At 52.8% G+C, this 57,671-nt stretch carries 48 protein-coding genes, 6 tRNA genes and 2 rRNA genes (1 of these 56 running past the window's edge); 12 read left to right on the top strand and 44 right to left on the bottom strand.

The window, feature by feature from the left end; translation table 11 throughout:
* Window positions 1-913: the 3' portion of an EamA family transporter RarD gene (gene rarD / locus EX31_RS15195; protein ID WP_037035467.1), read on the top strand. The gene continues 2 nt to the left of window position 1, outside the view; 913 of the gene's 915 nt are visible here — the last part of the coding sequence; the start codon is cut by the window's left edge — 1 of its three bases falls inside, at window position 1; it ends in the stop codon at window positions 911-913.
* Here rarD and EX31_RS15190 read toward each other — a convergent pair.
* A complete protein-coding gene (locus EX31_RS15190) occupies window positions 878-1,945 on the bottom strand; it encodes an AbrB family transcriptional regulator (protein WP_369794807.1) in 1,068 nt (355 codons plus the stop codon). The genes rarD and EX31_RS15190 overlap by 36 nt on opposite strands.
* A 6-nt stretch (window positions 1,946-1,951) precedes the next feature.
* Window positions 1,952-2,902, bottom strand: coding sequence for a magnesium/cobalt transporter CorA (gene corA, locus EX31_RS15185; RefSeq protein ID WP_013577512.1), 951 nt, complete (start codon window positions 2,900-2,902; stop codon window positions 1,952-1,954).
* Between the two features lie 419 nt (window positions 2,903-3,321).
* On the opposite strand from corA, the gene EX31_RS15180 reads away from it, so the two are divergent.
* A complete protein-coding gene (locus tag EX31_RS15180; protein WP_037035466.1) occupies window positions 3,322-3,798 on the top strand; it encodes a WbuC family cupin fold metalloprotein in 477 nt (158 codons plus the stop codon).
* Window positions 3,799-3,940: 142 nt separating this feature from the next.
* On the opposite strand, the gene uvrD is transcribed toward EX31_RS15180, so the two are convergent.
* The 7 genes from uvrD to EX31_RS15150 form a co-directional block, all read right to left on the bottom strand.
* Window positions 3,941-6,103: a DNA helicase II gene (uvrD, locus tag EX31_RS15175; RefSeq protein ID WP_013577514.1), complete on the bottom strand. Its 2,163-nt coding sequence runs from the start codon at window positions 6,101-6,103 to the stop codon at window positions 3,941-3,943.
* Window positions 6,104-6,199: 96 nt separating this feature from the next.
* Window positions 6,200-6,916 carry a 5-amino-6-(5-phospho-D-ribitylamino)uracil phosphatase YigB gene (gene yigB / locus EX31_RS15170; protein WP_037035464.1) on the bottom strand — a complete coding sequence of 239 codons (717 nt, stop codon included), beginning with the start codon at window positions 6,914-6,916 and terminating at the stop codon, window positions 6,200-6,202.
* A complete protein-coding gene (xerC, locus tag EX31_RS15165; RefSeq protein WP_037035463.1) occupies window positions 6,916-7,827 on the bottom strand; it encodes a tyrosine recombinase XerC in 912 nt (303 codons plus the stop codon). Before xerC ends, yigB begins: the two co-directional genes overlap by 1 nt.
* Entirely contained in the window at window positions 7,824-8,528 is a 705-nt protein-coding gene (locus EX31_RS15160) for a DUF484 domain-containing protein (RefSeq protein ID WP_013577517.1), read from the bottom strand. Before EX31_RS15160 ends, xerC begins: the two co-directional genes overlap by 4 nt.
* Window positions 8,525-9,349 carry a diaminopimelate epimerase gene (gene dapF, locus EX31_RS15155; RefSeq protein WP_013577518.1) on the bottom strand — a complete coding sequence of 275 codons (825 nt, stop codon included), beginning with the start codon at window positions 9,347-9,349 and terminating at the stop codon, window positions 8,525-8,527. The genes EX31_RS15160 and dapF overlap by 4 nt, the downstream gene beginning before the upstream one ends.
* Window positions 9,350-9,445: 96 nt before the next feature.
* Window positions 9,446-9,649, bottom strand: a complete 204-nt coding sequence (locus EX31_RS25380; RefSeq protein WP_013577519.1) for an LPS translocon maturation chaperone LptM — start codon at window positions 9,647-9,649, stop codon at window positions 9,446-9,448.
* Window positions 9,650-9,807: 158 nt separating this feature from the next.
* Window positions 9,808-12,366 (bottom strand): class I adenylate cyclase, encoded by a 2,559-nt coding sequence (locus tag EX31_RS15150; protein WP_013577520.1) that lies wholly within the window; start codon window positions 12,364-12,366, stop codon window positions 9,808-9,810.
* A 327-nt stretch (window positions 12,367-12,693) separates the two neighbouring features.
* Here EX31_RS15150 and hemC point away from each other — a divergent pair, with 327 nt between their 5' ends.
* From hemC to hemY, 4 genes are read left to right on the top strand one after another with little or no spacing between them, the layout of a single operon-like run.
* Window positions 12,694-13,635 carry a hydroxymethylbilane synthase gene (hemC, locus tag EX31_RS15145; RefSeq protein WP_037035462.1) on the top strand — a complete coding sequence of 314 codons (942 nt, stop codon included), beginning with the start codon at window positions 12,694-12,696 and terminating at the stop codon, window positions 13,633-13,635.
* Window positions 13,632-14,381, top strand: coding sequence for a uroporphyrinogen-III synthase (gene hemD / locus EX31_RS15140; RefSeq protein WP_037035461.1), 750 nt, complete (start codon window positions 13,632-13,634; stop codon window positions 14,379-14,381). The genes hemC and hemD overlap by 4 nt, the downstream gene beginning before the upstream one ends.
* A 13-nt stretch (window positions 14,382-14,394) precedes the next feature.
* The gene (hemX, locus tag EX31_RS15135; protein WP_037035460.1) at window positions 14,395-15,546 is read left to right on the top strand and encodes a uroporphyrinogen-III C-methyltransferase; all 1,152 of its coding nucleotides are present in this window, start codon (window positions 14,395-14,397) and stop codon (window positions 15,544-15,546) included.
* A 3-nt stretch (window positions 15,547-15,549) separates the two neighbouring features.
* Window positions 15,550-16,746, top strand: a complete 1,197-nt coding sequence (hemY, locus tag EX31_RS15130) for a protoheme IX biogenesis protein HemY (protein ID WP_037035459.1) — start codon at window positions 15,550-15,552, stop codon at window positions 16,744-16,746.
* Window positions 16,747-17,336: 590 nt separating this feature from the next.
* Here the strand turns inward: hemY and EX31_RS15125 are convergent.
* From EX31_RS15125 to trxA, 17 genes are all read right to left on the bottom strand, one after another.
* Window positions 17,337-17,413 (bottom strand) — tRNA-Pro (locus EX31_RS15125).
* A gap of 59 nt (window positions 17,414-17,472) precedes the next feature.
* Window positions 17,473-17,558: transfer RNA gene (locus EX31_RS15120), tRNA-Leu, on the bottom strand.
* A 29-nt stretch (window positions 17,559-17,587) separates the two neighbouring features.
* A tRNA-His gene (locus EX31_RS15115) sits at window positions 17,588-17,663 on the bottom strand.
* Between the two features lie 65 nt (window positions 17,664-17,728).
* Window positions 17,729-17,805 (bottom strand) — tRNA-Arg (locus tag EX31_RS15110).
* A gap of 143 nt (window positions 17,806-17,948) precedes the next feature.
* Window positions 17,949-19,343, bottom strand: a complete 1,395-nt coding sequence (locus EX31_RS15105) for a bifunctional threonine/serine APC transporter ThrP (protein ID WP_013577525.1) — start codon at window positions 19,341-19,343, stop codon at window positions 17,949-17,951.
* A 241-nt stretch (window positions 19,344-19,584) separates the two neighbouring features.
* Entirely contained in the window at window positions 19,585-20,325 is a 741-nt protein-coding gene (wecG, locus tag EX31_RS15100) for a lipopolysaccharide N-acetylmannosaminouronosyltransferase (RefSeq protein WP_037035458.1), read from the bottom strand.
* Window positions 20,309-21,688 carry an ECA oligosaccharide polymerase gene (wzyE, locus tag EX31_RS15095; protein WP_037035457.1) on the bottom strand — a complete coding sequence of 460 codons (1,380 nt, stop codon included), beginning with the start codon at window positions 21,686-21,688 and terminating at the stop codon, window positions 20,309-20,311. The genes wecG and wzyE overlap by 17 nt, the downstream gene beginning before the upstream one ends.
* Window positions 21,685-22,767 carry a TDP-N-acetylfucosamine:lipid II N-acetylfucosaminyltransferase gene (locus EX31_RS15090; RefSeq protein ID WP_037035456.1) on the bottom strand — a complete coding sequence of 361 codons (1,083 nt, stop codon included), beginning with the start codon at window positions 22,765-22,767 and terminating at the stop codon, window positions 21,685-21,687. The genes wzyE and EX31_RS15090 overlap by 4 nt, the downstream gene beginning before the upstream one ends.
* Window positions 22,764-24,014, bottom strand: a complete 1,251-nt coding sequence (wzxE, locus tag EX31_RS15085; RefSeq protein WP_037035454.1) for a lipid III flippase WzxE — start codon at window positions 24,012-24,014, stop codon at window positions 22,764-22,766. Before wzxE ends, EX31_RS15090 begins: the two co-directional genes overlap by 4 nt.
* 1 nt (window position 24,015) lies before the next feature.
* Window positions 24,016-25,146, bottom strand: coding sequence for a dTDP-4-amino-4,6-dideoxygalactose transaminase (gene rffA, locus EX31_RS15080; protein ID WP_037035452.1), 1,131 nt, complete (start codon window positions 25,144-25,146; stop codon window positions 24,016-24,018).
* 4 nt (window positions 25,147-25,150) lie between these two features.
* Window positions 25,151-25,885 (bottom strand): dTDP-4-amino-4,6-dideoxy-D-galactose acyltransferase, encoded by a 735-nt coding sequence (rffC, locus tag EX31_RS15075; protein ID WP_051931047.1) that lies wholly within the window; start codon window positions 25,883-25,885, stop codon window positions 25,151-25,153.
* A complete protein-coding gene (wecC, locus tag EX31_RS15070; RefSeq protein ID WP_037035450.1) occupies window positions 25,852-27,114 on the bottom strand; it encodes a UDP-N-acetyl-D-mannosamine dehydrogenase in 1,263 nt (420 codons plus the stop codon). Before wecC ends, rffC begins: the two co-directional genes overlap by 34 nt.
* The gene (gene wecB / locus EX31_RS15065; protein ID WP_037035449.1) at window positions 27,111-28,241 is read right to left on the bottom strand and encodes a non-hydrolyzing UDP-N-acetylglucosamine 2-epimerase; all 1,131 of its coding nucleotides are present in this window, start codon (window positions 28,239-28,241) and stop codon (window positions 27,111-27,113) included. Before wecB ends, wecC begins: the two co-directional genes overlap by 4 nt.
* Window positions 28,238-29,290 carry an ECA polysaccharide chain length modulation protein gene (wzzE, locus tag EX31_RS15060; protein WP_013577534.1) on the bottom strand — a complete coding sequence of 351 codons (1,053 nt, stop codon included), beginning with the start codon at window positions 29,288-29,290 and terminating at the stop codon, window positions 28,238-28,240. Before wzzE ends, wecB begins: the two co-directional genes overlap by 4 nt.
* Window positions 29,291-29,334: 44 nt before the next feature.
* Entirely contained in the window at window positions 29,335-30,420 is a 1,086-nt protein-coding gene (gene wecA, locus EX31_RS15055) for a UDP-N-acetylglucosamine--undecaprenyl-phosphate N-acetylglucosaminephosphotransferase (protein ID WP_015690588.1), read from the bottom strand.
* 287 nt (window positions 30,421-30,707) lie between these two features.
* Entirely contained in the window at window positions 30,708-31,967 is a 1,260-nt protein-coding gene (rho, locus tag EX31_RS15050; protein WP_013577536.1) for a transcription termination factor Rho, read from the bottom strand.
* 415 nt (window positions 31,968-32,382) lie between these two features.
* Window positions 32,383-32,709, bottom strand: coding sequence for a thioredoxin TrxA (gene trxA / locus EX31_RS15045; protein WP_013577537.1), 327 nt, complete (start codon window positions 32,707-32,709; stop codon window positions 32,383-32,385).
* A gap of 117 nt (window positions 32,710-32,826) precedes the next feature.
* Here trxA and rhlB point away from each other — a divergent pair, with 117 nt between their 5' ends.
* Together rhlB and gppA are read left to right on the top strand one after the other, a co-directional pair.
* Window positions 32,827-34,119 carry an ATP-dependent RNA helicase RhlB gene (gene rhlB / locus EX31_RS15040; RefSeq protein WP_013577538.1) on the top strand — a complete coding sequence of 431 codons (1,293 nt, stop codon included), beginning with the start codon at window positions 32,827-32,829 and terminating at the stop codon, window positions 34,117-34,119.
* Window positions 34,120-34,125: 6 nt separating this feature from the next.
* Window positions 34,126-35,616 carry a guanosine-5'-triphosphate,3'-diphosphate diphosphatase gene (gene gppA / locus EX31_RS15035; RefSeq protein WP_037035447.1) on the top strand — a complete coding sequence of 497 codons (1,491 nt, stop codon included), beginning with the start codon at window positions 34,126-34,128 and terminating at the stop codon, window positions 35,614-35,616.
* Window positions 35,617-35,693: 77 nt separating this feature from the next.
* Here the strand turns inward: gppA and rep are convergent, their stop codons facing one another.
* Window positions 35,694-37,718 (bottom strand): DNA helicase Rep, encoded by a 2,025-nt coding sequence (gene rep, locus EX31_RS15030; RefSeq protein WP_013577540.1) that lies wholly within the window; start codon window positions 37,716-37,718, stop codon window positions 35,694-35,696.
* Between the two features lie 175 nt (window positions 37,719-37,893).
* Between rep and ppiC the strand changes: the two genes are divergently transcribed.
* Window positions 37,894-38,175: a peptidylprolyl isomerase PpiC gene (gene ppiC / locus EX31_RS15025; protein WP_015690589.1), complete on the top strand. Its 282-nt coding sequence runs from the start codon at window positions 37,894-37,896 to the stop codon at window positions 38,173-38,175.
* Window positions 38,176-38,264: 89 nt separating this feature from the next.
* On the opposite strand, the gene ilvC is transcribed toward ppiC, so the two are convergent.
* Entirely contained in the window at window positions 38,265-39,740 is a 1,476-nt protein-coding gene (gene ilvC, locus EX31_RS15020; protein WP_013577542.1) for a ketol-acid reductoisomerase, read from the bottom strand.
* A 186-nt stretch (window positions 39,741-39,926) separates the two neighbouring features.
* Between ilvC and ilvY the strand changes: the two genes are divergently transcribed.
* Window positions 39,927-40,808, top strand: a complete 882-nt coding sequence (gene ilvY, locus EX31_RS15015) for an HTH-type transcriptional activator IlvY (RefSeq protein WP_037035446.1) — start codon at window positions 39,927-39,929, stop codon at window positions 40,806-40,808.
* Between the two features lie 48 nt (window positions 40,809-40,856).
* Here the strand turns inward: ilvY and ilvA are convergent, their stop codons facing one another.
* The 7 genes from ilvA to EX31_RS14985 all read right to left on the bottom strand — a co-directional run bounded on the left by ilvA (window position 40,857) and on the right by EX31_RS14985 (window position 48,864).
* Complete coding sequence (ilvA, locus tag EX31_RS15010) at window positions 40,857-42,401, bottom strand: threonine ammonia-lyase, biosynthetic (RefSeq protein ID WP_037035445.1); 1,545 nt, start codon at window positions 42,399-42,401, stop codon at window positions 40,857-40,859.
* Window positions 42,402-42,406: 5 nt separating this feature from the next.
* The gene (ilvD, locus tag EX31_RS15005) at window positions 42,407-44,257 is read right to left on the bottom strand and encodes a dihydroxy-acid dehydratase (protein WP_013577545.1); all 1,851 of its coding nucleotides are present in this window, start codon (window positions 44,255-44,257) and stop codon (window positions 42,407-42,409) included.
* Between the two features lie 134 nt (window positions 44,258-44,391).
* Window positions 44,392-45,321, bottom strand: a complete 930-nt coding sequence (locus tag EX31_RS15000; protein ID WP_013577546.1) for a branched-chain amino acid transaminase — start codon at window positions 45,319-45,321, stop codon at window positions 44,392-44,394.
* Between the two features lie 16 nt (window positions 45,322-45,337).
* Window positions 45,338-45,601 carry an acetolactate synthase 2 small subunit gene (gene ilvM, locus EX31_RS14995; RefSeq protein WP_013577547.1) on the bottom strand — a complete coding sequence of 88 codons (264 nt, stop codon included), beginning with the start codon at window positions 45,599-45,601 and terminating at the stop codon, window positions 45,338-45,340.
* Window positions 45,598-47,244, bottom strand: coding sequence for an acetolactate synthase 2 catalytic subunit (ilvG, locus tag EX31_RS14990; RefSeq protein WP_037035444.1), 1,647 nt, complete (start codon window positions 47,242-47,244; stop codon window positions 45,598-45,600). The genes ilvM and ilvG overlap by 4 nt, the downstream gene beginning before the upstream one ends.
* A 147-nt stretch (window positions 47,245-47,391) precedes the next feature.
* Window positions 47,392-47,493: an ilv operon leader peptide gene (ilvL, locus tag EX31_RS25375; protein WP_015699153.1), complete on the bottom strand. Its 102-nt coding sequence runs from the start codon at window positions 47,491-47,493 to the stop codon at window positions 47,392-47,394.
* 132 nt (window positions 47,494-47,625) lie between these two features.
* The gene (locus EX31_RS14985) at window positions 47,626-48,864 is read right to left on the bottom strand and encodes an MFS transporter (RefSeq protein ID WP_037035442.1); all 1,239 of its coding nucleotides are present in this window, start codon (window positions 48,862-48,864) and stop codon (window positions 47,626-47,628) included.
* A 366-nt stretch (window positions 48,865-49,230) separates the two neighbouring features.
* Between EX31_RS14985 and EX31_RS14980 the strand changes: the two genes are divergently transcribed.
* Entirely contained in the window at window positions 49,231-50,766 is a 1,536-nt protein-coding gene (locus tag EX31_RS14980) for a YifB family Mg chelatase-like AAA ATPase (RefSeq protein WP_037035441.1), read from the top strand.
* Between the two features lie 25 nt (window positions 50,767-50,791).
* Here the strand turns inward: EX31_RS14980 and EX31_RS14975 are convergent, their stop codons facing one another.
* Entirely contained in the window at window positions 50,792-51,130 is a 339-nt protein-coding gene (locus EX31_RS14975) for a MaoP family protein (protein ID WP_013577551.1), read from the bottom strand.
* A gap of 118 nt (window positions 51,131-51,248) precedes the next feature.
* On the opposite strand from EX31_RS14975, the gene hdfR reads away from it, so the two are divergent.
* A complete protein-coding gene (hdfR, locus tag EX31_RS14970; RefSeq protein ID WP_037035439.1) occupies window positions 51,249-52,073 on the top strand; it encodes an HTH-type transcriptional regulator HdfR in 825 nt (274 codons plus the stop codon).
* Between the two features lie 12 nt (window positions 52,074-52,085).
* Here the strand turns inward: hdfR and yjfF are convergent, their stop codons facing one another.
* From yjfF to EX31_RS14930, 8 genes are all read right to left on the bottom strand, one after another.
* On the bottom strand, window positions 52,086-53,072 hold the full coding sequence (gene yjfF, locus EX31_RS14965) for a galactofuranose ABC transporter, permease protein YjfF (RefSeq protein ID WP_013577553.1): 987 nt from the start codon (window positions 53,070-53,072) through the stop codon (window positions 52,086-52,088).
* Entirely contained in the window at window positions 53,072-54,091 is a 1,020-nt protein-coding gene (gene ytfT, locus EX31_RS14960) for a galactofuranose ABC transporter, ATP-binding protein YtfT (protein ID WP_015690591.1), read from the bottom strand. The genes yjfF and ytfT overlap by 1 nt, the downstream gene beginning before the upstream one ends.
* Before the next feature lie 12 nt (window positions 54,092-54,103).
* Window positions 54,104-55,585 carry a galactofuranose ABC transporter, ATP-binding protein YtfR gene (gene ytfR / locus EX31_RS14955; protein ID WP_183065415.1) on the bottom strand — a complete coding sequence of 494 codons (1,482 nt, stop codon included), beginning with the start codon at window positions 55,583-55,585 and terminating at the stop codon, window positions 54,104-54,106.
* Between the two features lie 110 nt (window positions 55,586-55,695).
* Window positions 55,696-56,652 (bottom strand): galactofuranose ABC transporter, galactofuranose-binding protein YtfQ, encoded by a 957-nt coding sequence (gene ytfQ / locus EX31_RS14950; RefSeq protein ID WP_013577556.1) that lies wholly within the window; start codon window positions 56,650-56,652, stop codon window positions 55,696-55,698.
* Window positions 56,653-57,055: 403 nt separating this feature from the next.
* A tRNA-Trp gene (locus EX31_RS14945) sits at window positions 57,056-57,131 on the bottom strand.
* Between the two features lie 53 nt (window positions 57,132-57,184).
* Window positions 57,185-57,261, bottom strand: a tRNA-Asp gene (locus EX31_RS14940).
* Between the two features lie 87 nt (window positions 57,262-57,348).
* A 5S ribosomal RNA gene (rrf, locus tag EX31_RS14935) occupies window positions 57,349-57,464 on the bottom strand.
* Between the two features lie 113 nt (window positions 57,465-57,577).
* Window positions 57,578-57,671 (bottom strand): 23S ribosomal RNA (locus tag EX31_RS14930); the annotation flags it as partial.

Raw genomic sequence — 57,671 nt, 5'->3', positions numbered from 1 at the left:
GGACGCACACCGTACCCGGCAAGGTGTTATTTTTGCCTTTATCGCCTATCTGATCTGGGGGATCGCGCCGGCGTATTTCAAGCTCATCAAACAGGTTCCGGCGGATGAAATTCTGACTCACCGGGTGATCTGGTCTTTCTTCTTTATGTTAGTGCTGCTCTCCGTCAGCCGCAGCTGGGGCGATGTCCGCCGGGTATTGGCACAACCGAAGAAAATCGGCATGTTACTGATTACCGCCCTGCTTGTCGGTGGGAACTGGCTGATTTTTATTTGGGCAATTAATCATAATCACATTCTGGAAGCCAGCCTCGGCTACTTTATCAATCCGCTGGTGAATGTGGTGCTTGGCATGCTGTTTTTGCGTGAACGATTCCGAAGTTTGCAATGGTTCGCCGTGGCGCTGGCTTTCGCCGGGGTGCTGGTGCAGGTGTGGGTATTTGGTTCCGTGCCGGTCATCGCCATCGGGCTGTCCCTGACATTCGCCTTCTATGGCCTGCTGCGTAAAAAAATAGGCGTGGATTCGCAAACCGGGATGCTGATTGAAACCCTCTGGTTACTGCCGGTGGCCGGGATTTATCTGTTCTTTATTGCCCACAGCCAGACCAGCAATCTGGCAGCGAATCCGTGGTCTCTGGATTTATTGCTGATGGCGGCCGGGATTATCACCACCATTCCGCTACTGTTCTTTACCGCCGCCGCTGCCCGGCTGAAGCTCTCCACGCTGGGCTTTTTCCAGTATCTCGGGCCAACGCTGATGTTCCTGCTGGCCGTGGTGTTTTACGGTGAAACCGTCAACACCTCACAACTTATCACCTTCGGCTTTATCTGGGTGGGACTGCTGTGCTTTATCGGCGATGCGCTCTATACGCAGGGCCGTTTACGACGAGGAAGAAGCGGACACAGCGCTGCGTGAGATAAAGCGCGCCATCGCGGGGCCAGTTGCCAGGATGGTGATCAGACGCAGCGTCTGCATCGCCATCACAAAACCTAAATCGGCGTGGCTGCCTGCCGCAATAATCGCCACGGTGTCCAGCCCGCCCGGGCTGGTCGCCAGATAAGCCGTCAGCATATCGACGTGCAAAAGTTTGGTCAGCACCCATGCCATGCCCCCGCAAATCAGCATCAGCCCGATAATCGAGGCAATCATCTGAGGCAGCGTACGTAAAGCCAGTTTGAAAATCGGACGCGTAAAGCGCAGCCCGACACTCCAGCCAATCAGCGTGTACGCTATCGCCAGCAGCCATTCCGGCACTTCTAAGGTCACCGTTCCGGTGGAATGCAAAACCGCGCCGACAATGGCCGGAAGCAGCAGAGCGCCGGAAGGGATACGCAGGCGCGGCCCCAGCCAGACACCGGCTACTGCCAGAAATAGCGTGGCAAAGAAACGCCAGGTGAGCGGCGGAAACCAGACCACTGCCGCCGCCAGCGATGCGCTGTCGCCCATAGCCATACGCGCAACAAATGCGGCAGCCGTGGCAACAAACAACACGCGCAGATACTGCATAAACGCCACCAGACGGACATCCGCACCGAAATCACCGGCCATCGCGACCATGGCGCTGGCACCGCCGGGTGATGAACCCCACGCGCCGGTCGGGCCGGGTAACTGGCTAAAACGTACCAGCAACCAGCCGGAAAGTCCGCTGGCAAGCAGTGTCGCCACCAGCACCATCAGCACCAGCGGCCAGTCATTGAGTAACGGCGGCAGAATCGAGGGCGACAGACTTTGCGCGATCATACAGCCCAAAATGCCCTGCGATATTTTGAAGAACAGCGGATGAATACGCACGCTGGCACCCAATAAACCCATGACGACGCCGACAATCATCGGCCCGAGCAGGAGCGCAGCGGGAACGTGGAAGGTCTGAAAAATAATGCCCAGAATCAGTGAGGAAACGACGAGGATAAACCACTGCCCCGCCGGAACCATCCTTTCCATCAGCATGGTCGGTTATAACCAGTTTTTACGTTTGAAGTACAGGTAAGGCGCCAGCCCGGCGAGGATCATCAGCGCAATCGCGCCCGGATAACCGAATGACCATTTCAGTTCCGGCATGAATTCAAAGTTCATCCCGTAACTGGAAGCCACCAGCGTTGGCGGCAGGAACACCACCGAAACCACCGAGAAAATCTTAATAATGCGGTTCTGTTCGATGTTGATAAAACCCATCGCCGCCTGCATCAGGAAGTTAACTTTCTGGAACAGGGATTCGTTGTGCGGCAACAGGGATTCGATATCGCGTAATACTTCACGCGCCTGCTCAAGCTGACCTGCGGGTAAACGAGCCTTACGCACCAGGAAATTCAGCGCGCGCTGGGTATCCATCAGACATAAACGCACTTTCCAGCCGATATCTTCCAGTTCTGCCAGCGTGGAAAGTGCAGCATCGTATTCGTCGCCCTGATGCCCTTCCATGATCACGCGGCTGAGTTTTTCCAGATCACTGTAGATATTTTCAATTTCATCCGCCAGTTGCTCTATTTTAGTTTCGAACAAATCCAGCAGCAGTTCATAGGCGTTGCCGTCAACCAGCGTCTGGTTGCGGGCACGCATACGGTAGAGACGAAATGCCGGTAATTCGCGCTCACGCAGGGTATACAGACGACCTTCGCGCACGGTAAATGCCACGGTGCTGTTGCCGGCATGATCTTCGGCATCTTCATAGTAAAAGAAGGAGTGAATGTGCAGGCCGTCTTCATCTTCAAAGAAACGTGCAGAAGCTTCGATGTCGTCCAGTTCAGGACGTGTCGCCAGGCTTTGCCCTAATTCACTTTGAACGCGCTCACGCTCCAGCTCGTCAGGTTCGACCAAATCCACCCACAATGAGGTTTTGAGATCGTCTGACTCGTCCAGCTCTAAACGGGATAAGCGGCTGTTTTCTAATTTAAAAGCACTCAGCATGTGCCCGTTCTCCCAAAAATGACAGAAAGTGGACAACGCGTTGAAGCACAGAAAATCACGGGGTGAGAATTGTCACCGGCGTAATTCAGACCAAATTCAGATCTGACTCACAGCGACAGAACGGGGGTCGCTGACAACCACTAAGGCCATCAGCAAAGAGGAGGGCCTTAGAAGTGGTACCTAATGAACAGGTTATTGAGCCAGTATCTACTGGGTGTGTCCAAGGCGAAGTTCCTCATTGATAATAGTGCGCGCATGTTACGCCGGGAATAAAAAGACTGTCAACCGCGAACAAATCTATTCTGGCAACATTTATGCATAAATTTCAGGCTGGCCTGATAACCATACCGGCTTATCGGATGGTGCTTTTTTGGCTACACTCAATGCCCTGATCTCCCCTCACTTTTCAGATACCCAAAATGATTAAGCAGATAAACCAAGATACGTTATGCGACCTGATCACCAAGGCGGCGCATTCACCGCGACTGCGTCAAAATCTGAATATGCATCCGGCGCCTGAAGATGACGTTCAGCGTCTGGCCATCGCCATGGAACCCGGCACTTATGTGCGCATTCACCGCCATCCACACACCTGGGAAATGCTGACCGCGCTGCGTGGTCGCTTTCTGGTACTGATTTACGATAACAGCGGCGAAGTCACCGACCGCCTGTGGCTCGGCGCAGAAACCCGTCTGCTGGAAATCCCGGCCAATACCTGGCACAGCGTGCTATCTCTCGACGAAGGCGGCGTGATTTTTGAAGTGAAACACGGTGCGTATCAGCCAGTTCAGGAACAGGATTATCTGCCAGGCACCCCGCCGGAAGGCGAAGCAGGCGTAAAAGAAACGCTGGAATGGTATGCGAAAGCCGAAGTGGGTGAAACATTTAGCCTCTGACCTTTCGGCTCCTCCCCCTGCGAAGGGGGAGGATGGGAGGGGGTTTTACAGACAAAACAGGAGATTAAGCGCGCTTAAACGTTGGTTTTTGACCTTAATACCCCACCCCAACCCTCCCCTTCGCCGGGGAGGGAGTTAAAAATCAGACGGCTTCGAGGCGAGCGTAGGCGGCGACGAGCCACTTAATCCCTTCGCCCGGGAACGCCACTTGCAACCGGCTGTGTTCCCCGCTGCCTTCCATATTGACGATAGTACCTTCGCCGAATTTAGGATGCACAACGCGCTGGCCGAGTTTGAAGCCGGTGTCGCTGACGCTGGTTGGCGTGCCGACGCTGCGGTTGCTCATCGGGCGTGACACACTGGCGCGCATCCTGACTTCTTCGACACAATCTTCCGGCAGTTCGCCGACAAAACGTGACGGGCGATGAGACACTTCTTTGCCGTATAAACGGCGGGTTTCCGCGTAGGTCAGGGTCAATTTTTGCATAGCGCGGGTGACGCCGACATAGGCCAGACGGCGTTCTTCTTCCAGACGTCCGCCTTCTTCCAGCGACATCTGGCTCGGGAACATGCCCTCTTCCATGCCGACGATAAACACCTGCGGGAACTCCAGCCCTTTCGCCGAGTGTAGTGTCATTAACTGCGTCGCATCCTGATTGGCATCCGCCTGCCCTTCGCCCGCTTCCAGCGCGGCATGGGACAGGAATGCCTGCAACGGCATCAGGTCTTCGTCTTCGTCCTGATAGCTGAACTGACGCGTTGCCGTCACCAGTTCCTCTAAGTTTTCGATTCGCGCCTGCCCTTTTTCGCCTTTTTCCTGCTCATACATGATGAACAGGCCGGAATCTTTAATCACCCGGTCAGTCTGCACGTGCAGCGGCATATCTGAGGTTTCATGCGCCAGTGCGTCAACCAGTTCGGTGAAGCGTTGCAGTGAAGATGCCGCACGACCTGCCAGCACTTTTTCCTGCAACAGCGCGCGGGTGGCCTGCCACATGGTCATCTGACGATCACGTGCTGTCTGGCGCACCACATCCAGCGTGCGGTCGCCGATGCCGCGCGTCGGTGTGTTCACCACGCGCTCAAAAGCGGCATCGTCATTGCGGTTCGACATCAATCGCAGATACGCCAGCGCATCTTTGATTTCCTGACGGTCGAAGAACCGCTGACCGCCATAAATACGGTATGGCATCGCCATCTGCAATAAGGCTTCTTCCAGCACACGCGACTGGGCGTTGCTGCGGTAAAGAATGGCGCAATCTTTCAGCGCACCGCCGTTGTCCTGCCAGGTTTTGATGCGGTTAACCACAAAGCGCGATTCATCCAGTTCGTTGAACGCGCAGTAGAGTGAAATCGGTTCGCCTTCGCCGTCCTCGGTCCACAGGTTTTTACCCATACGGCCATTGTTGTTTTCAATCAGTGAGTTGGCGGCTTTCAGGATGGTGCTGGTTGAACGGTAGTTCTGCTCCAGACGGATGGTTTGTGCATTCGGGAAATCTTTCAGGAAGCGCTGGATGTTTTCAACCTGCGCACCGCGCCAGCCGTAAATCGACTGGTCATCATCACCCACGATCATCACATTATTGTTGTCACCTGCCAGCAGGCGGATCCACGCGTACTGAATGCTGTTGGTGTCCTGGAATTCGTCCACCATCAGGTTGGTAAAACGTTCGCGGTAATGCTGCAAAATATGTGGCTTGTTCAGCCAGAGTTCGTGGGCGCGCAGCAACAGCTCGGCAAAATCCACCAGCCCGGCACGGTCACAAGCTTCCTGATAGGCCTGATAAATGCGTAACCAGGTCGCTTCAACGGGATTGTTGTAGGTTTCGACATGCTGCGGGCGCAGACCTTCGTCTTTTTTGCCGTTGATGTACCACATCGCCTGACGCGGGGGCCATTGTTTATCATCGATGTTCAGGGCTTTGATCAGGCGTTTGATCAGACGTATCTGGTCGTCACTGTCGAGGATCTGGAAATCCTGTGGCAAATTGGCGTCTAAATGGTGTGCACGCAGCAAACGGTGCGCGAGGCCGTGGAAGGTACCAATCCACATGCCGCCCTGACTGGTGCCGATCAGCTGGTCGATACGGTGGCGCATTTCTGCCGCCGCTTTATTGGTAAATGTGACGGCCATAATAGAATACGGCGAGCACTTTTCTACCGCCAGCAACCACGCAATGCGGTGAACCAGCACGCGGGTTTTGCCACTGCCTGCCCCGGCCAGCACCAACAGATTGCTGCGCGGCGCGGCCACGGCTTCACGTTGTTTTTCATTCAGGCTGTCGAGCAGGTCAGAAACGTCCATAGGCACCGTTTGTCAGATGAGAAAAGCACTCACGCGAAAATTATCGCCGCGAATGCATTTCCACTGTGAATTTATACAGAGTAATTTAAGAAGGGATTATAGCAATGCTGTCAGCGATGCCAACTGCGAAATCTCAATATGCGGTAACAGACGGGCATCGTTAATGTGCATCAGGTCGCCTTCGCGCAAATTAATCCAGCATGATTGCATCCCGCAACGCACCGCGCCCGCGACGTCTGTCGTCAGGTCATCGCCCACATGCAGAATGTTTTCCAGCGGGATATCCAGCTTCATCGACGTTTTTTTATACATGTCGGCGTAAGGTTTGGCACGGCCATGATCGCCCGCCCGCAACGTAAACTGGAAATATTGTGCCAGACCACAGGCGTGCGGATCGGCATTGCCGTTGGTGATAGCAACCAGCGGCCACCGTTCGGCCAGCGCCGCCAGCGCGTCGTGATTTTCCTGCGGAACATAAATCCTGCTGCGCCACTTCGCGAAGGTTTCCATTGTGGCTTTGGTGCCCTGTTCAGCCTCACTGCGACTCAGACCCGCGCGGGTCATCGCCAGCAAAACCGCCTGACGGCGCCATTCGGTGACGTCGTGATAAATCTCCGCGTCCTGCGCCAGTAATTCTGCACGCATCAGGCGGACAGTATCCGGTGCCATATCCGTCAGCGCCGGGTGGAAACCCTGCATGAATTTCAGCGTTTCGGTATCGGTACGGCGGATAACGTCGTAATTGTCATACAGCGTGTCGTCTAAATCGAAGGTGATCGCTTCAATGCGTTTCAGCGGACGATAGAACTTCATCAGGATTTTCCTCGTTTTGCGCGGGGATGCGCGGCGTCGTAAACCGTCGCCAAATGTTGAAAGTCGAGGTGGGTATAGATTTGGGTGGTGGACAGATTCGCGTGCCCCAGCAATTCCTGTACCGCGCGCAGATCCCCGCTGGATTCCAGCACGTGCGTGGCAAAAGAATGTCGTAGTTTATGCGGATGAATATGGCTGTTAACGCCCTGTTTCACGCCCCATTCAGCAAACCGTTTTTGCACGTTGCGCGCAGAAATACGGCTGCCTTTGCTCGACAAAAACATCGCGTCATCCTGCGGATTAAAATCAGCGCGGCGTTCCAGCCAGTGTTCGAGCCAGGTGACAGCCGTTCGCCCGATCGGCACTTTGCGCTCTTTGCTGCCTTTACCCAACACGCGCACTTCGCCGGAGGCCATATCGATATGTTTGCAGTCGATACCCACCAGTTCCGAAAGACGCAGCCCGCCGCCATACATCACTTCCAGCATCGCGCGGTCACGCACGGAAAGCGGATCATTGAGATCGATGTCCAGCAGTTTATTCACTTCATCGACATCAAGATTTTTTGGCAAATGCTTGGGTGAACGTGGCGTGGAAATGCCTTTGGCAGGATTGGCGCTTAATACGCCCTGACGCACCAGCCAGTCAAGAAAGCTGCGCAGCGAAGACATGCGCAGCGCCAGACTGGATGGCCCCAAACCGGCGCGTTTACTGCGCGCCAGTAACATGCGGACTTTTGGCGCATCGAGTTGCTGCCAGTGGGAAATACCGATCTCGCCGGAGATGGCGATCAGGGCTTCTAACTGGCGGCTGTAATTGGTGGTGGTAAGCGGACTGAGCTGGCGTTCAACATGCAGGTAACGCAGAAACGCCTCGACTGCGGGATAGAGAGGCGATTCGGTGTGATTCATACGCGTTCGATCCAGCGTTCCAGCAGGCCAGGTAACATTTTTGCCAGTTGGTTGAGTAGCACCGTGCCCATTCCTGGCTGATAATGCTGGGGATCACGGCTGCTGAAAATCAGCACGCCCAGCTCACCCTGTTCGCCCATCAGCGACAGTGCGACGGAACCCACGGCTTTCGCCTGCGGCAATAACAGCAGTAATTCCGGACCGTTCAGGCCGCCGAGATAATGCGGCGTTTCACCCAGACGCTGGATGCGCATGGATTCAAACGCGCTGCGGCTCACCGCAAGATGCGTGAAATCTGATGGCGCGCCGATGCGCCAGCCTTCACTGAACAAGCGCACATTGGCGCCCGCCAGCCCCAGACTGCGTGCCCAGCGTTGCAGGCGGTTAAGCATATCCTGCAAACTGCTGGCCGCCGCGAGCGTGGCCTGAAGCTCGATCATCCGCCCGAACAACGCTTCGTTGACCGAAGCCTGCTCCATCAGCAAGGTAATTTCTTCTTCAAGCTGGGCAATCTGATGACGCTGACGTCCGAGTTGCCATTCAACCAGCGAAATACTGCCTTTCACCGGATGCGGTACGTGCATCTGCTCGACGCTGCGCGCATTGCGAATAAAGAAATCCGGGTTTTGCAGCAGATATTGCATCACGCTGTCATCGTCGAGAGCTATTACCGGTTCAATCTGGTCATCAAGATTGTTCATAGATGAATAAATCCGTCGTAAACATGAGTGGCAGGTCCGGTCATATAAAGCGGATGACCCGGCCCTTTCCAGCGAATGTCGAGGCTGCCTCCCGGCAGTTCCACCTGAACTTCTTCTGCGAGTAAACCTTGCTGAATGCCAACCGCAACAGCCGCGCAGGCACCACTTCCGCATGCCTGTGTTTCACCGGCACCGCGCTCGTACACGCGCAATTTTACGCTTTCCGGGCTGAGGATCTGCATGAAACCGACGTTCACACGCTCAGGAAAACGGTCATGACTTTCCAGCATCGGCCCGAGAACCTCGACTTCTGCTGTCAGCACATCATCCACCTGTAATACGCAATGCGGGTTTCCCATCGACACCACACCGCAAAATACTGTGCGCTCTTCTGCACGCAGAATATAGGTCTTTTCCGGTTTCGCTGCACGGAAAGGCACCTGTTGCGGCTCGAAAACCGGCTCGCCCATGTTGACCTGCACTTCTTCATCTTCGGTGACAGTCAGCACCATGCGGCCGGTCTGCGTACTGACGCGGATATCACGTTTGTTTGTCAGACCTTTAATGCGGACAAAGCGGGCAAAACAGCGCGCACCATTACCACACTGCGCGACTTCACTGCCGTCCGCGTTAAAAATACGGTAATGAAAGTCTAATTCGGGATCGTAAGGAGGTTCCACCACCAGTAACTGGTCAAAACCTACGCCACGGTGACGGTCAGACAAACGACGGATCAACTCGGGAGAAAAATAGACATTTTGAGTGACGGCATCAACGACCATAAAATCGTTACCCAGGCCGTGCATTTTGGAGAACTGCATAACTGACTCCGTTTACCGCTGGTCAAATCCAGTCGCGATGATCCTTTAAGAAGAGGGTTCTGCCAGCATGGCACGAAACCCCCGACAATTTGCTGGTCAATCTCTGGAGTTCGTCGTGAGGCTTTCTGGTGATACCCCTTTTTCCTGCGACGAACCATCGTTCGCCGTACCCGGAACATTGCTGGTTTTTTGCGTAGCTGATTTTTCCGGCGGTGGGAAATACAACGGCCCTTTAAGTCCGCAACCGGAGAGAGAAAAGAGTATTGTCGCGGCCAGAGACCAGCGTAAAGCGTTTTTCATTTTATGAATGCCCGTAATTCATGCGACCAAGCTCTCTATAATCGCAGGTGGATCATGAAAAGCAACAGGAATCGACAAAACCCCCGGGCACATTTTCAGGGTTTAAAGCGCAGGAAAGCCGGATAATCTGCCACATGTCCGTGATATGGACACCTTTTCTAATGCAACTGGAATTGCTGCTTCAGCCGCGAAGGTTCGACGTCGCTTTCAGGCAAGGTGGCGCAGGCGGCAGAGAGGGCATTGCTGCGAAAAGGGATCACCTGAATCCGGTCATCGAGCGACACAATTTGATAGAACTGCGGCAGGTTGAAGTTAATAAAGCTTGAGCCGTAGGTAAACCGGTCATGGGAAGACGAGTAGAACCGGCTGACATCGCGCACCAGATCCTCTTTGCTGCCTTCGCAGTGGTGATAGACCTCAACACGGTTGGATTCATCAAGAATGTAGATATTAAAGCCGATGTCATCCGAACTGTCTTCGAAGAAGAACTGAATGATCCCTTCGCTGGCGTAGCCGTCAATCACAGCGGGGAGATGCGCCTGATCGGTCTGCAATTTCACCGACAAACCGTGCAGTTTGTTGTTGGAAATCGCGCCATAGAATTCGATCGCATTCTCCAGCTTTTGCACAGAAACGCTGAGACGTTCAAAGAACAGTCCCCAGGTTTGCCCGGCAACACGCACGGCTTTGAAGCGCCCGGGTTCGAGTCGTTTGCTCGACAGGCGAAGCTCAATACATTCCGACACCAGTTGCTGAATCCGCGTACGGATAAGGCCACGTAAATGCTGACTGTAGCAGAACACTTCTACCGATTCCGGCGGTGCAGCATCCTGATGCATTTTGCCCAGGATAGTTTTCAGCGCTTCAAGCACCGCCTGTTCACCGCTGAAATGCAGCGTACGCACTTCATTCCATGAGTTGCGATAGAGCAGGTCAATACTGCCGACCATGCATTGCTGATTCTGCCCGAAACTGAAAACATCCAGCTTACGGAAATCAAAATGCACCACCTGATTGCGGAAAGCTGCGGTCGGATCGTGTTCCAGATTAACGATAATCGCTAAGTGACGAATTTCGCACGGGCTGTACAACGCTTTTGGCGTCGGTGCCGCCAGACGCAGCGGGAAGTTGTGCGAAACATCCGCCACCAGTTCGCGCAGTTTGGCGATATCACACAAGCTGCCGCTTTTAATGTGCAGACGCGTCGTGGATGTCAGTAGTCCGTTGAAATAGGCCCACGCCACCAGTTTATTCAGATAGCGGTTATATTCCAGCGGCTGGTGGCTGACGATAGATTCCATCGACGGCGACTGATTATACAGATACCAGCCGGTGCGGTTCGCACGGCCAATCGGCACATGAATAAAGGTTAAATCGCTTTCTGACAGATCAGGTGAAATCTGCGGATTCACCAGCGTGACTTTGCCCGGCAGCGCTTCAAACGCGGCGTACAACTTACGGGTCAGCACGCCGATATCCTGCGGGCTGGCACTGACGCTTAAATTGTTGCGACGGGCAAAGCGGATAAGGTTGCGATAGCTTTGCATCATGGCATCGAGCAGTTCGTTATGCGCTTCGCGCACACGCTCGATTTTCCAGTTCGCCCGGTTATCCAGCATAGCCAGACGTTCTTCATCCCATCCCCATTCAGCCACCAGTTGACTGAGAATTTCACGACGCCAGCCAACCGATGCCCGTGCACGGGAGAGTTTTTCGCAGACTTTTAAATAGAAACAACGGCGGACTAAATCAAGGCGGGTGAAATCTTCAATCTGGGTGAGATAACGGGTCACGCGGTCGAGCATCATACAATAGGAATCAAGCCCGAAGCAGACGATCTCACCCTGATGCAGGCGTTGTTTAATATCCATCGCCAGCAATTGCGTTTTAGGGTATTCCCAGGAGTATGTTTCCAGCAGCAACGTTTTGAGCACCGCTTTATAAGGAGAATCGATACTTTTATACAACTGCCACAAACTCGCGCCGAAATACTCCTCCGCTGACAGCGTACTGAGGCCACCGAGATCGAGCCATTCGTTTGGCGTCAGCGCGCCCTGCGCATACAGCGAAAGCACATATTCGTCGTAATGCGCTTCTTCTTCACCCGGCACCATATTCCATAGAATACGCTTACCGGCCAGACGGACGGCGGTACGGTAGAACTCGTCGAGCAATAAGATGTGCTGCGTTGAACCACAGTCTTCACCACCCAGGCTGCCACTTTCATTGTGGCGGAAGCGGTTTTCGTCGATCAGGAAGAAGCTGACTTCTACGCCCAGCGAGGCCGCCCATTTTTCTAACAGGCTGCATTTTTGCTGTAAGCGGTTACGCTCTTCGTTATCGAGCCAGGACTGATGGCAGACCCAGATATCCAGATCAGAGCTTTGACTCTGGCCAATGGAAGAGGTGCTGCCCATGGAATACACGCCAGTGATCGGCAATTCACCTTTCACAAGAGGTTCTAGCGCGCTGCCCCATTTATCTTCAAGGTCAGTCAGGTAGGTTTGTTGGGATTCATCAGGCGTGAAAACACAGATACCATGCGGAACCTTACCTTCAAGGTATCCCGGCATCAGAGGGTGATGTTGATGTAAAAAGACAGGAAGCAGCTGGTAGACCTGTTGAAACGCAGGACCCATTGCTGCCAGTGCGCGATCTACTCGTAACTGATTGATCGCATCCAATCTTTGCTTCAATGTCTCGATGTAGAGGTACAAGACGTTTCGCCTGATTATGTGTCTGGAAAGAACCCCGTTCCAAATCCGTCATTTATCGTGATGCTTATGCTTTGAACAACCGCGATTGTGCAAATAGTTGACGAATAATTGCTGGAAACGTGATCAATTTAACACCTTGCTGTTTGACCGTAAAGAAAGTAACGCACCACAATTACTCTTCCGCTTCTCTGGATTTTACCGTCTGTTCCGAAACGGAACAAATCTCTTCAACACCCGTTAACCTTCTTTTACGAATGGCTTCTTACGCTGACAGCTTTCTATTGTCAGTGGTAGGATGGGCACAGAGACAGTTAAACGGTAACAAACATGGTAGACAAAATCATTCGAATTGCCACCCGCCAGAGCCCGCTGGCTTTGTGGCAGGCACAATATGTTCAAAGCCGGCTGATGGCCTGTCACCCCGGTTTGCAGGTGGAACTGGTTCCAATGGTGACTAAAGGCGATATCATTTTAGATACCCCGCTGGCCAAAGTGGGTGGCAAAGGTTTGTTCGTCAAAGAGCTTGAACTGGCGATGCTCGATGGCCGTGCGGATATCGCCGTGCATTCCATGAAAGACGTGCCGGTAGAGTTCCCGGAAGGTCTGGGACTGGTCACTATTTGTGAACGCGAAGACCCGCGTGATGCTTTCGTCTCCAATCAGTACGCCAGTCTGGCGGATTTGCCACAAGGCAGTATTGTCGGAACATCGAGCCTGCGCCGTCAGTGTCAGTTGCGTCAGAAACGTCCTGATCTGGTGATCCGTGATCTGCGCGGCAATGTGGGCACCCGCTTATCCAAACTCGATAACGGTGAATACGATGCCATTATTCTGGCTGTCGCTGGCCTGAAACGTCTGGGTCTGGAAAACCGCATCACTTACGCGCTGACACCGGAAGAGTGTCTGCCCGCTGTAGGACAAGGTGCCGTCGGCATCGAATGCCGCCTTGACGATCAAACTACCCGCGACTTGCTGGCGCCACTGGCGCACCGTGAAACCACGTTACGTGTGCAAGCTGAACGGGCAATGAATATGCGTCTTGAAGGGGGATGTCAGGTGCCAATCGGCAGCTATGCCGAGCTGGAAGGTGACGAGCTCTGGCTTCGTGCGTTGGTCGGCGCACCGGATGGCAGCCAGATGGTGTGTGGAGAACGTCGCGGTCCGGCCGCTAACGCTCACCGCATGGGTGTCGACCTGGCAGAAGAGCTGCTCGCCAACGGCGCGCGCGAAATCCTGCATGAGGTCTATCAGGGGAACGTGCCTAAATGACCATTCTGGTCACCCGCCCCTCTCCGGCAGGAGAAGCACTGGTTAGCCGGCTGCGCGCTCTGGGGCGGGTTGCCTTCCATTCCCCGCTGATTGATTTTGCACCGGGGAACCAGCTCGCATCGCTTCCGAACCTGCTATCCTCATTAAATCAGCAAGATCTGGTGTTCGTGCTCTCGCAACATGCCGTCAGTTACGCTGACCGGGCTTTGCGCCAGTCCGCCACAAACTGGCCGGACACCGTGAATTATTTTGCCATTGGTCGCACCACTGGCCTGATTTTCCACCGGGTCAGCAGTCTGCCGGTTCTCTATCCTCAGGATGGCGAAACCAGCGAGACGCTATTGAATCTTCCGGCATTGCAACGCATACAGGGTAAAAAAGCGCTGATATTGCGCGGTAATGGCGGACGGGAGCTGTTAGCCGAAACGCTGACAGAACGCGGTGTCGATGTCACTTACTGCGAATGTTATCAGCGCAGCCCGGTTTACTACGATGCCAGTGAACAGAGTGCACTCTGGCAACGGGCCGGAGTTGATACGCTGGTCGTGACCAGCGGAGAAATGCTGCAACAGTTGTACCAGTTAGTTCCTGATTACTACCGAAATTCATGGTTACTGCGCTGTAATCTGGTGGTGGTCAGTGAACGTTTGGCAGCCCTTGCACGCCAGCTTGGCTGGAGCGCAATTCGGGTTGCTGAGAATGCAGACAATGATGCGCTGATCCGCGCATTACAACTACCTGACTAAGGGATGTGCCAAAATGACGGAACAAAAAAATCCTTCCGCGCCGGATGAGAATGTTGTTGTCTCCCCAGCGGTTGAGAGCCCCCAGCCAGACGCTTCCGACCTGGACAAGACGCTGAAAACGTTGCAGAAAAAGCAACGCACCGCGCCGGTACTGGGTGCTGTAGCAATTGTATTGGTGATCGCGCTTGGTGCCGGTCTCTATTATCACGGCCACCAGCAGTCGCTGGCGCAGGTTGCCTCAGATGAAGCGCTTTCTGAACAACTCGATGCGCTGCAAAAAACCCAGCAGCAGGACAAACAACAAATCGCTGATCTGCTCGCTCAGCAGCAAAAAACCCGGCAAGAGGCCGATCGTCAGCAGGCTTCCTTTGGTCGTCAGCTAAATGAGCTACAAGACAAAGTCGCCAGCATTTCCGGCAGCGATGCCAAAACCTGGTTACTGGCGCAGGCCGATTATCTGGTGAAACTCGCTGGCCGCAAATTGTGGAGCGATCAGGATGTCACCACCGCTGCCGCACTGCTGAAAAGCGCAGATGCCAGCCTGGCCGACATGAACGATCCGAGCCTGATTGACGTGCGCCGTGCGCTGAACGAAGACGTGGGCAGCCTTTCTGCCGTTGCGCAGGTAGATTTCGACGGCATCATTCTCAAGCTGAATCAGCTATCGAATCAGGTGGATAACCTGCGTCTGGCCGACAATGATACTGACGATTCCCCGATGGACAATGACAGTTCCAGCTTGTCCAGCTCTCTGACCGAATGGCGTCAGAACCTGACCAAAAGCTGGCACAACTTTATGGATGACTTCATCACCATTCGCCGCCGTGATAGCAGCGCAGAACCGCTCCTGGCACCGAATCAGGATGTGTACCTGCGCGAGAATATTCGCTCGCGTCTGCTGATTGCCGCACAAGCCGTTCCGCGTCATCAGGATGAAGTCTACAAACAGTCGCTGGAAAGCGTCTCAACCTGGGTTCGCGCCTACTTTGATACGTCCGATCCTTCGACCAAAGCGTTTCTTGAAGAACTGGACAATCTCAGCCAGCAATCTGTTTCGATGGACGTGCCGGAGGAGCTGAAAAGCCAGCCGATGCTGGAAAAACTGATGCAGACCCGCGTGCGTAACCTGCTTCAGCAGCCCGCCGCCGCCACGCAGGGGGAATAACACATGTTACGAGTTTTCGTGTTGTTCCTGATTGTGTTTGCCGGGATTATTGTCGGCCCGATTCTGGCCGGCCATCAGGGCTATGTCCTGATCCAAACCGACAATTACAATATTGAAACCAGCGTCACCGGTTTAGTCATCATGCTGATCGTGCTGATTGTGGTGCTGTTCTTGATTGAATGGATCCTGCGCCGCGTTCTGCGTACCGGTGCCCGTACCCGCGGCTGGTTTGCCGGGCGCAAAAGCTCTAAAGCGCGTAAGCAAACTCACGCAGCTATGCTCAAGCTGGCGGAAGGCGATCATCGTCAGATGGAGAAATTGCTGGCGCGCAATGCTGATCACGCCGAACAGCCGGTGGTGAACTATTTACTGGCAGCGGAAGCGGCGCAGCAGCGCGGCGACGATATCCGCACCAATCAGTATCTGGAGCGGGCGGCAGAAATCGCTGATATCGACCAGATGCCGGTCGATATCACCCGCGTACGTATCCAGCTGGCCAGAGGTGAAGTTCACGCAGCACGCCATGGCGTTGACCGTTTGCTGGGTCAGTCGCCACGTCATCCGGAAGTTTTACGTCTGGCAGAGCAGGCTTATCTTCTGACCGGCGCTTACGGTTCACTGCTGGAGATTTTACCGTCGATGGCGAAAGCCGATATTCATACCGACGATGAAATCCGGATGCTTCAGGAGCAGGCTTATATCGGCATGATGAATCAGCTGATGGCTGAAGAAGGCAGCGAAGGCCTGAAGCGCTGGTGGAAAGATCAGAGCCGTAAAACCCGTCATGAAGTGGCCCTGCAGGTCGCAATGGCAACGCATCTGATTGAATGCAACGATCAGGATCTGGCACAGGAAGTGATCCTCGACGGGCTGAAACGCCAGTACGACGATCGGCTGGTCGCGCTAATGCCGAAGCTGCGTTCGGGTAATCCTGAGCAACTGGAAAAAACACTGCGTCAGTTGATCAAACAGAATGGCACAACGCCGCTGCTGAGCAGCACCCTGGGCCAGTTGCTGATGAAACACGGTGAATGGCAACAGGCGAGCGAAGCCTTCCGTGAGGCGCTGAAACAGCGTCCTGACGCGTATGATTACGCCTGGCTGGCTGATGCGCTGGACAAGCTGCATAAACCGGCAGAAGCAGCGGAGATGCGCCGTGAAGGGCTGATGCTGACCCTGAATAATTCGCAGCAACAGTAATAACCTTGCTGTCTGTAAAAGGCTCCTTCGGGAGCCTTTTTTATGTCGGTCGTAAATTTCAGACAAAAAAACACTTGTCTGGAAGACAAGTGTCTAAAAACAATCAGGTCTAGGACAACAGATTTAGTGCCTCACTCAACGTTTTGCCTTCTGGATGATAGCGCTTGCGCGTTATCGGTCAGGATGACAATAGGCACTGTAAATTGGCTCTGCATCATTCCCAGGTTTATGAAGCCGGAGCAAACATAATAGGTGGAATGAGCATCTACGGCGGGAATATTGCAGGACGCGTGCCAGTATGGCAAGAGTCTGTTTAAAATTTTTTATTTAACTGATAATTAACAACTTTATTTTCACTAACTTTCAGCAGTCAATTTTTGGAAAGCCAGGGACTGCCCGTTAAACCGCCATTCTGTCGCCAGTGAGCGACGTGTGAATGTCAGCTTATGTGAAGCTTTATTTATCAATAAGATAAGTGTCTCCTGCAAGAGACAGGCATACAGCGGAATGTCGCAGATAAACAACAGGGTGAGTTGAGAAACTCCAGACGAAAAAAAACCTGCTTTAAAAAAAGCAGGTTTCTTTGAATGTGGTCGGCGAGAGAGGATTCGAACCTCCGACCCACTGGTCCCAAACCAGTTGCGCTACCAAGCTGCGCTACTCGCCGATCTCGTGCATCTTACTACTTCTTGACGCTAACTGCATCATTTAAATGTATTTTGTGTGTGGTGCGAAGGGAGGGACTCGAACCCTCACATCCGAAGGACACTAACACCTGAAGCTAGCGCGTCTACCAATTCCGCCACCATCGCATGTCACAATCACAAAATCATTTTTAGAGTGGGGTGGCTAATGGGACTCGAACCCACGACAACTGGAATCACAATCCAGGGCTCTACCAACTGAGCTATAGCCACCATATCTCTAACTAACGTGAATTGTCTGACTTCAACATTCCACCGCAACTCTAGCGCATACTAAATGGTGCGCCCGACAGGATTCGAACCTGAGACCTCTGCCTCCGGAGGGCAGCGCTCTATCCAGCTGAGCTACGGGCGCTTAGCGCCGTTGCGGGTGGGGATACTACGGTTTTAACGCCTAGCTGTCTAGTGCTTTTTATCAGAAATATTGCGTTTGATTACGCTTTATCCAATACGCAGTAAAAGTAAGCATCTCGCCTTCCCCACCCGTGACTTACGACGTTATTTTGCTTTTTCTGCCGTCAGCGCAGCGCGCTTATGCATGCCGAGACCGAAGTATATCAGCGAGACTGCCGCGATAAAAATACCGCCGACCAGTAAAGAAACCCGCGTATCCGGATTAATCGCCATACCGACCAGCACGCATGCCAGGAAAATCAGCGTCAGGTAGTTGGTATAAGGGAAGAGAACCGATTTAAACGGATGGTTTTTCAGTTTCTCTTTATGTGCATCACGGAAACGTAACTGGCTGATCAGCACCACAAACCACGGCACCATGCCCGGCAGTACGCTGGCGCTGTAGACATACACGAACACTTTCTCAGGATTCGGGATGATGTAGTTCAGGCACGAACCGACCAGCAGACACAAAATGGTGATGGCAATACCGTAAACCGGCACACCACTTTTCGAGACATTGCTCAGAAACGCAGGCAACTGCCGATTCTTCGACAGTGCATAAAGCATACGTCCGCAGCTGTACATACCGCTGTTACAGCCGGACAACGCCGCCGTCAGCACTACGAAGTTGATAATGCCAGCCGCCGAAGCAATGCCAATCTTCGCGAATGTCAGGACAAACGGGCTGCCGTGTGTGCCCATTTCGTTCCATGGGAAAATGGTGATGATGACGAAAATCGCACCGACGTAGAAAATCAGGATACGCCACAGGATATTGTTGATAGCGCGTTTGAGCGTAACCTGCGGATTCTTCGCTTCACCGGCGGTAATCCCCACCAGTTCCACGCCCTGATAGGACGCCACAACGATACACAGCGCAAACAGGAAACCTTTCCAGCCGCCTGCGAAGAAACCACCGTGCGCGGTCAGATTGGCAAAACCGACCGCTTCGCCGTGATTGCCAAAGCCGAAGAAGATTACCGCCAGCCCCACCACGATCATCACAATGATGGTGGTGATTTTGATCAGCGCAAACCAGAACTCCATTTCGCCATACAGTTTAACGGCGGCAAGGTTCGCGGCGGCTACAATCGCCACAGCCATCAGCGCGGGGATCCACTGTGGTAAATCCGGGAACCAGTATTGGGCGTATACTCCGATAGCGGTGATTTCAGAAATCCCCACTGCTATCCACATAAACCAGTAACTCCATGCGGTCAGGTAGCCGTAATATGGCCCAAGATATTTATGGGCGTAGACGGCGAACGAACCGGCAACGGGCTCCAGATGCAGCATCTCGCCCATCGAGCGCATGATAAAGAAGACGAACACGCCCGCCAGAATATAGGCCAGCAATACTGACGGCCCGGCCCATTTCAGGGTACTGGCCGCGCCCATAAATAATCCAACCCCGATGGTGCCGCCGAGCGCTATCAGCTCAATATGTCTCGCTTCAAGCCCCCGGTGTAGCCCACCCTTTTCCTCTTGATTCGCCATAGTTCCTCAGTTTCTCTTTAATTGTGTTTGCCTTCCGGAATGACCGAAATGTTATTTTTATTTGTGATGATGCCCATATAGGGCGGAAAAACGGCGCTATGGTTCCGCATTTCAGCATGAGTTGCAAATCACAATTGAGAAAGATCCGCACGGGTAGACATGTCAGGGTGAAAACGACAGTAAACGATGGAGTGAAATGAGAGGTAAAACGCCGCGCTGAAGATCAGCCACGGCGCAAGTATTACAGACGACCGGTGTAGTAATAACGGATAAATTTAAGCAGTTTGAGCTGACGACGTAAACGGCTCGGCTGTAAAATCAACCGGTAGAGCCATTCCAGCCCCAGATTTTGCCAGATTTTAGGCGCACGTTTAACATGTCCGGTAAAGACGTCATAGGTTCCGCCGATGCCCATATAAAGCGCATCAGGATGCACAAGGCGGCAATCGCGCATCAGGATTTCCTGTTTTGGTGAACCCATTGCCACGGTCACGATAGCCGCGCCGCTGCTTTTCACCCTTTCGAACAATGCCTCGCGCTGTTCCGGCACAAAATAACCATTCTGGCTACCGACAATATTGACGTTCCACTTCGCGCGCAGCTTTTCTTCTGTCTGCGCCAGTACTTCCGGCTTACCGCCTATCAGAAAGACCGGTGTTCCTTCACGGCCTGCGCGCTCCATCAGCCCTTCCCAGAGGTCAGCACCCGCGATACGCGAGACGCGTGACTGCGGGTATTTACGCCGTATAGCCCGCACAATGCTGATCCCGTCAGGGTACTTAAATTCCGCGTGCTCGATCAGCGTACGCATTTCAGGATTGCTTTCGACCGTCAGCACTTTCTCTGCATTTATCGCCACCAGCGAACCGTTTTTCACCTGATGACCGGCAAAAAGATAATCGAGAAAATGCGCCATATTGCGAAAGCCCCAAAGGCGGATCCCACGGATGTCGTATTGCGGGATTTTATTCTCCAAATTCATCCATCTTCCTTACTGCCAAAGGCTCCATGAGGTTTTTCCTGACCGGCATTTTGGCACGTATCAGCCCGGCGGCGTCAAACATCCAGTACAACAGTTTTGCGACAATCAGGCAGGCGCCGAATACGATACAGAAAAACACCACCCGCGAGAAAAAGGAATCCACGCCTTCGCGGGCAAGTACGATCATATTGAACACAGCACCAAAGCAAAAACTTTGCAAAATGGCAGCCTTATAAAGGTTGGTGTCGGCTTTGCCTTTTTCATAAAGCCAGTCGAACCATTTAATGATCATGCCCACAGCCACTGCGCCAAGCGGGATAAACCAAACGCCGCCCATCACGACCAGTGAGCCAATTAACGTCGGCGAAATGGCCAGACCGGAATGGTTGTCGAGCACATCCCAGGTGAAATAGTTGGCCGTGTTGAGCACTACGCCCGGACGGTCATGCCACAGCCAGCTGGGGATAAAGACGTAGAAATCACGGACAATAGGCGCCAGCCCCTGAAAACTAATTTTGTCGTAATTTTGCAGCAACAGCCCCAGATTTTCCCATGGCGAAAATGTATCACGCGTCAGATAAAGGAACGTGTAGATCGCCTCAGGGCCGCTGACATTCAATCCGTAGCGTTTAAGTGCCAGCCAGAACATACCGACGATACCCAGTACGCCCGCCGCCGCCAGCATCCACAAACTAATCCAGCCGCGTACAATGCCGATAAACAAAAACAGTGCGAACGCGATGATAATATTCGCGCGCGTCCCGCCGACGATGATGTACGTCAGCAGGCCAAATGCGACGGTACTCACCAGGAAAAACAGCCAGCGCTGCGGATTGGGTTTGAGGAAGAACACCACCAGCATCGCTGGCAGGAAGAAATAGAAGAAGCGTTTAAGCGCAACCCCGGACACATCACTGGAAAAAATCTGGCTGTACGACTTGAGCTTAAACAGCAAAAAACCGTTATGCATAAAGAAGATGGAAACGGTCACCACAGCGATAAGCGCCAGCAAAAACCAGGTCAGATGGGTTTCGACACGGTTCATCGTAAACAGCGGGCGGGACGGGCCTTCACGCTTCGCCCTGAGCCGCGTTTTATAGCTGACATAATAAATACCGTAAAAACAGGTTGCGGCCAGCATCGCCTGTAACAGGTTTTCAACCGGTACGACGTTGACATCGAACTGGAAAACCAGCAGACAGGTCAGCGGAAAACCAAAATAAAATGTCAGCAGATACAACAGCGAAAACAGGACGTTGAAGTTAAAACGTACGCGGCGGAATTCTTTATAAGTCAGCGTCAGAATGAACAGCAGCGAGAACGCATAAACGACCGACAGGCCGTCAAGCTGTGCCATTGTCATGATGTTTCTCCTGCCGCCAGCAGTAATGCCTGTTGCCAGCCCGCGATGTAATTCGGGTTGAAGAAGGCGATATTCTCCCGATCCGTGTTCAGCAACTGACGGCGTGCTTCGGCCACGGTTCTGGCATCCAGCGCATCACCATAAAACAGTACCGGCAGATTTTGCTCCGCCAAATCCTGCCAGAACGGGTTCTGACGGCTGACCACAAACGGCACGCCGAACTGAATGAGCAAACACTGCGTCCCGATACCCTGCTGGCGGTCGAAAATAAAATACCCCAGCGAGCAACGGCGCAGCACATCAAGATAATCAGCAAAAGGCATCGAGCCAGTCATCACTTCAACGTTTTCGGGCGCAAACAGTTTCAACGCTTCACTGTGCACCTGGTCGATGTACGCATGATTATTGGCCGGATACCCCATCGGGATAATCACCCGGATATCCGCACCAAACTGCTGATGCAACGAACGCAGCGCTTCAATATGTCGGTTAGTGCGGTCACCGGAATTGCCGACCAGCACCGTCATCGGCCCTGCCGGTTCAGGCTGACCGGCTGGAAGCGTCAGTGACGGATCCATGCGCGTCGGAAAATACAGTAATGAGGACGGTACACGCGGATGTCGCTGATGGAAATAAATCAGATCGCCGCGGGTAGCGAAAACATGGCCGATACGTCCCTGTGCCAGACGACGCATCAGATAGAACAGACGGAATTTCAGACCACCTGCCGATTCATAAAGATCGGCACCCCAGATGTGCCAGCTGGCCTGTTGCGACTTAATTTTGCCGGTCAGCAGCGCCAGCCAGAGCGTCGGGTTGAACTGACCATGGAAGAAGAAGTGATGTGTGCGATCCTGGGCGCGGGAAATAACCGCATCGGCCAGCGATTTTTTGTCCGGATAAACACGAATATCCAGACGAGTGAATTCAGCAAATGCTGATGCATCCGCTGCCGCCACCATAAAATGATAAATCAGCTTTTCAGGCGCACATTCGGCCAGAACATCATTAAAAAAGCGCAGCACGGTGACATTATGGTGGGGAATGTCAGATCCCAAAACGTGAATCAGCGTTGTCATGCTCGTCTACGATAAATAACAAATACGGTACAGCACAGGGCGAAATAAACGACATACGTCGCCATATACGCTTGCGCGGCGCCAAGAGAACCCCGTATCGGGATCAACCAATGTGAAAAACCCGTCAGTAACGCAAACTGGCTGATTTCAGTCAGCACGTAAAAGCGCAGAGACGCTCTCGCAATCACCAGATAGCCAAAAACATACGAGCCGACTTTCAGTACATCGCCGACCAGCTGCCACGCAAACAAATCGCGCATCGCGATAAATTGTTTTGAAAACAGCAGCCAGATAGCAAAGTCGCGCAACAGCCAGACGGTAAAACTGACCGCCGCCACCGCAGGCAAAACGAATTTCAGCGATTTCACAATCTCGCGAGTGACATCGCGCTTATCGGTCAGGCGCGATAACGTCGGTAACAGATACACGCTGAAAGAGGCGGTAATGAACTGCAAATAGGCATCGGAAATGCTGCTGACACCCTGCCAGATCCCCACATCCTTCCAGCTGTAATGCTCCGCCAGCAGATTTCGCATCATCACATACGCCACGGGCAACGTAACAGACGTGATCAGCGCCATCAGGGTAAATTTCCCCAAATGACTGGCGATAAAGCGATCCCAGCCCGGTTTTAAGTAGGCCAGCGGAAAGGATTTTCGTCGCCACACCATGCCACCCGCAGGGAGTATTACCAGTGCAGGCACCAGCGCCAGCCCGGCCAGCGCGCCTTCATAGCCACCCAGTTTGAAACACAACAGATAGGCCAGTAAACCAATCAGACTGCCGCCAATTACGGCCAACGCATTACCCATCGCATCACGATAACCTTTCAGGATGGCCTGAAAGTAGTTGGCGTAAGCAATGCCCATCTGGATAAAGGCCACGGCCCGGACAACGGACTGATAGCGGTCGTGCCCGAACAACCCGACACTGATGGGCCCGGCGGCCAGCAAAAAGATGGCGGCCAGCAGCGTCGAGAAACCTAAAATCAGCGTGGAAGACGTGCCGAGAACGGCTTTGAGTCGCTCCGGGTTTTCATGATGTTCGGCGACGTATTTGGTAACGCCGTTGAAAATTCCGGCACCGGAAAGCACGCCCAGCACGGTCACCAGCTGGCGGAAATTCCCCGCCTGCCCGACACCATCAGGTCCGAAAGCCACCGCCAGCAGTTTCACTACCAGCAGCCCGGCACCAATTTTAATCAGCGTAGAACCGGCGGTCCAGACTGATGCTTTTGCCAGCGACATATCAGGCGAAATATTGCAGCATGGCCGCAATCACGACGCGCTGCGTGTCATCGGTCATGTTGTAAAACAACGGTAAACGCACCAGCCGCTCACTCTCTTTTGTCGTGAAACGATCGACACCCGCGAAACGACCAAAATTTTCGCCCGCCGGACAAGCATGCAGCGGGATGTAATGGAATACGGTGAGAATATCGGCCGCTTTCATGTGACGAATAAAGGCATCGCGGTCGTCGATATCGTTCAGGCGCACATAGAACATATGGGCGTTTTGCACACAATCTTGTGGAACCGAAGGCAACTGAATGCGGCCGGCATCGGCCAGATCCTGCAACGCTTCGTAATACTCATTCCAGATGCTCAGACGGCGCTGGTTAATCTTTTCAGCGGCATCGAGATTTCCCCACAGATACGCGGCCTGTAAATCGGACATCAGATAACTGGAACCGATATCACGCCAGGTGTATTTATCCACCTGACCACGGAAGAACTGGCTGCGGTTAGTGCCTTTTTCGCGAATGATTTCAGCACGGTCAATCAGGGCCGGATCATTAATCAGCGTTGCCCCGCCTTCGCCGCCCGCCGTGTAATTCTTGGTTTCGTGAAAACTGAAACAGCCGATATGACCTATAGTGCCCAGCGCTTTGCCTTTGTAAGTCGACATCACGCCCTGCGCCGCATCTTCCACCACAAACAGATGATGTTTTTCGGCGAGCGCCATAATGGTGTCCATTTCACAGGCCACGCCCGCGTAATGCACCGGGACAATCACTTTCGTTCTTTCCGTGATAGCCGCTTCAATCAGGGTTTCATCAATATTCATGGTATCCGGGCGGACATCCACAAACACGATCTTCGCACCGCGCAAAACGAACGCATTAGCGGTCGAGACAAAGGTGAAGCTCGGCATAATCACTTCGTCACCGGGCTGGATGTCGAGCAATAATGCCGCCATCTCCAGAGAAGCGGTACAGGAAGGCGTCAGCAACACTTTCGGGCAGTTAAAACGTAGTTCAAACCACTTCTGGCAACGCAGGGTGAATCCGCCATCGCCACACAGTTTGCCGCTGTTCATCGCCTCGCGCATGAAATCAATTTCAGTACCCGCAATCGGTGGCGCATTAAAAGGGATCATCGTTTCACCTGTACAACCAGTACGCCGTGCGGATAACTTTGCCACCGCTGGCGAGATAAAGATTTAAGGCCGCGATATTGCCGGTTTGCGTGGCCACATACATTCGCGACACGCCCTGTTCAGCACACCATTTTTTCGCAGCCGCCATTAACTTTTTGCCCGCTCCCTGCCCCTGATATTCAGGTCTGACAGCCAGCAGGCCAATTCTTGCTTCGTCTTGCGAAATACGACGCAAGGTGACAAAACCCAGCGCATTGCCCTGCTCGTCATCGGCCCAAAGGCAAAGATGGTCGAACGTACCCAGCACCGCCTTTTCCGCCCACATCGCATAGAAACGGGCGCTGTCATCAGGCTGATACCAGGGCGCGCGAAAACGGCTGAGATGAAAAGCCTGACGGGCAATCGCGGTCACATCCGCAATATTGTCCGGTACCGCCAGACGCCCGGCCGTCAGCGCGTTATCCTGCGGCGTCACCGTCACGCAAATGTCCGTTTCACCTTCTGCCAGCCGGAAACCCAGCGCCGAAAGCGCATCCAGCGTGTGCGTTTGTGACGCATCCACTTTCGACTGCACCAGCGCATATTGTTCCAGCCTCTGCGGCGTGATTTCACCGGCAGAGGCCTCTGGCGTCAGACGCGCACTGTTGAGCTGGAAGAAATCACTCTCCCATTCGAGCGGGGCGATATTGCCGTGCAAAGGCAGGTTTATCGCCATACGCCTTTGGTATCCACAATCCATGACTGCCGGACCTGATCAGCAGGGATCGCTTTGAACGGCTTGTGATCGACTAACATCACCAGCAGATCGGCTTCTGCCAGCGCGCGATCAAGGGGATGTAACGTCACTTTGTCCGCCAGAGAAGCAGGAAGCTGATGCACATTAGGCTCAACCGCCCAGGTTTCACCTGAATGCCAGTCAGCAATCAGGTGCGTCACTTCCACTGCCGGACTTTCGCGGAGATCGTCAATATTCGGTTTAAACGCCAGACCAAAGCAGGCGATTTTGATGTCGGCCGCACGTTTTCCCGTGGTGGTCAGGCAATCTGCCAGTGCCGCTTTCACGCGCTCCACCACCCAGTGCGGTTTGCTGTCGTTCACTTCACGCGCCGTGCGGATAATTCTTGCCAGCTCAGGGTTTTGCGCAACAATGAACCATGGATCGACCGCAATACAATGCCCGCCCACACCCGGACCCGGCTGCAAAATATTTACCCGTGGATGGCGGTTCGCCAGACTGATCAGTTCCCAGACGTTAATGCCCTGCGCATCGCAAATCAGCGACAATTCATTAGCAAAGGCAATGTTTACGTCGCGGAAACTGTTTTCCGTCAGCTTGCACATTTCGGCAGTACGGGAGTGGGTAATAACACATTCGCCTTCGAGAAAAATGTTATACAAATCGCTGGCACGCCGTGAACAAACTGATGTCATGCCGCCAATCACGCGGTCATTTTTAATCAGTTCAACCATCACCTGCCCTGGCAACACGCGCTCCGGGCAATAGGCAATATTGATATCGGATTGCTCACCGGCCTGCTGAGGGAAGCTCAGGTCAGGGCGGACTTCTGCCAGCCAGGCGGCCATTTGCTCTGTCGCACCCACTGGTGACGTGGATTCCAGAATGATCAGATCGCCTTTTTTCAGAACCGGCGCCAGAGAACGTGCCGCAGATTCGACGAATTTCATATCCGGTAAATGATCGCCCTTAAATGGCGTCGGGACAGCGATCAGGAAAGCATCCGCAGGTTCAGGCTGAGTCACTGCCCGCAAAAATCCCGCATCAACCGCCTGTCTGACCAGAAGGTCGAGATCGGGTTCAACAATGTGGATCGCACCGCGGTTAATCGTCTCCACGGCATGCTGATTGATATCAACACCCACCACCTTTTTCTGGCGTGAGGCAAAAGCGGCGGCGGTTGGCAGACCGATGTAGCCCAGTCCGATAACAGAGATAGTGTTAAAACTCATTGTGATACCCAATGATTTTTCAATGCGTCAAGAATGTGGCGGCAGGCATGCCCGTCGCCGTAAGGATTGTGCGCCCGGCTCATGCTGTTGTATTCGTTTTCATCGTTCAGCAGACGGTTCACTTCCTCGACTATTTTAGCGGGATTTGTACCCACCAGCCGGACTGTTCCGGCATCAACCGCTTCCGGACGTTCTGTGGTTTCACGCATCACCAGCACGGGCTTGCCCAGTGAAGGCGCTTCTTCCTGCACACCACCGGAATCGGTCAGGATCAGATAGGCTTTATCCATCAGGTAAACGAATGGCAGGTAGTCCTGAGGGTCGATCAGCACGATATTGTCGATGCTTTGCAGAATGCGGTTCACCGGCTCGCTGACATTGGGGTTGAGATGCACCGGATAAACAATTTGTACGTCAGGGTGCTTGCACGCAATTTCCGCCAGGGCAGAGCAAATCCGCTCGAAGCCTTCGCCAAAACTTTCACGGCGGTGGCCCGTCACTAAAATCAGCTTTTTGTTCACATCAAGAAATGGATAGTTATCAGCCAGTTGCTGTGCCAGCGAGGCATCGCTATTAAAGCGGTCGCGAACCCAGAGCAGTGCATCAATCACCGTATTTCCAGTGACAAAAATATTCTCTCCGGCAATATTTTCCCGCTGCAAATTGGCACTGGCATTCTCGGTGGGCGCAAAGTGCCATTTCGCCAGATGGCCTGTTAACAGGCGATTACCTTCTTCCGGCCACGGAGAAGACAGATCTCCGGTACGCAGGCCTGCTTCAACGTGCCCGACGGGGATCTGGTGATAAAACGCCGCAAGGCTGGCGGATAACGTCGTGGTGGTATCACCATGAACCAGCACAATGTCAGGCCTGAACTCATCCAGAACAGGCTTAAGCCCGGTCAGGATCCGGCTGGTAATTTCTGTCAGACCCTGCCCTGGTTTCATGATGTTGAGATCATAATCCGGAGTAATTTCAAAGAGGCGCAATACTTGATCGAGCATTTCACGGTGTTGAGCCGTCACACAAACTTTAGATTCAAAAGCCGCATCCTGCGACAAAGCAAGCACCAGCGGGGCCATTTTGATGGCCTCCGGACGAGTGCCGAAAATCGTCAACACTTTCACAATGTGTTTCTCTTATTTTTACGGCGAGTCAGGGCAACACCAGCCCCGATTAAACCACCGACAATGCCCCACATAATCATCAGTAATGCCCGGCGCGGGCTGTCACGTTTTACAGGTTCTTCAGGCGTTCTCAAATAACGATAAGTCTGGAATTTTGCCGTAAGCGTTGGCCCGACGTTGAGGGTCGACAGCATCGCACGGTTCTGATCGTAGTCCAGATCATACCCCGGACCGGATGCTTGCAGTAATTCAAGACGGGCCTTGAGCATGGGCACACCCAGCAGGAACATATCGGAATCCGGTAATTCTTCAGCGGGCGTGTCAGTCACACTTTTATGAATGTTTTGCTGCTGAGCAATCTTCAGTGCCTGCTCAGTATTATGCGTGGTGCGCTTGAAAATAGTCTGAGCAACTTCTTCCTGACGTTTGACCTGCGCTTTCATTGACTGCGTTCGTGCCGCCCACGCACCTTCCAGTTCATCATACAGATGCTGTGCAGCACGCTGGCTGGCAAAATCGACATACTGGCGCAAAAGCTTATTAGCATCAGCCGCGTTTTCCGCAGTGAGTTTCACAATATCGTTCGGCACTTTCGGTACATCACGGGCAGTAAACTGAATGTCATTGATCATTTCATCCAGCAGAACGGCATCAGCACGCGCATCATTTTCCTGACGTTGCTTGTAATAAGGGCTATGCAGCCAGAAATCCCGGCGGGTGTCATAAGCCGCGAGTTGCATGACAAACTCGTTGTAGGCTTCATCAGAAATGGGTGGCCTGCTGGCGTCTGACTGCGGCGCGTTATGCACATCCAAATTACGCAGAAACTGTGCCTGCGAGAAATAGGACGAAAGATTATTGACCGTAGGTCGATCCGTGATCGCCGTGGAACTCCACTCCTGTTTCATCAGGTAAGACGAGCCCAGGGCGATTAAGGCAAAGAGTATCGCCAGACCTGCAATCCAGAATTTTCCGTTCCATAAAGTGCAGCACAACCCACGGATATCAAGCTCGTTCTCAATGGCGTGTTCGTTCTGGTTTCTCATCATTTCTGGTTTATCCACAGCCAGTATGCCCTTGCTTAAAAGAGTGATTATTGATTAGAGGAACGGCGCAAACGTCTTTTAACCCGTTTAATAAACCGCGCCACGCGCCAGGCGTGCTTGATGCAAATGCCGTACACCAGGAAGGCAACGAAGAATAAAGCCAGCATTATCCATTCGGGAACAAAACTCAGATGTTCGCCCACCACGCCAATCCCCGCCAGAATGGCGGCAGCGACGGTAATTAAGACGAAAGCCTGGCGAGAAGTAAAACCTGCACGCATGATCAAATGATGAATGTGCTGACGATCCGCTGAGAACGGGCTCATTCCTTTGCGAAGGCGTCGGTACATGATGGCAACCATGTCCATCAGGGGAATAGCGATAAGCCAAAGTGCCGTCACCGGATTCATCGGATGAGATTCACCTTGCGTACTTTGCAGGAGGATCCAGATGACAGTAAACCCTATCAGCGTGCTGCCAGCGTCACCCATAAAGACTTTGTAACGGGGCCCTAAAACACCCAGATTGAGTAAAATATAGGGGATGATCGCGGCAATCATCGCGAAGCACCAGAACGCGAGTTCCATGTGTCCGCTGTCGTACATGATAATGCCTAACGAGCCAAAGCTGACACAAGACAAGCCACCCAGTAAGCCATCAATACCGTCGACCATGTTGAAGGCATTAATAGCAGCCCAAACGGCAAACAGGGTGACAAGATAGCCAAACGGGCCTAATACCATTTCCCAGGGACCAATCAGATGTCCGAGGCTGCGAAGGGTGAGGTTAGCAAAACTCATCATCGCAACAGCGACCACAGCCTGAACCATCGCCCGGGTTTTGACACTGATATCGAAACGGTCATCCAGACCACCGACTAATACCAGTAGTCCGGCGCAGGCAAGGTAAAGATAGCCATGGGGGATGGTATAACTGGTGATCAGAAAGGCAAAGCAAACGCCAGCAAATACAGAGATCCCACCCACCAGTGGGATCAGTCCCTGGTGACGCTTACGAAAATTTGGCTTATCAACAAGTCCGATTTTATTCGCTACCTTCCGGGCAACGAATAAAAAGAGGAATGAAAATACGAAAACAACAGCTAGCTCAGTACTCATATTGAGTAAATTCACAGTTAAGAATTCTCTTCTGCAAAAATAAGGTGTGTGGAGTCGAAAGCATCATAAACCTCACAGCCTTAAATCATATCCTATGGTGGCAGTTATGGTTTTGTCTCGGGCAAGACCTTATCTGCTGCCATTTCTTGGGCAATCAACCGACAAAGTAAAGAAAGGGCACGTGGAAAACCATCAGCTATTATCCGAATAGTCTGACAATCTTCCCAAAGTAGCATTATGGTAGCCACCAAAAGCAAAAAACGCCACGACTGTGCGTGGCGTTGATCTGACGTTACACCAAATTACGAACGTTTCATCATGTCGAAGAAGTCGTCATTTGTCTTAGTCATTGCAAGCTTGTTGATGAGGAATTCCATCGCATCAATCTCACCCATCGGATGAATGATTTTACGCAGGATCCACATTTTTTGCAGTTCTTCAGAAGTGGTCAACAGCTCTTCTTTACGGGTACCAGAGCGGTTGTAGTCGATGGCAGGGAATACACGTTTTTCAGCGATTTTACGCGCCAGATGTAATTCCATGTTACCGGTACCTTTAAATTCTTCATAGATAACTTCATCCATTTTAGAACCGGTATCGACCAGCGCAGTAGCGATGATGGTCAGGCTGCCGCCCTCTTCCACGTTACGCGCAGCACCGAAGAAACGTTTTGGACGGTGCAAGGCGTTGGCGTCCACACCACCGGTCAGTACCTTGCCTGAAGCTGGTACCACGGTATTGTAAGCACGTGCCAGGCGGGTAATGGAGTCCAGCAGAATGATCACATCTTTCTTATGCTCAACCAGACGCTTCGCCTTCTCGATCACCATTTCGGCGACCTGAACGTGTCGGGATGCCGGTTCGTCAAAGGTGGAAGCGATAACTTCGCCTTTCACCAGACGCTGCATCTCGGTCACTTCTTCCGGACGTTCGTCAATCAGCAGAACCATCAGTACGCAATCAGGGTGGTTATACGCAATGCTGGTCGCGATGTTTTGCAGCAGCATGGTTTTACCGGCTTTCGGCGGCGCAACAATCAGACCACGTTGGCCACGACCAATTGGAGACGCTAAGTCCAGTACGCGAGCGGTCAAATCTTCTGTTGAACCGTTACCCCGTTCCATACGCAGACGTGAATTTGCATGCAGAGGGGTTAAGTTTTCAAACAGGATTTTACTGCGGGCGTTTTCTGGTTTGTCGTAGTTAACTTCGTTAACTTTCAACAGGGCAAAATAACGTTCACCTTCTTTAGGTGGACGGATTTTACCGGAAATGGTGTCGCCAGTACGAAGGTTGAAGCGGCGGATTTGGCTTGGAGATACGTAGATGTCGTCGGGGCCTGCGAGGTAGGAACTGTCTCCGGAGCGGAGGAAACCAAATCCATCCTGCAATATCTCCAGTACGCCATCACCGAAGATGTCTTCTCCGCTTTTCGCATGCTGCTTCAATATTGAAAAGATAATGTCTTGCTTGCGCATGCGGGCCTGGTTTTCCAGTCCCATATTTTCGCCGAGTGCAATCAGGTCAGAGACCGGCGTATTCTTTAATTCGGTAAGATTCATAATGGTGGGTTCTTAAACTCGGGGTATGTCTCGAACATCTGTCGTGAATGGGTATGGCAGGGTCATCCATGCCTGTTTATTGTATGACACTTAAATAACAGCCCGGAAATCCAGCCGCAGGTAGTCGCTCGCGGGCGATTCTTGAGGGATAGTGCTGATATTGAAGGTGTCTTAAAGCCGATTTTGTCAAAACCGTTAGATGGTCAAGCACAGTGCCAGTTCAATTTAATTATTATTCAAAGAAACTTTATAGGCAGATGTTTTTGACACAACAGAGTAAAACGTAAGAATCAAACTACAGGTAAGCTCTATTTGCAGTAAGCGTAAACTTAGCACGCTTCTTGACAGGCGTCTAGCGGACAATGTGAAAAACACGACAGCCCGCTAAACACCTGGCTTGGGTCATCCCGACCGATTACAGATTAGCTGTTAAGAACTCTTTCAGCTGACCTTTCGACAGTGCGCCAACTTTAGTTGCTGCGACTTCGCCGCCTTTAAATAACAGCAGGGTAGGAATACCACGGATGCCGTATTTAGGTGCAGTACCTGGGTTTTCGTCGATATTCAGTTTCGCGATGGTCAGCTTGCCTTCGAACTCAGTGGCAATTTCATCCAGAATTGGAGCGATCATCTTACATGGTCCGCACCACTCTGCCCAAAAATCGACCAGCACCAGCCCTTCGGCTTTCAATACGTCGTTGTCGAAACTGTCATCGGTCAGGTGAATAATTTTATCGCTCATGTTTACTCCAAAGGATTATCTTTACCTTGTTGATGTAGCATTAACCAACATCAGGTTGACTTTATTTCACCGGATACGCTTTCGTAAAGCAATAGTTAGCTGATATTCTACCACACTATGAGCAAAACACACTTGACCGAACAGAAGTTTTCCGACTTCGCCCTGCACCCGCTGGCAGTAGAAGCCCTTGAAAAGAAAGGGTTCCATTACTGTACTCCTATTCAGGCATTGGCATTGCCAATCACGCTCGCTGGGCGTGATGTTGCAGGTCAGGCGCAAACCGGTACCGGCAAGACGCTGGCTTTTTTAGCGTCTACTTTCCATTATCTGCTTTCTCACCCTGCTGCGGAAGGTCGTCAGACTAACCAGCCGCGTGCCTTGATCATGGCACCTACGCGTGAACTCGCGGTGCAGATTCACTCCGACGCCGAAGCATTATCTGAATCTACCGGGCTGAAATTAGGTCTGGCGTATGGCGGCGACGGTTACGACAAACAGCTTAAAGTGCTGGAAAGCGGCGTGGACATCCTGATCGGAACCACCGGCCGTTTAATCGATTACACTAAACAGAACCACATCGACCTGGGCGCGATCCAGGTGGTGGTACTGGATGAAGCAGACCGTATGTTCGATCTGGGCTTCATCAAAGATATCCGCTGGTTGTTCCGCCGGATGCCTCCTGCTAATCAACGCCTGAACATGCTGTTCTCAGCAACGCTTTCCTATCGTGTGAAAGAACTGGCGTTCGAAAACATGAATAATGCCGAGTCGATTGAGATCGAACCGGAACAAAAAACGGGCCACCGTATTCAGGAAGAGCTGTTCTATCCTTCAAATGAAGAAAAAATGCGTCTGTTACAGACGCTGATTGAAGAGGAATGGCCGGATCGTTGCATTATTTTTGCAAACACCAAACACCGTTGTGAAGATGTCTGGGGCCATCTGGCTGCCGACGGACACCGCGTCGGTTTGCTGACCGGTGACGTCCCGCAGAAAAAACGCCTTCGCGTTCTGGAAGACTTCACTAAAGGCACGCTGGATATTCTGGTTGCGACCGACGTTGCTGCCCGTGGTTTGCACATTCCTGCCGTGACACACGTCTTTAACTATGACTTGCCTGACGACTGTGAAGACTACGTGCATCGCATTGGTCGTACCGGCCGTGCGGGTCTGAGTGGTCATTCCATCAGCCTGGCGTGTGAAGAATATGCCCTGAATCTGCCAGCGATAGAAACCTATACCGGCCACAGCATTCCGGTGAGTAAATACAACAGCGATGCGCTGTTAACTGATTTGCCTCCTGCAAAACGTCTTGCCCGCTCGCGCACCGGTAACGGCCCGCGCCGCAACAGTAATTCGTCTTCACGTCGCAGCAGTGCACCACGTAGCAACCGTAAACGTCCGGGCTGATAACCTATGTTAAGTTCCACCTCACTGTATGCAGCGATTGATCTGGGCTCTAACAGCTTTCACATGCTGGTTGTTCGTGAGGTGGCAGGCAGTATCCAGACCCTCGCCAGAATTAAGCGCAAAGTGCGTCTGGCAGCCGGTCTGGATAAACAAAACCTGCTTTCTCAGGAAGCGATGCAGCGTGGCTGGCAATGCCTGAAACTATTTTCTGAAAGATTGCAGGATATCCCGCGCGACCAAATTCGTGTGGTTGCCACCGCAACGCTGCGTCTTGCCAGCAATGCCGATGAGTTTCTGGGTAAAGCTCAGGCAATTCTCGGTTGCCCGATTCAGGTCATTACCGGTGAAGAAGAAGCACGTCTGATTTATCACGGCGTTGCTCACACCACGGGCGGGCCAGATAAACGTCTGGTGGTTGATATTGGTGGTGGCAGCACCGAACTGGTGACCGGCATTGGGGCTCAGGCCACCACGCTTTATAGCCTTTCGATGGGCTGCGTCACCTGGCTCGAGCAGTATTTTGCAGATCGAAATCTGGCAAAAGAAAACTTTGATCAGGCTGAACAGGCTGCGACCGACATGATCCTTCCTGTGGCACCTGAGCTGATTGCCAATGGCTGGCAGATTTGTGTCGGCGCTTCAGGTACCGTGCAAGCCTTGCAGGAAATCATGGTCGCTCAAGGCATGGATGAACGCATCACTCTGCCTAAACTTCAGCAGCTCAAACAGCGCGCCATTCTGTGCGGCAAGCTGGAAGAACTGGAGATTGAAGGTCTGACCCTTGAACGTGCGCTGGTTTTCCCGAGCGGACTGTCTATTCTGATCGCCATTTTCAAAACGCTGAACATCGAAATGATGACACTGGCGGGTGGTGCACTGCGTGAAGGTCTGGTTTACGGCATGCTGCATTTGCCGATCGAGCAAGATATCCGTCAGCGTACGCTGCGTAATCTGCAACGCCGTTATCTGCTGGATAACGAGCAGGCCGAGCGTGTGGCGCAACTGGCTGAGAACTTTTCGCTGCAGGTGGCTCAGGAATGGAAGCTGGATGCCCGTGCCCGTGAACTGCTCAACAGTGCCTGCCTGATCCACGAAATTGGGCTGAGTGTCGATTTCAAGAAAGCACCGCATCACGCAGCCTATCTGATCCGTCATCTGGATTTACCGGGTTTCACGCCGGCGCAGAAAAAACTGCTGGCGACGTTACTGCAAAACCAGAACAACATGCTCGATTTACCGTTGCTCAATGAGCAAAACGCCGTGCCGCCGCGTCAGGCACAACGTCTTTGTCGTATTCTGCGCCTGGCGATCATATTTGCCAGCCGTCGTCGCGACGACACACTGCCTGCTGTGCGTTTACGTGCTAATGATGATGAACTGAGTGTGATTGTGCCACAGGGCTGGCTGGAACAGCATCCTTTGCGCGCTGAAGAATTAGAGCAGGAAAGCCACTGGCAAAGTTATGTCCACTGGCCGCTGTTTGTCGAAGAACAGTGATGAGCAGTTGTAAAACGTTAGAAAAGCAGAGACCTGATTCATCAGCCTCTGCTTTTTTAATGGCTCATGCTTAATGGCTAATTGCCGCCTTTCGCTTTCGCCAGTTGCTCGCGAATTTTCTCCAGATGGCTTTGCCCTTTCACCATGCGTTCCTGCGCACTTACCACTTTACGTTCGCTTTCCCAGGCCAGGTCATCCTGTGGTAATTCCAGCAGGAAGCGGCTCGGTTCCGGACGGATCAGTTCGCCGTACTGACGGCGTTCGCGACAGAGTGTAAACGTCAGCTCTTTTTGTGCCCGGGTAATCCCCACATAAGCCAGACGCCGCTCTTCATCCACGTTGTCTTCATCGATACTGCTCTGATGCGGCAGCAAACCTTCTTCCATACCGACCAGATACACATACGGGAACTCCAGCCCTTTCGAAGCATGCAGCGTCATCAGCTGAACCTGGTCCAGCTCTTCGTCGTTCTCACCGCGTTCCATCATGTCACGCAGCGTGAAGCGGGTGACCACCTGCGTGAGCGTCATTGGCTCATCCAGATCGGTACCCTCAAGCATTTCCGTCATCCAGCTGAACAGCTGATTAACGTTTTTCATGCGCATTTCAGCCGCTTTCGGGCTTGGCGAGGTTTCAAACAGCCAGCTTTCATAGTCAACGCCGTGGATCAAATCCCGGACAGCCGCAACCGGCTCACGTTCGGCCAGCTCAGAGATATTGCCCATCCAGTGCGTGAAACGTTGCAGGGATTCCAGCCCGCGTCCGGTCAGAGACTGGCTCAGTCCCATATCAAAACTGGCTTTGAACAGCCCTTTGTTGCGCTGATTGGCCCACTCCCCCAGTTTCTGCAGGGTGGCCGCGCCGATTTCACGACGTGGCGTGTTAACGATGCGCAGGAATGCGCTGTCGTCGTCCGGATTGGTCAGCACACGCAAATAGGCCAGCAGGTCTTTAATCTCCGGTCGGGAGAAGAAGGACGTGCCGCCGGAAATCCGGTACGGGATGCGGTTTTGCATCAGCATTTTTTCAAACAAACGCGACTGGTGGTTACCACGGTACAAAATCGCGTAATCGCCATAAGCGGTTTTGTTGATGAAATGATGAGCAATTAGCTCACCGACCACCCGCTCGGATTCATGATCTTCATTATTCGCCGTCACGACCTTCAGCGTTTCGCCATAAGCCAGTTCAGAGAACAAGCGCTTCTCGAACACATGCGGATTATTGGCAATCAGAATATTGGCAGCTTTCAGAATACGCTGGGTGGAACGGTAATTTTGCTCAAGTTTGATGACCTGTAACTGCGGGAAGTCTTCTTTCAGCAGCACCAGGTTTTGCGGTCGTGCGCCGCGCCAGGAGTAAATCGACTGGTCATCGTCACCAACAACGGTGAAACGTGCGCGGTTGCCGACCAGCAATTTCACCATCATGTACTGGCTGGTGTTAGTGTCCTGATATTCATCGACCAGCAGATAACGCAACTTGTTCTGCCAGCGTTCACGCACTTCTTCATTACTTTGCAGCAGTAACGTAGGCAACAGGATCAGGTCATCGAAGTCGAGAATATTACACGCGCGCATATGATCGTGGTAAAGGCTGTAGCAGTGCGCAAAGATTTGATCACGTTCAGATCGCGCCAGCCCGGCGGCATGCGAAGGATCAACCAGATCGTTTTTCCAGTTGGAGATCGTGGAAACCAGCTGCTGCAATAATGTTTTATCGTTCTCCAGCCATTTTTCGCTCAGCTCTTTCAGCAGCGCCAGCTGGTCCTGATCATCAAATAAAGAGAAGTTAGATTTCATCCCCAGGGCAGCAAATTCGCGTTTGATGATTTCCAGCCCGAGCGTGTGGAACGTTGCAATCAGCAAGCCCCGCGCTTCTTTGCGACCGAGGGTTTGTGCAACACGCTCTTTCATTTCACGCGCGGCTTTATTGGTAAAGGTGACAGCCGCAATGTGACGTGCCTGATAGCCACATTCACGGATCAGGTGTGCGATTTTATTGGTAATTACACGGGTTTTACCGGAGCCAGCCCCCGCCAGAACCAGGCAGGGTCCGGTGACGAATTCGACGGCGTGTTGTTGGCTGGGGTTTAATCGCATGGCGTATTTTTGCTCACCTGATAGACAAGGACGGCGATTGTAGCAGAAACATCGCCTGAGATTGACAGGCTTTAAGGCGCAATTTGTGATGTATGGAATGCAGGCCGGATTCCCCCCGCAGTGTTTCAGATGTTACATTACGCCTCTGGAAACACTCTCGCAAAAAGGTCTTATCATGGCAAAAACTGCCGCAGCAATGCATATCCTGGTAAAGGAAGAAGCACAGGCACTTGATCTTCTGGAACAACTGAAGAACGGTGGCGATTTTGAGAAACTGGCTAAAAAACATTCCACCTGTCCGTCAGGCAAGAAAGGCGGCCATTTAGGTGAATTCAAGCAAGGCGCAATGGTGCCAGCTTTCGATAAAGTGGTTTTCTCTGCGCCGCTGATCGAGCCACAGGGCCCGCTGCACACTCAGTTCGGTTACCACATCATTAAGATTTTGTACCGCAACTAAGTTCTGCCTCAGGCAGAACCAAAAGAAAGGGCACCGCATTTTCATGCAGTGCCCTTTTTATTTCTATTTCATACCTGAGGGTTAATGAATTAACTCGCTACAGCAATGCGTTTCATGTCGGTCATATAGCCACGCAGGGTGCGGCCGATGGACTCAATCGGGTGATTGCGAATCGCTTCGTTAACATCGCGCAGCTGCGCGTTATCAACCTGAGTTTCGGCAACTGATTTGCCCAAATCGCCTGCCTGCAGAGTGGTCATGAACTCTTTCAGCAACGGTACAGCAGCGTTAGCGAACAGGTAGTTACCGTATTCAGCCGTATCGGAGATTACCACGTTCATTTCGTACAGACGCTTACGTGCAACGGTGTTGGCGATCAGCGGCAGTTCGTGCAGTGATTCGTAGTAAGCAGATTCTTCGATGATGCCGGAAGCTACCATGGTTTCGAAAGCCAGCTCAACACCTGCTTTCACCATCGCAATCATCACAACACCGTGGTCGAAGTATTCCTGCTCGGAGATTTTACCTTCGAACTGTGGCGCGTTTTCGAATGCGGTTGCGCCCGTCTCTTCACGCCACGTCAGCAGTTTCTTATCGTCGTTCGCCCAGTCAGCCATCATGCCGCTGGAGAATTCGCCAGAGATGATGTCGTCCATGTGTTTCTGGAACAGCGGCGCCATGATCTCTTTCAGTTGTTCAGACAGCGCATAAGCACGCAGTTTCGCCGGGTTAGACAGACGGTCCATCATCAGCGTGATGCCGCCTTGTTTCAGCGCTTCGGTGATGGTTTCCCAGCCGAACTGCAGCAGTTTTTCTGCGTAAGCTTCATCAACGCCGTCAGCAACCAGTTTGTCGAAGCACAGCAGAGAACCCGCCTGCAACATGCCGCACAGGATAGTCTGCTCGCCCATCAGGTCAGATTTCACTTCGGCAACGAAGGAAGATTGCAGAACACCTGCACGATGGCCGCCGGTTGCTGCTGCCCAGGCTTTAGCGATCGCCATGCCTTCGCCTTTCGGGTCGTTTTCCGGGTGAACGGCGATCAGTGTTGGTACACCGAAACCACGTTTGTATTCTTCACGCACTTCGGTACCCGGGCATTTCGGCGCAACCATCACCACGGTGATGTCTTTACGGATTTGCTCGCCCACTTCAACGATGTTGAAACCGTGGGAATAGCCCAGTGTTGCGCCGTCTTTCATCAGAGGCTGAACCGCTTTTACTACTGCGCTGTGCTGTTTGTCTGGTGTCAGGTTGATAACCAGATCTGCCTGCGGGATCAGTTCTTCGTAAGTACCGACTTTAAAGCCGTTTTCGGTCGCTTTACGCCATGAAGCACGCTTCTCAGCAATCGCTTCTGCACGCAGGGTGTAGGACACATCCAGACCGGAATCACGCATGTTCAGCCCCTGGTTCAGGCCCTGTGCGCCACAGCCTACAATCACCACTTTTTTACCTTTGAGGTAGCTGGCTTCGTCCGCGAATTCATCGCGACCCATAAAGCGGCATTTGCCCAGTTGTGCCAGCTGCTGACGCAGGTTCAGTGTGTTGAAATAGTTAGCCATGTCTTGCTCCGTTCTATCGAGGTAAGTGCTGTTATTTTTTGTTTCACCGGTGAGCCGGTGAACGCCGTGAATTCACTATATGTCATGTGACACATTGCTTAAATTGATATATTACGAAGATGACGTTGCAAATTATGCAATATACTTAGCCTGTCATCTGTGAAACCAAAGAGCCGGATATTCTTTATGGACTTACGTGATCTGAAACTGTTTTTACATCTGGCGGAAAGTCGCCATTTTGGCCGTTCGTCGAAGGCGATGCATGTCAGCCCATCCACGTTGTCACGCCAGATCCAGCGGCTGGAAGAAGAACTCGGCCAGCCGTTATTTCAGCGTGATAACCGCACCGTGCAACTGACCAGTGCCGGTGAACAACTCAAAAACTTTGCCCAGCAGACGCTGCTGCATTACCAGCAACTGCGCAGCGGGCTGGATCAGCATGGCCCGACGCTGAGCGGCGAACTGCACCTGTTCTGCTCGGTGACGGCCGCCTACAGCCATTTGCCGCCAATCCTTGACCGCTTCCGTGCGCAGCATCCGCTGGTCGAAATCAAACTCACCACCGGCGACGCTGCGGATGCGGTTGAAAAAGTCCAGTCCACCGAAGCGGATCTGGCGATTGCCGGACGTCCGGAAAGTTTGCCGGGCAGCGTCGATTTCACGCAGATCGGCGAAATCCCGATGATCCTGATTTCTCCTTCCCTGCCCTGCGCCGTCCGCACCCAGGTCAGTGAGCCGCATCCGGACTGGTCACAAATTCCGTTCATCCTGCCGGAACATGGCCCGGCGCGAAAACGCATTGACGCCTGGTTCAAACGCAACCGCCTGAGCAATCCGCTGATTTATGCCACGGTATCCGGCCACGAAGCCATTGTATCGATGGTCGCGCTCGGCTGCGGCATCGCGCTGATCCCGTCCGTAGTGGTCGATAACAGCCCGGAACCGGTGCGCAACCGTATTTCCATTCTGGATAACATCACGCTCGGCGCGCCGCTGGAACTGGGCGTCTGCGTGCAAAGAAAACGCCTTAGCGAGCCACTGATCGACGCGTTCTGGCAGTTGCTCTGAACGTTTACAGAATAAAAAAGGGGCACTTTTCAGATGCCCCGTTTAGTTTTAGCCCGCCAGGAAGAAGCGGAACGCCGGATTATCACTTTCGTTGTGACAGTCATAACCCAGCGCCGACAGGTTCTGCTCGAACTCCGGCTCTTCTTCGTTCAGCTCAAACGCAGCCAGCACACGACCGAAATCGGTACCGTGACTGCGGTAATGGAACAGCGAAATATTCCAGTGCGTGCCCAGCGTATGCAGGAATTTCAGCAAAGCCCCCGGAGATTCCGGGAATTCAAAGCTGTAAAGCCGCTCGCGCAGAGGTTTGGTCGGACGCCCGCCCACCATGTAACGCACATGAAGTTTCGCCATTTCATCGTCGGACAGATCCACAACCTGATAACCGTCGTGATTCAGTTCGTCGATAATTTCCTGACGCTCTGCGTGACCGCGCGTCAGACGCACGCCCACAAAAATGCAGGCGTTGTCGGCATCGGCATAACGGTAGTTGAACTCTGTCACCGAACGGCCACCCAACAGCTGGCAAAACTTCAGGAAACTGCCTTTGCGCTCAGGAATGGTCACCGCCAGCAGCGCTTCGCGTTGCTCGCCCAGTTCACAGCGTTCCGACACATAACGCAGACCGTGGAAATTCACGTTCGCGCCGGAAAGCACATGCGCCAGACGCTCGCCCTGAATATTGTGCTGCTGCACGTATTTCTTCAGTCCCGCCAGCGCCAGCGCGCCGGAAGGTTCAGCAATCGCACGCACGTCTTCGAACAAGTCTTTCACCGCGGCACAAATTGAATCGCTGTCGACGGTGATGACGTCATCAAGATATTCGCGACACAAGCGGAACGTTTCGTTGCCGATACGTTTCACCGCCACGCCTTCTGCGAACAAACCCACACGCGCCAGGTCGACCGGTTCACCGGCGTCCATTGCCGCGCGCAGACAGGCAGAATCTTCAGCTTCAACACCGATGACCTGAATCTGCGGCATCAGTTGTTTGATGAGCACGGCGACACCAGCGGCCAGGCCGCCACCGCCGACAGGCACGAATACGCGGTCGAGATGCGCATCCTGTTGCAGCAACTCCATGGCCAGCGTGCCCTGCCCGGCAATCACCGCCGGATGGTCAAATGGCGGCACAAAAGTCATGCCCTGTTCCTGCGACAGCATGATCGCTTTGGCTTTCGCCTCATCGAAATTCGCGCCATGCAGCAACACTTCACCGCCAAAGTTACGCACGGCATCCACTTTGATATCCGCTGTGGCAACCGGCATCACAATCAGAGATTTGATGCCTTTTTTGGTCGCCGACAATGCAACGCCCTGCGCGTGATTTCCCGCGGACGCAGTGATAACGCCACGCGCAGCCTGTTCTTCCGTCAGGCTGGCGATCATCGAATAGGCACCGCGCAGTTTAAAACTGTGGACGGCCTGACGATCCTCCCTCTTCACCAGAATGGTGTTACCCAACCGGGAAGAGATCTTTTCCATGACCTGCAAAGGCGTAACCTGTGCGACTTCATAAACCGGCGCACGCAGCACGGCACGCAGGTATTCTGCGCCGCACGGCTGGTCGGGTAGAGGTTGTGATACCGCCATGACTGTCAGCCTCCCAGCTTAGACTTGTCGCGCACTGCGCCTTTATCGGCACTGGTCGCCAGCAATGCGTAAGCACGCAGCGCAAGTGAAACCACACGTTCGCGGTTTTTCGGCGTCCAGGCTTTGTCGCCACGTGCCAGTTCAGCTTCGTGACGCGCCGCCAGTTCTGCCGCAGGCACATCCAGCACCATGCTACGGTTCGGAATGTCGATATCGATGATGTCGCCATCTTCCACCAACGCAATCAGGCCGCCGCTGCCCGCTTCCGGAGAAACGTGGCCGATAGACAGACCGGATGTGCCGCCGGAGAAACGACCATCGGTAATCAGCGCGCACTCTTTGCCGAGACCCATGGATTTCAGGTAAGTGGTCGGATACAGCATTTCCTGCATGCCCGGCCCGCCTTTCGGCCCTTCGTAACGAATCACAACAACGTCGCCGGAAACCACTTTGCCGCCAAGAATCGCTTCAACCGCGCTGTCCTGGCTTTCGTACACTTTTGCCGGACCACGGAAAGTCAGGTTGGATTTATCCACACCCGCCGTTTTAACGATACTGCCCGCTTCGGCGATGTTGCCGTAAAGCACGGCCAGACCACCGTCTTTGCTGAACGCATGCTCAAGCGAACGGATACAGCCGTCGGCGCGGTCGTCATCAAGCGTATCCCAGCGGCAGTCTTGCGAGAACGCCTGCGTGGTGCGGATACCGGCCGGACCGGCGCGGAACATTTTTTTCACGGCTTCGTCTTTGGTCAGCATGATGTCGTACTGATCCAGCGTCTGGTTCAGGGTCAGGCCGAGAATGTTTTTCACGTCGCGGTTAAGGAGATTGGCGCGATCCAGTTCGCCCAGAATCGCCAGCACGCCACCGGCACGGTGAACGTCTTCCATGTGGTATTTCTGAGTGCTTGGCGCGACTTTACACAGGTGCGGGACTTTGCGTGACAGACGGTCGATGTCGGTCATGTCGAAGTCGATTTCGCCTTCCTGCGCGGCAGCCAGCAGGTGAAGAACGGTGTTAGTCGAGCCGCCCATCGCGATATCCAGGATCATGGCATTTTCGAAAGCCGCTTTGCTGGCGATGTTGCGCGGCAATGCGCTTTCATCGTCTTTTTCGTAATAACGTTTGGTCAGCTCAACGATGCGGCGACCGGCGTTAAGGAACAAATCGCGGCGATCGGCGTGAGTAGCCAGCAATGAACCGTTACCCGGCTGAGACAGACCCAGCGCTTCGGTCAGACAGTTCATGGAGTTGGCGGTAAACATACCGGAACAGGAGCCGCAGGTCGGACAGGCAGAACGTTCGATTTGTTCGCTGTCGGCATCGCTGACGTTCGGGTTTGCGCCCTGAATCATCGCATCGACCAGGTCGAGTTTGATGATTTTGTCAGACAGTTTGGTTTTACCGGCTTCCATCGGACCACCGGAAACGAAGATCACCGGAATATTCAGGCGCAGTGACGCCATCAGCATTCCCGGGGTGATTTTGTCGCAGTTTGAAATACACACCATGGCATCAGCGCAGTGCGCGTTAACCATGTATTCCACCGAGTCAGCAATCAGTTCGCGTGAAGGCAATGAATACAGCATGCCGCCATGCCCCATGGCGATCCCGTCATCCACAGCGATAGTGTTGAATTCTTTCGCCACGCCGCCGGACGCTTCGATTTGCTCGGCAACCAGCTTACCCAAATCGCGCAAATGCACGTGGCCCGGCACGAACTGGGTGAATGAGTTGACGACGGCAATAATGGGCTTACCAAAATCGTTATCCGTCATGCCGGTAGCGCGCCATAATGCGCGGGCGCCAGCCATGTTGCGGCCGTGTGTCGTGGTGTGGGAACGGTACTTAGGCATGCTCTGTTCACTCCAAATCATTTCTGTTTAGCAGGCAGCGAAATCGCTACCTGCTGAATTTCTTATTTACCCTGAATCATTCGGGTTGCACCAGGCAGCGAACGCGGAGGCGGCCTGAAGGATGACGGGTAAAATTATTGTGGGTTGATTGGATCCAGCCAACCCCATTTATCTTCGGTTTTGCCGGTGAACAGGCCGAAGAATGCATCCTGAATTTGTTTGGTCACCGGACCACGTTTACCGATACCGACCTGAATGCCGTCAACGCTGCGCACCGGGGTGATTTCTGCAGCGGTACCGGACATGAAGACTTCGTCTGCCAGATACAGGGATTCACGGGACAGAACTTGCTCACGCACTTCAAGACCCAGGTCTTTTGCCAGTTTAATAATAGCGTCACGGGTGATACCTGGCAGGGCAGAAGAGGTAAATGGCGGTGTGAACAGAATGCCTTCTTTCACTTCAAACAGGTTTTCGCCAGCGCCTTCAGACACATAGCCGTGAATGTCCAGCGCGATACCTTCCTGATAACCGTGACGACGTGCTTCGCTGCCGACCAGCAGGGAGGACAGGTAGTTACCACCGGCTTTCGCAGCGGTTGGAATGGTGTTTGCAGCAACGCGGTTCCATGAAGACACCATCGCGTCGATACCCTGCTCCAGCGCTTCTTCACCCAGATACGCGCCCCACGGGAAGGCGGCGATGATCACATCAGTTTTGTAGCCGTCCGGCGGATTAACGCCCATACCCACATCGCCGACAAACACCAGCGGACGGATATACGCGCTGACCAGATTGTTTTTACGCAGGGTTTCGCGGCAAGCTTCCATCAGCTCATCCACGCTCTGGGAAACAGGCATACGGTAAATTTTTGCGGAATCGCGCAGACGCTGCATATGTTCACGGTGACGGAATACGACCGGGCCTTTATGGGAGTCGTAGCAACGCACGCCTTCGAAAACGGAAGTGCCGTAATGCAGTGCGTGTGACATGACATGGACTTTAGCTTCTGCCCACGGAACCATCTCGCCGTTGAACCAAATGTAATCAGCTTTCTTCGTCATTCTCTCGTTCCTTTACTCACGCATTCGCGCGTATTTGTTGTGATGTATGTTGCTGGATCTCGACACAAGCGACATCCATAAGTTTGCGTAACTGTGAAGACAGTAAATCTACGGGCCGCTGACTGGCAACGGTCAATTCGATATTTATGTTTTCCGCATTGACCATCGGCGTCATGTTCATTGCGCACACCTGAAAACCACGGTGACGGACGACGCGTAATACGCGCTCTAACATTTCGGGGCGGAAGCGGGCCTGAATTGAGACGTTATGTTGCATCATGACATTTTCTCCAGCATGGTTTCGTTGCCTGCGCCCGGTGGAACCAGCGGCCAGACATTCTCATTTTCGTCGATGGAAACCTGGAGCAAATACGGACCTTCACTGTTGAAGAAAGCGTCCAGAGCGGCATCGACTTGATCTTTACGGTGGATACGTTGGCCGGGGATGTTGAATGCGCTGGCCAGCGTGACAAAATCGGGGTTATCGGAGAGGTTGGTTTCACTGAAGCGTCCGTCGAAGAACAATTCCTGCCACTGTCGAACCATCCCTAATCGCTGGTTATCCAGCAACAGGATTTTGACGGGCAACTGTTTTCGCTTGATGGTGCCCAGCTCCTGAACATTCATCATGAATGAACCGTCACCGGAAACGCAGATCACCATATCGTCCGGGCGGGCAACCTGTGCGCCGACGGCGGCAGGAACGCCGAAACCCATCGTGCCCAGACCGCTGGAGGTGATGAAGTTTTCCGGGCGGGTGAACTGCATATGTTGCGAGGTCCACATCTGATGCTGGCCGACGTCGGTGGTCACCACGGTATTGGCCGATTTACGGTCAGAGATTTGTTTCAGTAACAACGGCGCATAAATCGCTTCACCCGGATGATCGTAGCGCCATTCGCCCTGCGCTTTCAGCGTCATCACTTCATCACGCCAGGCGTTGATGTTCAGGGGTTGTTGCAGCGCCGGTAACAGCGCATTCAGATCACCCTGCAACGCCACATGCGCCTGGCGCAATTTGTTCAGCTCGGCCGGATCGATATCCATGTGGATAACCGCGGCGTCTGGCGCAAAAGTATTCAGCTTGCCGGTCACGCGGTCGTCGAAACGCGCACCGACGGCAATCAGCAAATCGCAGGACTGAACAGCCAGATTCGCCGCTTTGGTACCGTGCATGCCCAGCATACCCAGATAACATGGGTCGCTGGCATCCGGCGCCCCCAGACCTTTCAACGTTGCTACCGCAGGAATGCCTGTCGCAGTAATGAATTCGCGTAATGCCGGAACGGCCTGCGCGATACCGACACCGCCACCGACGTAAACCATCGGTTTTTGCGCGGCAGCGATCATGGCGCGGGCTTGTTGTAATTCAGCCGCAGGATGCGGAAAAGTTTCTTCAACCGCCACCAGATGCGGCGGTAATTCACCCACGGCCAGCTGGATATCTTTCGGAATGTCGATCAGAACCGGGCCCGGACGACCGGAGCTGGCGATGGCAAAGGCTTCCGCCATGATTTCCGGCAGCGCTTCCAGAGATTCAACCAGGAAACTGTGTTTGGTGCAGGCCAGGGACAACCCTAAAACGTCGATTTCCTGGAAGGCATCGGTGCCGATGAAGGCAGAACCAACCTGCCCGGTGATGGCCACCAGCGGAACGGAGTCTAACAGCGCGTCGGCCAGACCGGTGATCAGGTTGGTCGCACCAGGACCGGAAGTGGCGATACAGACGCCAACTTTTCCGGTAGAACGGGCATAGCCGATGGCGGCCATTGCAGCACCCTGCTCATGCCGGCACAACAGGTGTTCCACGCCGCCGTCATACAATGCATCGTATACCGGCATGATTGCCCCGCCAGGATAACCAAATACTGTATTTACACCCTGCGCACGCAACGCTTGTACTACCCATTGTGCTCCGTTCATCTTTATTCTCCTGCCTTTTTGCGACAAGTGCAGAATATTATGCTGTTGCTCATTTTCCGACCCCGCTTCTCTGTTCTCTGAAATTCCTGACCCAAAAAAAAACCCCGGACCTTTCGGTGCGGGGTTTCTTTTCAGGTTCAGGCTTGTTTAATAAGCCTTTCTTCGTCCAAGTGCAGCCCCGCACGGTGGGATAATAATCACCACCACGCTAATCACGACTAGGCTAACTACGAGGAGAAGGGCTTTCATTTTTAGGTTTCTAAAATTCATATTGCGAACGATTGCCTACAGAGTTATCACAGTAAGATGATTAATGACAACACTTTTCTTGCGTTATTATTTGCAGTCTGTTGCAGAAACCATGAAAAATCATCTGAAAAATCAAAACTTAGCGTGATGATTTGCCGTTTGATTATTTATTGCTCCAGCAATCGCTTTTCCGCGGGTATCCCGGCCAAATGCCACCAGAACAGAAATCAGGATGGCGACGGTACCGGCCACAATTGCCATCGCCAGTCCGTAGTTGTGTCCGTGGCTTTCGGCAATGTAAGCCTGAAGCGTCGCATTAACCGAAGCAATCAGATTACCGAGCTGGTAAACAAACCCCGGCAGAACCGCGCGCGTGTTAGCAGGCACCAGTTCGGTCAGATAAGTCGGCACGACGCCCCATGCGCCCTGCACCATAAACTGCATCAGGAACGCGCCCAGCCCCAGCATCCATGAACCGCCGGAGAAAGCCCATAATGGAATGACCGGCAGTGAAAGCAACGCGGCGATAATAATCGCTTTCTTACGACCAATTTTCTCAGACAGCGAACCAAAGAAGATCCCACCGATAATTGACGCAATGTTGTAGCTTATGGCGATTAAACTGACGGTATGTGCGTCAAAACCGTGCTGAACTTTCAGGAACGTCGGATAGAGATCTTGCGTACCGTGGCTGAAGAAATTAAAACCCGCCATCAGCACAACCAGATAAATACATAGCTTCCAGTTTTTCTTCAGCACCGGCATCAGTGCCGTGCTTTCGTTGCGTTCCCGCGCCGCCAGCCAGACCGGCGATTCCTGTACTTTGAACCAGATGAAAGGCAGCAGGAAAACCGGTATCGCACCAATCACAAACATGCCGCGCCAGCCGACCACGTTAAACAGCAAACCATATACCACCGCCGCCAGCAGATAACCAAACGGATAACCCGCCTGAAAAATCCCCGACATCACGCCACGGGAACGGTCAGGGATGGTTTCCATCGCCAGAGAAGAAGCTACGCCCCAGACACCGCCCATCGCAATGCCGTAAATCACGCGAAGGATCAGGAAAACGGTCAGGGAAGGTGCCGCCGCAGTACACAGCTCGAAGAAAGAAAATAGCGCGATATTGACCATCAGCACCGGCTTGCGCCCGTACTTTTCCGCCGCACGCCCGAACAGCAACGCCCCAATCGGTCGCACGGCCAGCGTCAGCAGTATTGCCAGCGTGACCTGTTTGATATCTACCTGAAATGCCGATGCGATATCGCTGAGCAGGAAGACCAAAATGAAGAAATCGAAAGCGTCGAGAGTCCAGCTCAGAAAGCTGGCGATGGCAACGTTACGCTGCCGAGAAGTCCAACCAAACATGGGTGAGTCCCTATTTCGGAATAGCTGCAGGTAGTGCACTCACCAGGGCATTGCGGAAAATCCCTGGTCAGGCAGAGAGATGTTAATCAGTGTTCTGTATTTGTTTATTTATTGTTAAATACAGCAAGATTAAACACCCCTGCCGGTATTTGCGGCAACTTAATTAGTCCGCTAATTTGTTTCCAGAAACCTTAAACTGTTAAGGAGTATTGCTGTCGTTGCGAAGCAGTTCGCATCCCTTCATGTTAAGTCGGTGACTTGCAGATTATTTTCCCATCGCATTACGCATTGCAGCAAACTTCTTCCCGAAAGCGTTTCCAGCTCAGGCATGCTGCCGTCAGCAGAGCTCATAGCAAAGGAAAAAGCATGTCATTAGCCGTGGTATATACCCGCGCATCGCTGGGGGTTCAGGCACCCGGTGTCTCGATTGAGGTCCATCTCAGCAACGGATTACCGGCCCTGACACTGGTCGGTTTACCGGAAACCACCGTCAAGGAAGCCAGAGATCGGGTTCGCAGCGCCATCATCAACTGCGGGTTTACCTTTCCGGCCAAACGCATCACCGTCAATCTTGCACCTGCTGATTTACCCAAAGAAGGCGGCCGGTATGATTTGTCCATCGCGCTGGCGATTCTGGTGGCCTCAGAGCAGCTTCAGGACGATAAGCTTGAGGAGTACGAGTTTCTGGGTGAGCTGGGCCTTTCCGGTGCGCTGCGCAGCGTAAATGGCGCGATTCCGGCGGCACTTGAGGCGCAAAAAGAAGGCCGGGTGTTGATCCTGCCGCAAAGTAATCAGACGGAAATGACGCTTCTTGATCCTGGTGTAGCGCAGGTGGCCGGGCACTTATTGCAGGTCTGCGCATTCCTTCAGGGCGAGGACAATTTGCCACCGATTGAATTTCCGGCGACGGCGCCTCCGCCCGGGTATCAACCTGACATTGCCGATATCATCGGACAGGAGCAATCAAAGCGCGCGCTCGAAGTGGCGGCAGCGGGAGGGCATAATTTATTGTTGATTGGGCCTCCTGGCACCGGAAAAACCATGCTGGCTAGCCGGTTGCCCGGTTTACTGCCGCCCATGAGTAACGAGGAAAAGCTGGAAACGGCCGCCATTGCCAGCCTGGTGTATAACCCCGAAGATGACGGCGAGTTTTCACGCATCCGCCCCTTTCGTGCACCGCATCACAGCACATCCATGAGCGCGCTGGTGGGAGGCGGGTCGTTACCCAGACCGGGAGAAATATCACTGGCACATAACGGCGTATTGTTTCTCGACGAACTGCCAGAATTTCAGCGCCAGGTTCTTGATGCCTTGCGCCAGCCAATGGAATCCGGCGAAATCACCATTTCCCGTGCACGGGCGAAAGTCCGCTATCCGGCAAGAGCGCAACTGATTGCAGCGATGAATCCCAGCCCGACCGGACACTATCAGGGCATTCATAACCGCACACCGCCACAGCAGGTTTTACGCTACCTGAGCCGGCTTTCCGGGCCATTTCTCGACAGATTCGATCTGTCGATTGAAGTCCCGCTCCTGCCGCCCGGCATTTTGAGCCAGCAAAACCATACGCCTGCGCTCAGGGAAAATAGTGTACAAGTGCGGGAACGGGTACTGACCGCCAGAGAAATTCAGTTAAAACGCGCGGGAAAAATCAACGCGCATCTGAGCAGTAGCGAAGTGGAGACGTACTGTGTGTTAACCAAAGCAGATGCTGAATTTTTGGAAGAAGTCCTGCATAAACTGGGATTATCGGTCAGAGCCTGGCATCGCATTCTGAAAGTCGCGAGAACATTGGCTGATTTGGGTGGCGAGGAATCGATTGAACGAAGACATATTGCTGAAGCACTGAGCTATCGCAGCATGGATAGGCTATTGTTAACTCTACATAAGAGTCTGGCATAAAAAAACGGGGCATCGCCCCGTTTCATTAGTCATCGCTTTCCGTGTAGTCTTCTACAGCGTCAGCCTGCGGTTTACCGCCAGACAACGTGTGGAATTTCTTCGGACGACGAGTGCGGACAATGTATTTGTTCCACACTTTTTCTGCATCCGTTACAGGTTCGCGCGTACCACGGCAAACCTCCAGGAACAGTTTTTCTTCGTCGGTAACGGGCTCACGTTTTCCCAGATCCAGCTCGTTAAAAGCAAAGCCGTAACGTTCTAGCATTTGCGCTTCTTTAATGGTGAAATCGCCATGCCGGGAGAACCCGCGAGGGTAATGTTTATTATCAAAAAAACGACTTGTCGTGGTGAAGCTTTCCGCCATCTGACACGCTCCTAATTCTCTCATGGTCGTGCTGTTATGGCGCGGAGTATTAGTTAGGCTTGACATTGTGTAAAACAAAACATTTAAATCTTAACGACAAAAAATATTGGAGATAGTTTTGGACACGGAATTACTGAAAACCTTTTTGGAGGTCAGTAGAACTCGCCACTTTGGTCGGGCGGCGGAATCCCTTTACCTGACGCAATCCGCTGTCAGCTTTCGTATCCGGCAACTGGAAACCCAACTTGGCGCCAATTTATTCACACGGCATCGCAATAACATCCGCTTAACGCCCGCAGGAGAACGTCTGCTGCCTTATGCAGAGAATCTTATGTCAACGTGGCAAATGGCGAAAAAAGAGGTTGTACGCTCGTTACAGCACACAGAATTGTCGATTGGTGCGACGGCGTCGCTCTGGGAAGCCTATCTGACCCCGTGGCTGCAGTCTCTTTACACCCAGCGTGGCACGCTTAGGCTTGAGGCGCGCATTGCACTGCGTCAGTCGCTGGTCAAACAATTGCATGAAAGACAACTGGATTTGCTGATCACCACCGAGCCACCAAAGATGGACGAGCTCTCAAGTCAGTTACTAGGTAATTTCTCGTTACGACTATTCTCATCGCAGAAAACGGTCAGAAGCGAACAATCACCGTATGTGAAGCTGGAATGGGGCGCTGATTTTCCTCAGCAGGAAAAACTGCAAAACAGCGATCAGGAACCGGTGTTAACCACAACCTCTGCACATCTGACGCGTCAGTTGCTGGAAAATACCGGCGGTTGTGCGTTCCTGCCTGCGCACTGGGCCAAAGAATATCCGCAACTGGCCGCACATGAAGATATTCCGCCGGTGATCCGCCCGCTTTACGCCGTCTGGCTGCAAACCAGCGACCAGCAAGTGTTGATCCGTCAGTTACTCAAAACACCGCTGATCACTAATTTCTGATACCGTCCTGTTTCAGGACGGTTCTGGTCGCGGATGGCGCGCTCTTCTGGCTGTCCAGAAGCTGCCCATCCCTTTTTGCAATCCGATGAAGATAAACAACAAAACGCCCATCACGATTTTGGTCCACCACGAACTAAGCGTACCATCGAAAGTGATGTAGGTTTGGATCAGCCCCTGAATAAGCACGCCAAACAAGCTGCCTAAAACTGTGCCTACGCCGCCACTCAGTAACGTCCCCCCAATCACAACAGAGGCGATAGCATCCAGTTCTACACCACTCGCCGCGAGTGCATAACCCGCAGAGGTGTAGAGCGAGAAAATGATGCCCGATAAGACCGCCAGCGTACTGGACAGCATGTAGATATAAATCGTGGTACGCCTTACCGGCACCCCCATCAGCGCAGCCGACACATTGCTACCGCCAACGGCATAGACGTTGTTACCGAATCGCGTACGGTGAGCCAGAATAATCCCGCCAAGCACCACCAGCAACATAACCAGAGCCAGCAATGTGAAACGACCACCACCGGGCATTTTCCAGGCATAATTGGCGAGGAATTCATAAACCGGATGGTTAATCGGCAACGATTCTTCCGAAACAATAAAACTCATACCGCGCACAAAAAACATGCCCGCCAGCGTGATGATGAAAGCCGGCAGTTTCAACGTATCAATGATCCATCCCATCAGCGCACCAAACGTGGTGCCCATCAACAGCACGATGACAAAAGCATAGCCAGGCGCGATGCCATAAGCACCGATGAGTTTCGCCAGCAAAACACCGGTGAAAGCGATAACAGAACCCACTGACAGATCGATGCCGCCAGATAAGATGACAAATGTCATCCCGACGGCCACGATGCCGAGAAACGCGTTATCCGTCAGCAAATCAAAAAACACGCGTGTGGATGCAAAACCGGGGAACTGAGTGAAGCAATAGGCGTATCCGGCCAGGAAAACCACGATAGTAATCAGCAGGGGCAGATTTCTTTTGAGCATTATCCTTTCCTCCGGAACAGATTACTGAAAGAGACGCGGGGCGACTGAACTACCAGTACAGCTAGCACCACCAGAGCTTTCAGCACCAGGTTGAATTCCGGTTTGAAGCCGGAGAGCAGAATGCCGGTATTCATTCCCTGAATGATCAGTGCACCGACAACCGAAAGAAGCAGGTTAAAACGTCCACCCAGTAACGAGCCGCCGCCGATGACGACGGCAAGAATGGCATCAAGTTCCAGCCATAGTCCGGCATTATTGGCGTCCGCTCCGCGAATATCGGCCGTTATGATAACGCCCGCAACGGCCGCGCAAATCCCACAGATGACGTAAGTGGAGATCAGCACTAAACGGGCATTTACGCCGGCGTTATAAGCAGAACGGATATTGATGCCGACTGATTCGATGAACAGGCCAAGCGCTGTTTTCCGCGTCAGTGCCCAGACAAGAACCAGCATAGCGACGGCAATGATCACCGGCATTGGCAGATAGAACAAAGAACCACTGCCAAACTGCGATAGGCCATTGTGTTCAAACGTGACGATTTGCCCTTCCGTAATTAGCTGTGCGATGCCACGTCCGGCGACCATCAGCATCAGCGTGGCAACAATCGGCTGAATTTGCAGAACAGCGACCAAAAAGCCATTCCACAAACCGCATATTGCCCCCACCCCGACCGAGGCCAGCAGCACGATCATCAGCGGATATCCTTGCACCGTCATGGTCGCGGCTGTTGCACCGGCAATCGCCATGACCGCACCGACGGAAAGGTCGATGCCGCCGGTCGCGATAACCAGCGTCATCCCGAGAGCCAGCAAAGCGACAGGGGCACCACGGTTGAAAATATCCACCAGGCTGCCAAACAAGCGGCCATCCTGAATATGGATAGAGAAAAAGCCCGGGGCGACCAGGCTGTCTATGATTAATATTGCGACGAAAGCACCGATTTGCGTGGTGCCTTTTGGAAATACCCATCTTACTTTGCGCGGTTTTCCCGTCATTGGCAGGCTCCTGTTATTCATCACTATCTCCCCTCATTGCGCCGCAATGGCTTTCATAATGGCTGGCACGGAGATATCAGCCTGCTCAATTTCGGCAATATGACGACGGTCTCGTAAGACAACAATACGATCGGCATAACCCGCCAGTTCTTCCAGCTCAGAGGAAATGACCAGTAACGCCAGGCCTTCGTCACAAAGTTTTTCAATCAGACGGATGATTTCTGCATGGGCACCGACGTCAATCCCACGGGTAGGTTCATCGAGAATGAGGAAACGAGGATTGGTTGCAAGCCAGCGAGACAGCAATACTTTTTGCTGGTTACCACCGGAAAGATACTGAATTTCCTGCTCAGTGCCGGGTGTACGGATGCCAAGGAGTTTGATAAATTTTTCGGCGATCTGATGCTGCTCTTTCATGGGTAAAGGACGCAACCAGCCGCGCTGCGCCTGTAAGGCAAGGATGATATTTTCACGCACTGTAGCCGCGCCGATAATGCCATCGGTTTTACGATCTTCCGGGCAGTAACCAAATCCCAGTTTAGCCGCTTTTCTGGGCGTGCTGATGGCGACTTCTTTGCCATCGACACGTGCATTGCCGCTGTCATGCCCTTTAATGCCAAAAATCAGCTGAGCGGTTTCCGTCCGTCCTGATCCCAGTAAACCCGCCAGTCCGACGATTTCCCCCCGACGTACTTTCAGGTCAAAATGTTCGACCACACCTCGACGCCCATAGCCTTTGAAATCCACTAATGGCTCGCCCGTTACATTTCTATGTTCGGTGCGTTTGAGCAGGTTTTCATCAAAACTGTGTCCTAGCATCATCGGCACGAGATCGATACGCGGTAAATCCACCGTTCGTTCAGACCCCACACGCTTACCGTTTCGCAAAACGGTAATCCGGTCGCTGATCCGATAAACCTGATCGAGGAAATGGGTGACGAAAATCATCCCCACCCCTTTATTACGCAGTTGAACCAGAATATCGAGCAACATACTGACTTCTTTGGCATCAAGGCTGGCAGTGGGTTCATCAAGAATTAAAACCTGTGCAGACAGGTCAACAGCGCGGGCAATTGCCACGATTTGCTGAATCGCAATGGAGTAGGTTGAGAGTGGCTGGCTGACATCCAGATGCAGCCCATAGCCTTCCAGAAGGGCGTCGGCCTGTTGTTCCATCTTGCGCTGATTAACCAGCCCGAAACGGGTTGGCTCGCGCCCAATGAACAAGTTGGCAGCAACAGAGATATTTGGCAGGAGATTTACTTCCTGATATACCGTACCAATCCCCAGCGACTGGGCATCAGCAGTACTGATTGGCTCGATCGGTTTTCCGTTAAGAAAGACCTGGCCAGCAGAACGTTTATAGACACCGGTGAGGGCCTTAATCATTGTGGACTTACCGGCGCCGTTCTCACCTAAAAGGGCAACAATTTCACCGCGTTCGAGGGTAAAGTCGACATTTTCCAGCGCTTTTACGCCGGGGAATTCAACTGATAAGCCGCGTACTTCAAGCAGCGTTTCTGAACCAGGATTATCCGTCACGTCACTACTCCTGCTGCATTCGCTATAAGCGAAAAGGGAATAATTGTTACCGGCTTGCCCGTGAGACAAGCCGGTAAACCGGCTCAGTAACCCATGTTTTTCTTCATGTCATACTCTTTCTGAGCCATGTCCGGCAGGATCAACGCGGATTGAGTCTGAATGAATTTCTTCGGTTGCGTACCATCCTTTTTCATCGCAATCAGCGCATCAAATGCCGGGCCAGCCATGTTTGGTGTCAGCTCAACAGAAGCATTCGCTTCACCCGCCAGCATAGCTTTGTAGATATCAGGAACACCGTCGATAGAGACGATTTTGATCTGCGAACCCGGTTTCAGGCCAGCTTCTTTGATAGCCTGAATTGCACCGATCGCCATATCGTCGTTATGGGCGTAAACAGCACAAATGTTCTTACCGTTTTGCTCAGCCTTGATGAAGCTTTCCATGACTTCTTTGCCTTTACTGCGGGTGAAATCGCCGGACTGTGAGCGGATAATTTTGACGTTTGGTGCAGCTTTCAACGCATCTGCAAAGCCTTGTTTACGATTTAACGCCACACTGGCACCGACCGTACCCTGCAATTCGACAACATTACATGGTTTGCCAGCAGCGTCCTTCACCAGCCAGTCACCCGCCACTTTGCCCTCATATACGCTGTCAGAAGCGACTGCAGCAGTGTAAAGAGACGGATCACTGACCTCGATCGTACGGTCTAACAGGAACACAGGGATCTTAGCTTCTTTAGCTTCGGTCAGAACCGGAGCCCAGCCAGTAGCAACAACAGGAGCGATGAAAATGGCATCAACACCCTGTGCGATGAATGAACGTATTGCTTTGATTTGGTTCTCTTGTTTTTGCTGAGCATCAGATATTTTCAGTGTAATACCACGTTTTTCCGCTTCTGATTTAGAGACTTTGGTTTCCGCAGAACGCCACCCAGACTCAGAGCCGATCTGCGAAAAACCAACAACCAGCGGAGCCGCCTGAACTGCGCCACAAAATGCTGTTGCTACTGCTGCTGCCACAAATAAGCGTTTGTACATGTTTCTTTCCTCGCGTGTAGTCTGAGCTACTTTTTGTTATGACTCGTAGGGTACGGCCAGGACGTTTACCCGACATACGCATTCAGCCGCTACGACAGTTTTGTCGGAAAAAGGATAAAAGAATGCTGTCAGGGTCTGATAGTCGTCATAAGACGATGATTAGGTTTAGTACATAGGGAAAATGGGAGCATGAGCGAGGTCACATACGGGGAGAACAATCAATTCGTGCATGTATTCAGCCAAAACATGACAAAAAACAACTGGCAAAAGCGAAGATTTTGAGCCCATTGGTGCAAATAATCCCCAGAATAATGGGGCTAAGGGGAAGAGGTTAAAAAATAGAGAGGAGTTTCAGGAAATTGAGACGAAAAAAAACCCCTCGCTTTCGCGAAGGGTTTAAATATGGCAGGGGCGGAGAGACTCGAACTCGCGACACCCGGTTTTGGAGACCGGTGCTCTACCAACTGAGCTACGCCCCTAAATTACGCTTACTATTATGCCTGCTAATTTAGCAGGCATAATTTTTAATAATTGGCGGAACGGACGGGGCTCGAACCCGCGACCCCCTGCGTGACAGGCAGGTATTCTAACCAACTGAACTACCGCTCCACCGGTTCTTTCACACGTATCAGCAATCGTCTGATACCTGTTTGTTCCTGTTATTTTCCTTGTCAGGGGAAAAGGAACTAATTTGATGCCTGGCAGTTCCCTACTCTCGCATGGGGAGACCCCACACTACCATCGGCGCTACGGCGTTTCACTTCTGAGTTCGGCATGGGGTCAGGTGGGACCACCGCGCTAGTGCCGCCAGGCAAATTCTGTTTCATCCATACCGCTCACCTTAAATCAGGCTTGCACTACGAACCAATCTCGGAACTTCAGCTGAAAATCTACTTCAAGTCTCTAAAAACACCTTTGGTGTTGTAAGGTTAAGCCTCTCGGGTCATTAGTACTGGTTAGCTCAATGCATCGCTGCACTTACACACCCAGCCTATCAACGTCTTAGTCTTAAACGTCCC

The sequence above is a fragment of the Rahnella sp. WP5 genome (assembly GCF_000745615.1).
Taxonomy (GTDB): domain Bacteria; phylum Pseudomonadota; class Gammaproteobacteria; order Enterobacterales; family Enterobacteriaceae; genus Rahnella; species Rahnella aceris.
The sequence above is the reverse complement of the archived record's forward strand: the minus strand, read 5'-3'. Positions and strand labels throughout refer to the sequence as shown.

What these genes read in the sequence shown, in the direction of transcription:
- EX31_RS15180 (WP_037035466.1), top strand. Translation starts at nt 3,322, where the DNA reads ATGATTAAGCAGATAAACCAAGATACGTTATGCGACCTGATCACCAAG.
- rhlB (WP_013577538.1), top strand. Translation starts at nt 32,827, where the DNA reads ATGAGCAAAACACACTTGACCGAACAGAAGTTTTCCGACTTCGCCCTG.
- EX31_RS15000 (WP_013577546.1), bottom strand. Translation starts at nt 45,321, where the DNA reads ATGACGAAGAAAGCTGATTACATTTGGTTCAACGGCGAGATGGTTCCG.
- hemD (WP_037035461.1), top strand. Translation starts at nt 13,632, where the DNA reads ATGACCATTCTGGTCACCCGCCCCTCTCCGGCAGGAGAAGCACTGGTT.
- EX31_RS15190 (WP_369794807.1), bottom strand. Translation starts at nt 1,945, where the DNA reads ATGCTGATGGAAAGGATGGTTCCGGCGGGGCAGTGGTTTATCCTCGTC.
- yigB (WP_037035464.1), bottom strand. Translation starts at nt 6,916, where the DNA reads ATGAAGTTCTATCGTCCGCTGAAACGCATTGAAGCGATCACCTTCGAT.
- xerC (WP_037035463.1), bottom strand. Translation starts at nt 7,827, where the DNA reads ATGAATCACACCGAATCGCCTCTCTATCCCGCAGTCGAGGCGTTTCTG.
- EX31_RS14975 (WP_013577551.1), bottom strand. Translation starts at nt 51,130, where the DNA reads ATGGCGGAAAGCTTCACCACGACAAGTCGTTTTTTTGATAATAAACAT.
- wzxE (WP_037035454.1), bottom strand. Translation starts at nt 24,014, where the DNA reads ATGTCGCTGGCAAAAGCATCAGTCTGGACCGCCGGTTCTACGCTGATT.
- hemY (WP_037035459.1), top strand. Translation starts at nt 15,550, where the DNA reads ATGTTACGAGTTTTCGTGTTGTTCCTGATTGTGTTTGCCGGGATTATT.
- corA (WP_013577512.1), bottom strand. Translation starts at nt 2,902, where the DNA reads ATGCTGAGTGCTTTTAAATTAGAAAACAGCCGCTTATCCCGTTTAGAG.
- dapF (WP_013577518.1), bottom strand. Translation starts at nt 9,349, where the DNA reads ATGCAGTTCTCCAAAATGCACGGCCTGGGTAACGATTTTATGGTCGTT.
- wecG (WP_037035458.1), bottom strand. Translation starts at nt 20,325, where the DNA reads ATGAATTTGGAGAATAAAATCCCGCAATACGACATCCGTGGGATCCGC.
- yjfF (WP_013577553.1), bottom strand. Translation starts at nt 53,072, where the DNA reads ATGCTCAAAAGAAATCTGCCCCTGCTGATTACTATCGTGGTTTTCCTG.
- ilvG (WP_037035444.1), bottom strand. Translation starts at nt 47,244, where the DNA reads ATGAACGGAGCACAATGGGTAGTACAAGCGTTGCGTGCGCAGGGTGTA.
- ytfQ (WP_013577556.1), bottom strand. Translation starts at nt 56,652, where the DNA reads ATGTACAAACGCTTATTTGTGGCAGCAGCAGTAGCAACAGCATTTTGT.
- rffC (WP_051931047.1), bottom strand. Translation starts at nt 25,885, where the DNA reads ATGGATTGTGGATACCAAAGGCGTATGGCGATAAACCTGCCTTTGCAC.
- ppiC (WP_015690589.1), top strand. Translation starts at nt 37,894, where the DNA reads ATGGCAAAAACTGCCGCAGCAATGCATATCCTGGTAAAGGAAGAAGCA.
- ytfT (WP_015690591.1), bottom strand. Translation starts at nt 54,091, where the DNA reads ATGAATAACAGGAGCCTGCCAATGACGGGAAAACCGCGCAAAGTAAGA.
- EX31_RS14980 (WP_037035441.1), top strand. Translation starts at nt 49,231, where the DNA reads ATGTCATTAGCCGTGGTATATACCCGCGCATCGCTGGGGGTTCAGGCA.
- gppA (WP_037035447.1), top strand. Translation starts at nt 34,126, where the DNA reads ATGTTAAGTTCCACCTCACTGTATGCAGCGATTGATCTGGGCTCTAAC.
- trxA (WP_013577537.1), bottom strand. Translation starts at nt 32,709, where the DNA reads ATGAGCGATAAAATTATTCACCTGACCGATGACAGTTTCGACAACGAC.
- EX31_RS25380 (WP_013577519.1), bottom strand. Translation starts at nt 9,649, where the DNA reads ATGAAAAACGCTTTACGCTGGTCTCTGGCCGCGACAATACTCTTTTCT.
- ilvL (WP_015699153.1), bottom strand. Translation starts at nt 47,493, where the DNA reads ATGAAAGCCCTTCTCCTCGTAGTTAGCCTAGTCGTGATTAGCGTGGTG.
- wzzE (WP_013577534.1), bottom strand. Translation starts at nt 29,290, where the DNA reads ATGATGAGAAACCAGAACGAACACGCCATTGAGAACGAGCTTGATATC.
- rffA (WP_037035452.1), bottom strand. Translation starts at nt 25,146, where the DNA reads ATGATCCCTTTTAATGCGCCACCGATTGCGGGTACTGAAATTGATTTC.
- ilvM (WP_013577547.1), bottom strand. Translation starts at nt 45,601, where the DNA reads ATGATGCAACATAACGTCTCAATTCAGGCCCGCTTCCGCCCCGAAATG.
- EX31_RS15090 (WP_037035456.1), bottom strand. Translation starts at nt 22,767, where the DNA reads ATGACAACGCTGATTCACGTTTTGGGATCTGACATTCCCCACCATAAT.
- wzyE (WP_037035457.1), bottom strand. Translation starts at nt 21,688, where the DNA reads ATGACAATGGCACAGCTTGACGGCCTGTCGGTCGTTTATGCGTTCTCG.
- wecC (WP_037035450.1), bottom strand. Translation starts at nt 27,114, where the DNA reads ATGAGTTTTAACACTATCTCTGTTATCGGACTGGGCTACATCGGTCTG.
- ilvC (WP_013577542.1), bottom strand. Translation starts at nt 39,740, where the DNA reads ATGGCTAACTATTTCAACACACTGAACCTGCGTCAGCAGCTGGCACAA.
- EX31_RS15105 (WP_013577525.1), bottom strand. Translation starts at nt 19,343, where the DNA reads ATGGCGAATCAAGAGGAAAAGGGTGGGCTACACCGGGGGCTTGAAGCG.
- ilvD (WP_013577545.1), bottom strand. Translation starts at nt 44,257, where the DNA reads ATGCCTAAGTACCGTTCCCACACCACGACACACGGCCGCAACATGGCT.
- uvrD (WP_013577514.1), bottom strand. Translation starts at nt 6,103, where the DNA reads ATGGACGTTTCTGACCTGCTCGACAGCCTGAATGAAAAACAACGTGAA.
- EX31_RS14985 (WP_037035442.1), bottom strand. Translation starts at nt 48,864, where the DNA reads ATGTTTGGTTGGACTTCTCGGCAGCGTAACGTTGCCATCGCCAGCTTT.
- EX31_RS15160 (WP_013577517.1), bottom strand. Translation starts at nt 8,528, where the DNA reads ATGAACAATCTTGATGACCAGATTGAACCGGTAATAGCTCTCGACGAT.
- hemC (WP_037035462.1), top strand. Translation starts at nt 12,694, where the DNA reads ATGGTAGACAAAATCATTCGAATTGCCACCCGCCAGAGCCCGCTGGCT.
- ilvA (WP_037035445.1), bottom strand. Translation starts at nt 42,401, where the DNA reads ATGGCGGTATCACAACCTCTACCCGACCAGCCGTGCGGCGCAGAATAC.
- rho (WP_013577536.1), bottom strand. Translation starts at nt 31,967, where the DNA reads ATGAATCTTACCGAATTAAAGAATACGCCGGTCTCTGACCTGATTGCA.
- hemX (WP_037035460.1), top strand. Translation starts at nt 14,395, where the DNA reads ATGACGGAACAAAAAAATCCTTCCGCGCCGGATGAGAATGTTGTTGTC.
- ilvY (WP_037035446.1), top strand. Translation starts at nt 39,927, where the DNA reads ATGGACTTACGTGATCTGAAACTGTTTTTACATCTGGCGGAAAGTCGC.
- rep (WP_013577540.1), bottom strand. Translation starts at nt 37,718, where the DNA reads ATGCGATTAAACCCCAGCCAACAACACGCCGTCGAATTCGTCACCGGA.